Here is a 50,000-nt window from a genome sequence, read left to right on the forward strand (position 1 = left end):
CCGTGTCTCAGTCCCAGTGTGGCCGATCACCCTCTCAGGTCGGCTACGCATCGTTGCCTTGGTGAGCCGTTACCTCACCAACTAGCTAATGCGACGCGGGTCCATCCATAAGTGACAGCCGAAGCCGCCTTTCAATTTCGAACCATGCGGTTCAAAATGTTATCCGGTATTAGCCCCGGTTTCCCGGAGTTATCCCAGTCTTATGGGCAGGTTACCCACGTGTTACTCACCCGTCCGCCGCTAACTTCATAAGAGCAAGCTCTTAATCCATTCGCTCGACTTGCATGTATTAGGCACGCCGCCAGCGTTCATCCTGAGCCAGGATCAAACTCTCCAATAAAGTTAGTTTGTCTAGCATCTAAAATAAAAATTGACGTTTCACGTTGTTTGTTCCGTTCAGTTTTCAAAGAACTACTTCGTCGCTCAGAAGCGACTTTATCAATATAACATTTCGTTATATTTTAGTCAACAACTTTTTTCAATAAGTTGTTTTTCGTTTGTTTTGTTTGTTACCTTTCGTGGCAACGAATATAAATATACCAGTTTGATTATTAAAATGCAATAGTTTTTCTAATAAAATTTTTAACTTAGTAAAAAAGTATAAAAACAGCACTTTTCTTCTATATAAATATAATTTCTTCCAACGTCAACATCTAATCTCCACGCTCATACTCAAATAAAGTGAAACTTTAATCAAGCCTCATCAATCGCGATAAAAAAAGCTTTGGAGAAATCTCCAAAGCTTAGTCTTGTTTATGACGCATAGCAGGGAATAATAGTACGTCACGAATAGATGGTGCATTCGTTAATAACATAACAAGACGATCAATACCAATTCCTAGTCCACCTGTAGGAGGCATACCATACTCAAGAGCTTCGATATAATCATCATCCATCATGTGAGCTTCATCATTACCTTGTTCGCGTTCTTTTAATTGCGCTTCAAAACGTTCTTTCTGATCGATTGGATCATTTAATTCAGTGAATGCATTTGCATGTTCACGTGCAACGATAAATAATTCGAAACGATCTGTGAATCGTGGATCTTCGTCATTCTTTTTCGCAAGTGGCGAAATTTCTACCGGATGACCGTAAATAAATGTTGGTTGGATTAATTTATCTTCTACTTTTTGCTCGAAGAATTCATTAATAATATGACCAACTTCCATTGTATCCTTAATTTCTACATTATGTTCTTTTGCAAGTTCACGCGCTTCTTCTACACTCATCGGATTCCAGAAATCTGCTCCAGAATGTTCTTTAATTGCATCTACCATATGAAGACGTGTCCATTCTGGTTCTAGATTAATTTCATAATCACCATACTGGATTGTCGTTGTACCTAGTACTTGCTTCGCGATATGAGCAACCATATTTTCTGTTAGTTTCATAATATCTTTATAATCAGCATACGCTTCATATAATTCAATCATCGTAAACTCGGGATTATGACGAGTTGATACACCCTCGTTACGGAATACACGGCCGATTTCATAAACTTTTTCTAATCCACCCACAATAAGGCGTTTTAAATGAAGTTCAATTGCGATACGCATATATAATTCCATATCTAACGCATTATGGTGCGTAATAAAAGGACGCGCAGAAGCTCCACCTGCAATTGCGTGCATCATAGGTGTTTCCACTTCAAGATAACCATTGTCATCTAAGTATCTTCTCATTTCACGAATGATTTTACTGCGAGTAACAAATGTTTCACGGCTTTCCATACTTGTAATTAAGTCTAAGTAGCGTTGACGGTAGCGTTGTTCAACATCTTTTAATCCATGATATTTATCCGGTAATGGACGAAGAGATTTCGTTAATAGCGTAAAGCCCGTTGCTTTCACCGAAAGTTCTCCAACGTTCGTTTTGAAAACTTTACCTTCAATACCTACTAAGTCACCTAAATCTGCTGTTTTAAATAATTCGTACTCTTCATCTCCAACAGCATCTTTACGAACGTAAATTTGAACTTGTCCATGTAAATCTTGAATATGTGCAAATCCAGCTTTTCCTTTACCGCGTTTTGTCATAATACGACCAGCGATAGAAACAGAGATTTCTTTCTCCTCTAATTCTTCTTTAGAGAACTCTCCATATAGGCTTAATAATTCATTTGTTGCATTTGTACGTTCAAAACGTTTACCGAACGGATCGATCCCTTGCTCACGTAAGTTATGTAGCTTTTCACGACGAACAAGCAATTGGTCGTTTAATTCTTCGTGGTTCATGTTATCCATGGTATTGATATCACTCCAGCTCTATTAATTTTTACAATATATACAGTATAGCATTTTCTACTCAACTAGAAAAACTGCCAGCAACTAACTGGCAGTTCTTCTTTCTTTCACGTAATTATAGGAAGTGTATAGAAGAATGTCAATCTTCCCTTCCTATTATTAACCAACGTGAATTGTTTGTCGTTTCGCTTCTACTTCTTCTACAAATGTACCTAACACATTTGCAAGGTCTTCACGCGTATTACAAGCATTGATACCATTACGTACAGTTGCATTACCACGAATGCCCTTTAAATACCAAGCTGCGTGCTTTCTCATCTCTCTTACAGCGACATTTTCATTCTTTAAATCGATCAGACGATCTAGATGCAACATACATACGTCAATTTTCTCATTTACTGTCGGTTCCGGCATTAATTCACCAGTCTCTAAATACTTTACCGTACGATAAATCATCCATGGATCTCCAAGGGCAGCGCGGCCAATCATAACACCATCTACACCAATTTCATCAAGCATACGCTTTGCATCTTGCGGCGTTGCGACATCGCCATTTCCAATAACCGGGATATTTACAGCTTGCTTTACTTGTTTAATAATATCCCAATCCGCTTTTCCTTCATACATTTGTACTCGTGTGCGCCCATGAACTGCTACCGCTTGTCCACCAGCACGCTCAACAGCTTTCGCATTCTCGATTGCGAAAATATGATCCTCATCCCAACCGATACGCATTTTTACTGTAACTGGTTTTTCTACAGCATCTACAACTGCCGCTACCATTTCATATATTTTATTTGGGTCTAAAAGCCACTTTGCTCCTGCATCACACTTAACGATTTTTGGTACTGGGCACCCCATATTAATATCAATGATGTCTGCTGTCGTATATTGATCTACGTATTTCGCAGCATCTACAAGAGTTTCTTTCTCGCCACCAAAAATTTGTAAACTTAATGGCTTTTCTCTCTCATCAATATATAACATATCTAATGTTCTTTTATTGTTCAGTAGTATCGCCTTATCACTTACCATTTCAGCACAAACTAGGCCTGCACCGAATTCTTTTACTGTCAAACGGAATGCAGAGTTACACACTCCCGCCATCGGTGCTAATACAACCGGATTTTTCATCTCAATATTTGCGATTTTTAACACTCGATTTACTCCTTCCTTCATGGTCACTTTGGCATTAGCTCATCTATCGAGACCTTTAATGCTTTAGCAACTTCCACTATAAAGTCTTGGGAAGGCGATCGATTCCCTCGCTCAACTTCACCTAAAACAGATACAGATACCCCTAATTCTTTTGCAAAACCTTCTTGCGTATAACCTTTTAGTTTTCGAAAAGCACGAATGCGTCTTCCCCATTTTTCTGCTTCCATACCGTTACTCCCTCTCGCCTTTTCATTTCTTCTACTTGTGAACGTGAAATGTTTTGTTTTATATCTTGATTAATCTCTAACAACGGAACGATAACAAAAGCTCTTTCGAACATCCGCGGATGCGGAACAATAAGATTCTCTGCTTCAATATTTTCTTGATTATATAGTAAAATGTCAAGGTCGATAGTCCTAGGTCCCCACCTAATTTCCCTTTTTCTTCCTAGGTCATTTTCTACTTTTTGCGTTACTTTCAATAATTCTTGCGGTGATAAATTGGTAGAAATTTTTATAACTAAATTTAAAAAGCAACTTTGGTCAGTATAGCCAACTGGTTCCGTTTCATATACAGACGAAACATCCTCAACTTTGATATAAGGATTTTTATTTAGAAACTGAATCGCTTCAATTAAATACGTATAACGCTCTCCAATATTTGAACCTAATGCAATGTAAGCTATATTATTCATGGACGTTCTCTCGTAATTTCTACCGCTACAGCACGATAATGTCCTGGTATCGGCGGATCTGGTTTAATTACCTTTATCGTACATCTTGAAATACTCTCATATTGTTTCAATATATCTGTAGCAATATTTTCAGCAATACTCTCTACAAGCTTATATGTTCTATCTTCTACAACTTTCCTACATAATTCGAAAAGCTCTCCATAATTAACAGAATGCTCTAAGTCATCACTTTCTCCTGCTTGTTTCAAATCTAATTCCACCGTTAAGTCCACTTTAAATCTCTGGCCCAATTTATTTTCCTCTGGGAATACACCATGATAACCGTAAAACTCCATATCATGAATATAAATTTTATCCAATTACTTTACCCCCTTACCAATCATCGCATCCATCATCTTAGCCATACGTGCCATTTCCTTCACATCATGAACACGAACAAACTCACAACCCTTTTCAATACCAAGACAAACGGTAGCTCCCGTCCCCTCAAGACGTTCTTCTACCGGTAAATCTAGCACATGCCCAATAAAGGACTTTCTTGAAGTCCCTAAGAGAACTGGATAACCTAGTACGTTTAACTGTTCTAAATTACGCATCACTTCTAAATTTTGTTCAGGTGTTTTAGCAAAACCGATGCCTGGGTCTAAAATGATATTCTCATCTCGTACACCAGCATCTTTAGCAATTTTAATACTGTCATATAAATCAGCAACCATATCAGCCATTAAATTACGATAATTCATGTTATCGCGATTATTCATTAAGATAATAGGTACATCGTAATGAGCCGCAACTTCAGCGATTTTCGGTTCCGCCTTCGCTCCCCAAACATCATTAATAATATGAGCACCAGCTTCGATCGCTTGTTTTGCAACTTCCGCTTTATATGTGTCGATAGAAATAGGCAATTTCACCTCTTTTGAGACAGCCTGAATCATTGGAACAACTCGTTTTATTTCTTCTTCCACTGACACTTTAGCAAAGCCCGGACGAGTAGATTCGCCACCAATATCAATAATATGAGCACCTTCATCTCGCATTTCTTTCGCATGGCGCACTGCAGCATCTACCTCGTTGTAACTCCCACCATCAGAAAACGAATCTGGTGTTACATTTAAAATCCCCATAATTAACGTTTTTTCATTTAAGTTCAATGTATATTCGCCGCAGCGCAAATCATAATCCCACTTCAAACTACACATCTCCTCTTCGTAATTCATTTCTGCTCCACAATTTCTCTCTCTGCATTTCATAAAGGTTCATAAATCTTTTTGTAACCATACCTACTTTACCCGGGAAATCTCGTCCCTCTATACGATTAAGCGGAACAATTTCTTGAATCGAGTTTGTTACGAAGACTTCATCGGCTGAAAGTAATTCATCTTTTGTAAAGAAACCTTCTTTTACTTCTATACCAATCTCTTCAGCAACCTTTATAATAAACGCACGAGTGATACCATTTAAAATCCCTGTTTCAAGCGAAGGTGTATATAAAATATCACCTTTCACAAAAAAGAGATTCGAAACAATACCCTCTGCAACATAACCTACTTCAGTCAGGAAAATCCCTTCCTTATTCACACCATTTCCAATTTCACGTTTCCCCAAAATGTTATTTAAATAATGGTGAGACTTCAAGCGAGATGCACCCTCTGGTGTATTTCTCACTTGATTTAAGACAACCCCTTCTTTTTCCACTACATCTCCCGGGGCCGCTAAAGGTTTTATAAAAACAATAATAGACGGCTCTTCATACATTTCTGTTTGCAATCCAATTTCATCTATACCCGCCGATACATTAAAACGGACATACGCATGCTCTAATTTATTCTTAACGAGTAAATTCTTCAAAATAAGCATTACTTCATCTTTCGTCATCGACCATTTAATTTGCAACGTATCCAGCGCATCTATTAAACGGTCATAATGATCATCCAATAAGAAAGGATGACCATTATAAATACGAAAAGTCTCAAAAACTCCAAGACCATATAAATAACCATGATCATAAGGAGAAATTCTCGCTTCACTCGATTCTACATACTGACCATTTACGTAAATTAACATGATGTCACACTTGGACTATATTTACGAATGAAATTCTGCAACAACTCTTTCCCGTGAGAAGTCATAATAGATTCCGGGTGGAACTGCACACCTTCAATCGGTAATGTTGTATGGCGGAGCGCCATAATTTCCCCTTCTTCTGTCCAAGACGTTACCTCTAAACAATCAGGTAACGTCTCTTTCTTAACAATAAGGGAATGATAGCGCGTCGCGGTAAACGGATTAGGGATATCCGAAAAAATCGTCTTCTCATCATGATGCATAAGCGATGTTTTCCCATGCATTAATCGCTCTGCCCGGACAACCTCTCCACCAAACACTTGCGCAATAGATTGATGCCCAAGACAAACCCCAAAAATCGGAATCTTTCCAGCAAAGTATCGAATAACCTCCATACTAATCCCTGCCTCATTCGGACTACATGGACCTGGCGAAATCATTAAAAAGTCTGGTTTCATATTCTCAATATCTGAAATAGTCACTTCATCGTTACGTTTAACAACAAGCTCTTGTCCAAGTTCTCCAAGAAACTGCACTAAATTAAATGTAAAAGAATCATAATTATCAATCATTAATATCATTTCTCTCACCTAACCGTTTCTTCGCTACGTTCTTTTGCACGCCATAAAGCAATCGCCTTTTTTAACGACTCTTTATATTCATTTTCCGGATTTGAATCAATTACAATTCCCGCCCCCGCTTGTACATGCGCTTTTCCATCTTTAGCAAGAAGTGTCCTAATCACAATATTCAATTCTGTATCTCCAGAATAACCAATCCAACCAATTGAACCTGTATAAATCCCTCGGCGAACAGGTTCTAATTCTTCAATAATTTCCATCGTACGTATTTTCGGGGCACCAGTAATTGTCCCCCCAGGGAATACAGCCTTCACTAAATCAAAAGCGTCTTTATCTTCTTCCACCTCACCACGCACATTAGAAACAATATGCATAACGTGTGAGTATTTCTCAATTACCATAAATTCATCTACTTCTACAGTGCCATATTTACAAACACGCCCTAAATCATTTCGCTCTAAATCTACAAGCATGACATGCTCTGCTCGTTCCTTTTCATTCTCAATTAATTCTCTTGCCAACTCTTCATCCTCTTGCTCATTCGCCCCTCTAGATCTCGTTCCAGCAATTGGTCTTGTACTTACTTCAGTTCCTTGTTTCTTAATTAGCAACTCCGGCGATCCACTAACAATTTGAAAATCCCCAAGCTCTAAATAACCCATATATGGAGATGGATTAATTTCGCGAAGACTTGTATAAATTTCTAATGGATGTGTTTGTAACGTTCTTTCTTGTCTTGTTGACAAGTTCACTTGGAACACATCACCAGCACCAATATATTCTTGAATACATTCAACTGCCTTCATAAAACCTTCTTCAGTAAAAGCAACTGCTTCACTTTTCTTTTCAGGGCACGCAAACGGCATAGTCACTTCTGGCGCTTCTGTCGTCCAAAGAGCCTTCCATTCATTTAATCGTTCTTTTGCCTCTTCATGCTTATCTGCATAATGTGTAATAATCCATAATACTTTTTCCTCTTGATCATACACAAACACATCATCAAATAATAAAAAGAATATGTCAGGTATATTAATATCATCCTCGGCAAGAGAAGGAAGTTTTTCAATATAACGGATGCAATCATAACTAAAGTAGCCAATTGCACCACCTTGAAAAGGCGGGTATTCCGGATTATAATCCGTTTTCCATCGCTCCATATATTCCTGCATTAAATCTAATGGGTTTCCTTGCTTTATTGTTTCCTTACCACTTTCACTTATATGTAACGTTTCACCCTTCCCTCGGATTACCGCTACCGGGTTTAAGCCCACAATGTTATAACGACCGCCACGCCCACTCTCTAACAAAATATGTTGCGGTTTATCCTTAGAAAGAAATTTATATTGCTTAAAGAAATCTAACTGATATGGAATAGAAAGCGCTAAAGATTTTCTTCGTTGCATATCAACACCCCGTCTTCTTTTATCCCACCCTCTTATATTAACCACTTCAAACTACATTCGTTATGTATATAGAAGAGTTATACTCGAAGGCTAGTGAAAATAAATTAATTATACTACCTCTTATTTTACATGAAGTTTTCTAGTCATTCACTCTTTTCCTATTTCCAATCCAAAAAGAAAAAGCATCCTTTTTCAAGGATGCTTTTTCAATCACATATAATTAAGACTCAAATTGATAAAGTGGTGTACTTAAATAACGTTCACCGTTACTTGGGATAATAACAAGTACCTTTTTCCCTTTACCTAACTTTTTCGCAATTTCTGTTGCTGCATAAATAACTGCTCCAGAAGAGATACCAACTAGAATACCTTCCTCTTTAGCCACTCTTCTTGCATATTCAAACGCTTGCTCCGTTTTCACTTGAACAATTTCATCATATACTTCTACATCCAATGTCTCTGGGATAAATCCAGCCCCAATTCCTTGGATTTTATGCGGGCCTGGTTTCCCACCAGATAATACTGGTGAATCCGCAGGTTCTACTGCATAAATTTTAATATCTTTATATGCTTCCTTCAGCACTTCACCAGCACCAGTAATCGTTCCACCCGTACCAATACCTGCAATAAACGCATCTAATTGGTCGCCCATTTGTTCAACAATTTCTGGACCTGTTGTTAAACGGTGAATTTCTGGATTCGATTGGTTTTTGAACTGTTGTGGTATAAAGTAACCATTCTCTTTTGCTAATTCAGTCGCTTTACGAATTGCTCCACCCATTCCTTCAGGCCCTGGAGTCAATACTAATTCCGCACCGTAAGCACGTAATAAATTACGACGCTCAATACTCATTGTTTCTGGCATTACTAAAATTGCCTTATATCCTTTAGCAGCCGCTACCATCGCTAAACCAATTCCCGTGTTACCACTTGTCGGTTCAATGATTGTATCGCCTTCTTTTAATAATCCTTTTTTCTCAGCATCTTCAATCATAGCTAATGCGATACGATCTTTAACGCTGCTCCCTGGGTTCATAAACTCTAATTTTAAGTATATATCTGCGCTGTCTGATTCTACGATGCGGTTCAACTTAACGATCGGCGTTTTCCCGATTAATTCTGAAACTGATTGTGCCACTCGCATTCCTGTCACTCCTAACACCGAGTATTTTTATTGGTTTTATCTATATTTAGATTTTGTCAGAAAATTCCCTGTTTGTCAATGTATTTAGAGGTGAATTGCCTTATTACAAATTCTCAATTAAATTTGTAATATCTTCTTTAGAGAACTTGTATCGCTCATTACAGAAATGACAATGAACTTCTGTTTCTTCTTCTTCTTCACGAACTTGCTCTAACTCCGTTTTACCTAAACTAATTAACACACTCTCGATACGTTCGCGTGAGCATGTGCAATTAAATTGAACATCCATCGTTTCTAATACTTTCACCTTATCTTCTCCAAGAACTGCATACAGTAACTCTTCTGGAGAAAGCCCTTGTTCGATCAATGTTGATACAGGAGGAATTTTCTGTAAACGCTCTTCAATGAATGAAATTGTTTCTTCCTGTGCACCTGGCATAATTTGAAGAATAAATCCACCCGCCGCTAATATGCTATCATCTCCATTTACAAGGACACCAACACCTACAGAAGAAGGCGTCTGCTCAGAAACTGCAAAATAATACGTGAAGTCTTCTCCTAATTCTCCTGAAACAATTGGAGATTGACCAATAAACGGCTCACGCATACCAATATCTTTAATTACCGTTACAAATCCTTCAGTACCCACCGCTTGATATACACGTAATTTCCCTTGTTCTGTTCCTTCAAAGTCAACATGCGGATTCGTTACATAACCACGTACATCCCCATTTGCATGAGCATCTACTAAGATAGGACCAATCGGGCCATTACCTTCTACCTTAATCGTTAACTTTTGGTCACCTTTTAACATTGCACCCATCATTGTACCTGCAGTTAAAGAACGACCAAGTGCCGCTGAAGCTGTTCTCCATGTATCATGACGTCTTTGCGCCTCACTTACCGTGTTTGTAGTACGTACACTATACGCACGCACTTCCCCATCAAACGCTAACGCTTTTACTAAATAATCTTTCATACTTATTTATTCACCTTTCTCATGCTGTAAATTTGCATTACGCTCGTATAACATATACAAACCTTTTAATGTTAAGAATGGATCTACAACATCAATTACATTCGATTCTTCTGAAATTAATTTCGCCAATCCACCTGTTGCAATAACTTTCGGTTCTTGTTTAGCTTCCTCTTTCATGCGCTTAACAATACCTTCCACTTGTCCAACATAACCATAAAGAATACCAGACTGCATCGCACTTACCGTATTCTTCCCAACTACACTGCTTGGTTTTGTAATTTCAATACGAGGAAGTTTTGCCGCTCTACTATATAAAGCCTCTGCTGAAATCATAATTCCTGGTGTAATAACTCCACCCATATAATGCTTTTCTTCGTTAATATAACAATATGTAGTAGCCGTACCAAAATCGACAATAATAAGCGGACTTCCATATAAGTGGATTCCTGCTACTGCATTTACGATTCGATCCGCACCTACTTCACGTGGATTTTCATATTTAATATTTAGCCCCGTTTTTATTCCAGGACCTACTACAAGCGGCTTAATTTTAAAATACTTTTCACACATGCGCTCTAAAGCAAACATAATTGGTGGTACGACTGAAGACACGATAATACCTTTCACATCTTCAAACGAAAGACCCTCATGCTCAAGCAACTGTTTTACAAGCATTCCATATTCATCTTCTGTCTTATGACGATCTGTTTCCATGCGCCAATGTTGACGAAGTTCCCCCTCTTCAAACACGCCCAGTACAGCATTTGTGTTCCCTACATCCAATACAAAAATCATATTCTCACCACTTATCTTATTTAATCTATATTTGTGCAGTATGTATAAAACTTATAAAAACATCATATCACACATACTTATATAATCAGCTTTTCTATCCTCATCATTTTACAAAAAGATTACTCCCTATTTCAATTTTTAGTACCAGATTTATTTAAATTCTTTTTCTACTTAGTTCCCTTCTACAAATAAAAAAGGAGTGACTATCGTCACTCCTTCATCTCTTCTTACTTATCTTCTGATTCTTCATCGTCCTTCTTCATGTTGATGTTTACTTTCACATCAGCTGAAGATGTTGGACGTTCTGGCAATCTGCCATAGTCACATAAATGATTGATTTGCTCTGCATCTAACGTTTCTACTTCAAGTAACGTTTTCGCAATAAGATCTAGTTTATCACGATTGTCAGTAAGAATTTGTTTTGCACGAGCATAACATTCTTTCATAATCGTTTGCATTTCCATATCGATTTCGTGTGCAATCGCATCACTATAGTTTTGTTCTGAATGGAAGTCTCTTCCTAAGAACACTTGACCACCTTGTGAGCTACCAAATTGCATTGGTCCAAGCTTATCACTCATACCAAATTCCGTTACCATACGTCTTGCAATACCAGTCGCACGTTGGAAGTCATTATGAGCACCTGTACTCACTTCACCAAATACAATTTCTTCAGCTACTCGACCACCAAGTAAACCAGTGATTTTATCAAGTAACTCTGGTTTTGTCATGAAGTAACGATCTTCCTTCGGAAGCATTACTGCATATCCACCAGCTTGACCACGAGGGACAATTGTTACTTTATGAACGACATCAGCTTCATCAAGAACAACACCAATTACAGTGTGGCCCGCTTCATGGAAAGCAACGATATTACGTTCTTTTTCAGAGATAACACGACTTTTCTTAGCCGGACCTGCAATAACACGATCCGTTGCTTCATCAATGTCACTCATATCAATTTTTTTCTTATCTTGACGCGCAGCTACTAAAGCAGCTTCGTTTAATAAGTTTTCAAGATCGGCACCAGAGAATCCCGGTGTACGAGTTGCAATTGCTCTTAAGTTGATATTCTCATCAAGCGGTTTATTACGAGCATGTACTTTCAGTACAGCTTCACGGCCATTTACATCTGGACGATCTACTGTAATTTGACGGTCAAAACGACCTGGACGTAATAATGCTGGGTCAAGAATATCAGGACGGTTTGTCGCAGCGATGATAATAATACCTTCGTTTGCACCGAATCCATCCATTTCAACAAGCAATTGGTTTAACGTTTGCTCACGCTCATCATGGCCACCACCAAGACCTGCGCCACGTTGGCGTCCTACCGCATCAATTTCATCAATGAAAATGATACAAGGAGCATTTTTCTTTGCGTTTTCGAATAAATCACGTACACGTGATGCACCGACACCGACGAACATCTCTACGAAATCAGAACCACTGATAGAGAAGAACGGAACGCCTGCCTCACCTGCAACGGCACGTGCTAGTAAAGTTTTACCTGTACCTGGAGGTCCCACTAATAGAACACCCTTCGGAATACGGGCACCAACTTCAGCAAACTTACGAGGATCTTTCAAGAATTCAACTACCTCAACAAGCTCTTGTTTCTCTTCATCCGCTCCAGCAACATCTCTGAAACGAACTTTTTTCTTTTCGTCATTATATAACTTCGCCTTACTTTTCCCGAAGTTCATAACACGGCTACCGCCGCCTTGAGCTTGGTTTAATAAGAAGAAGAATAAAATGAAGATAATGACAAACGGAATGATAGAAGTAAAGAAGGTTACCCAAGCACTTGTTTCTTCTGCTGGTTGATACTTAACTTCAGCACCTTGCGCTTTATCATTAATTTTCTTTTGTAATTCCTCAGTATTTGGTGCATAAGTAACAAATTGTTCTCCCTGGCTAGAGTTATTAAATTGTCCTTTTACTTCAAACACACCATTTTTCGGTTGAAGTTGCACATTACGAACTTCACCTTTTTCTAGTTTAGTAATGAATTTATCGTAGCTAACTGATGTCGTTTTTTGTGTCGAACCATTAAAATAGCTCACGATTCCAATTACTACTAGGAATATCAGTAAATAAAAGATGGTATTACGGAAGATACGATTCATTCCTAACCTCCTCTCACGGCATAAACACTATAGTAAATCGTAACATAGAAAAACTTTCCTATACAATTGTGACGCCTGTATTTAATTAATTTGAGTAAACGCTTGGTTTTAATACTCCTACATAAGGAAGATTACGGTACTGCTCTTTATAATCTAATCCATATCCTACAACAAATTCATGCGGTACAGTAAATCCAACATAATCCGCTTTCAAATCTACCTTACGGCCTGTTGGTTTATCTAATAACGTAACAATTTTTACAGACTTCGCTTTACGATATTTAAATAGGTCTACTAAGTAACTTAGCGTAAGACCGCTATCAATAATATCTTCAACGATTAAAATATCGCGACCTTCTACAGAAGTATCAAGGTCTTTTAAAATTTTTACTTCGCCTGTTGAAACAGTTGAGTGACCGTAACTAGATACAGCCATAAAATCCATTTCAAGATATGTATCTGTTCTCTTTAATAAATCTGCCATGAATGGCATTGCACCCTTTAGTACACCAATCGCAAGAGGTACTGTGTTTTTATAATCCTCTGCAATAATTGCGCCTAATTCGAGCACCTTTTCTTGTATTTGCTCTTCAGAAATTAATACTTTTTCGATATCTTGATTCATCATTTCATTATCCTCCCGGAAGACTCCTTGCTTTTGTAGTGAATAATCATATATTTATCCTTCTTTGCTGTCTCTTTCGAGATAGCAAATGCAGATCGCTTCAACAAGGGTAACCAAATAACATTCCCTCTTGCATCACAAACGACCGGCCATTCTTCTCTTTTTTCTCTTGGCACTTTCGCTTCGATAAAAATAGCTTTTATCTTTTTGGTGCCATTCATACCTTGTATTGACATGCGATCTCCATTTTCTCTAGACCGAATACGAAGCGGATATGATATATCATTATACTTAGCAACAAATACTGTTTCATTCATGTCACTTGGTATATCTTCGCTCACCTCTGTTACAAGTTTATCCCCGTTCGATAGCGTAATTGTCCCGGGAACTGATAAATCCTGTAAAAAAGGGGAAACAATTTCTTGTTTAAATCCAAAGCTACACTCCTCGTATGCGCGAACAATTTTCAAATCACCTGGGAAATCAAGTGAACCCGAAGGTTGTGTCCGCTTAAAAAACTCAATCACTTTGTCAATATGTATAGAGGAAAGAGAAGATGGAATCTTATATTCATAAAGATAGTTTAATATTAGTTGAATCCCTCTTCTTTGTAAAGGCATAGACATGGATTCAAAGGCAGGAATTGATATGCTAATTTGTTTATCACTTTTTTTTGTAATTACTTTATTCATTTTCTCAAAAGCTAATTCCTGCAAATACGCCTCATCCTCTTGCATCTGCATGCTAAATTTTTGGAATTTCTCATGCACTTGTGGGTTTTCTTCTTTCAAATGAGGAAGAACATATTTACGTAATCGATTCCTTGTATATACTTCCTTTTTATTACTTGGATCTATACGAGGAATTATTTTCAGCTTATTACAGTAATCAACAATTTCTTCCTTTGTTACTCCAAGTAACGGCCTAATTAAATATCCATTATGAAAAGGACGCTTCACTGCAATTCCTGCATATCCTTTCGGAGTACTCCCTCGTACAAGACGCATTAAAATCGTCTCTACTTGGTCATCACCATGATGTCCAAGGGCTACATATCTCGCATCATATTTCTTCATTATTCTTTCCAAAAATGCATATCTGCATTCTCTAGCAGCAACCTGTGCATTCATCCCGTATTGCTGTTGATATTGCGACACATTAATTCTTATCGTTTCGCAAATAACTCCCAGTCCTTTACAAAGGTCCTGCACAAACTGTAGGTCCTCATGAGATTCATCACCTCTAAACATGTGATCCACATGCGCCACTACAATTTCAAACTGTTTTGCTGCTCTTTTTTCTAACAAATAATATAGAAGAGCCAAAGAGTCAGGACCACCAGAAACCCCTACAACAATTGTTGAGCGTTCCTTTAATACATCATGCTGCTTTACAAAGTCATCTACCTTTTCAACAAATGTATCTTTCAACTTCGTAATCACCTTTCATTAAACAAGAACAGCAACGTTAGTTACCTTGTTTATAATGGTACAACTTTTACAAACATTGTGCAAAAAAAAGATATACAAAAATTACATTTTTATCTTACATCATCCGTACATATTCACAAAAATAATAACATTATCTTTTAAAGCAAAAAAACCTAGGTATTCACCTAGGTTTTTAGAAAGAAAAAGCGATAAAGGAACATCACACTTCAACTTTATTGTGCCTGCATTCCCACAATTGGAATGGTAGCCCACTTCGGCATATTTTTCTTCACTTTCGCCACCACAATAGTCATATCATCATTTATATAACCATCGCCAGAGCGAATCACCTCTTCCATGATGATATCAGCAATCTCTTGCGGATCTTCAGTTTGTAACTCTTTAATTTTCCGCTTCATCCATAACTCGTGATTCTCCACATGCTGCGCGCCCTCAAAAATCCCATCACTCATCATAATAAGAATATCACCTGTTTTTAATTGCTCACCCACTACATCAACTTCAACATCCTCGATAATTCCCATTGGTAAATTACTTGCTTCAATTTTCAAAATATTATTTGCGCGTTTAACAAAACTCGGCGTCGATCCAATCTTTAAAAACTTCGCACTAGCATCCCGCAAATCTACCATAGCTAAGTCTAATGTCGTAAACATCTCTTCTGTTGTTCTTAAAGAGAGAATAGAGTTAATAGATTTAATCGCTATCTCCTCATCAATGCCTGACTGAAGTATTTTTTGTAATAATTTCACTGTTTCTTTACTCTCCATATGAGCTCTTTGCCCATTTCCCATACCATCACTAATTGCAAGGGCATATTTCCCAACACTTAAATCCATCATCGCATAAGAATCACCCGAAACAAACCCACCGCCTTTCGCGGCTGTGGCCAAGCCGGTATCAAGGGAATACGTTTTTGCTGAACCAAATGATATTAAACTGTGGCCGTTCGGATAAGAAGATTTTTCTTCATGTTTCACAACTATGTTTTCCTTCAGGATATCAGAAAGCATTGGTGCAACTAATTTTTCACACTCTCCATGTTCATTAGATGCAACTGGAATCAACATTTCAATATCAATATTTCCTCTATCTAAACAATAAATATCAACATGCTCTATTTCTACACCAAAATCACGAAACGCTTGCAGAATCTGTTCTTCCTGTACTTGATGATTTTCTCTTTCTCTTTGTATCTCCTTAGCAAAATCCTCCATAACTTTTGATACACCTAACAATTGCTCCGCTACTATTCTACGATTTTCTTTCATTTGTTTTCGTAATTTTTGTCCCTCATAGAAGTGATCTAATTCACCCGCTACTAAATCCGTCACTTTCTTGCCTCTTACGCAATGCTTGTCCCATTCACGAACTAACTTCCGATTATGCTGCAGAGTTCCTTCTTCCGTTTCACTCATTATTTGTTTCATATAATCATACGTTTTATCGAAATTAACTACCCAGCATTGGTCCTTTTTAAAGCATGTTTGACATGTTTTTGCAGTAATTGTACTTAAGAACAAATCTGCCTCCGTCTCTTTATCTTCCTCCTCCACATATCCATATACAGAAAAGCTATTAGATAAAGCAGCAAATACATTGGCAAATTGATTGATTTTATTCGCTGTAACATCACGCATTCTTCTTAAATACTGTTGTTGATCTTGCGAATGCTCCTGTGTGCCTGGCATAAATTTAGCAATACGATCCATAACAAGTTTCGGTGTTAATAAAAAGAAAGCAATCGCCACACCTGATTCAATTAAAGTTGTCACAATGTTTGTTTGCTTGTCTACATATAGCGTAATCAAGCTTGTCCCAATTAATAAACCTAAACTAACACCTAAGCGTTTCCCTTCTTTTAACAAACCACCAAGTAATCCAGAAAAAGCAAGCAGACTAAGTTGGGACAAACTAGAGACATTTGCTAAGCTTAATATTAACCCAGTGACGACCCCTACTGTAGATCCTGTAGCCGCTCCTGCGATAAACGCAAACACAAGCACTAAATACCTAGTAAAAATATGTTGAATAGAAGCGTCATATATGAACCAATCTGTTGTACCAGTTAAAACAGATGCTAGTAATATAATTAAACAAACAATTTCTTCTGTCTCTAACGCTTGTTGTTTCCCTTTTCTTTCTACTAAAAGCGGGACACTTTGTAAAAATATCATAGTTAATACGAAGCTAAGCCCTGCCTCAATCGTACTAACGAGTAAATCGTACATGGTAACAGTTTGTTGTGCAAAATATACGACAACTAAATGTGCAGTTAATGCGGAGATAAATACTTGGAATGGTACAAGTCCAACAGTTTTACGTGTAAACCGACTAAAGAAGATATTATAAATGAAGAAAGTAAAAATAGATGCAAAGGTAAAGAATAAATTATCTATCGAAACTGAAAGTGCGCCCCCCATTAGGGCCAAGAATGCGAGCGGCATTTTATCCCGCTTCATAACATAAACAGCAGCAAAAAACGGTAGTGCAAACGGTAAAATGTTTGTTAATATATATGCTCGTCCCAAAAGAAAACCAATAACAACAATAATAAATCCCCATCTAAAGAAAACTTGCTCAAACTTCATTCGCAACTTACTCGTCCACTTTACTCCTCCAAGCTGACCTTCATTCATTGCCAATGCACTTGTATTCATAGTATTCCTTCCTGCTTTAGGCATATTTTTAACACCACCTGCATAGTTTAATTACTGTCATTATAAAAGATGATTATTGGGATTTTTGTCAAAACAACAGTTTTCACTTTTATAATCGTTCGACTTTTTATTCGAAATAACTCTACATATATACACAGTATGTATTTTATTTTTAATATTTTAATCGAACATTCAGAAAATATAGGGTGATTTTGTAGAAGTGTTGTATGTCTTAATTTATTTAACAAAAAAAGATCATGCAAATGCGCATGATCTTTTTAGATGACCCGTACGGGATTCGAACCCGTGTTACCGCCGTGAAAGGGCGGTGTCTTAACCACTTGACCAACGGGCCGTTAAATTAAATATAGCGGCGGAGGGGATCGAACCCCCGACCTCACGGGTATGAACCGTACGCTCTAGCCAGCTGAGCTACACCGCCATGTCGTCTTATTTAACGGACAATTAGTATCTTACCTCAGATATAATTTAAAGTCAACACATCTTGAAAACTTTTTTAAAAATATATTTTCACATATAAAAAAGCACCCTGAGCAATCGCCCTGGGCACCTCTCTATATTCTAAGAATTAAACGTTCTTATTATCCGCGACGTGCGCCACGGCCACCACGTTTAGATTCAGTGTTACGCTTTAAAGAAGTTAAACGATCTTCGCTATCCTTTAAGAAACGTGCCATCTTTTGCTCGAATGTTTCTTTTGGAGCGCGGTCGTTACCGCCACCACGGTTATCTCTGTTGAAAGAACGATTACGTTGTGGACGTCCAGAACGTTGTTGATCACCACCGCGTTGGTATTCACCACGTGGACGATCTCCTTCTGTTTTTTCACGCTCTTTCGCTTTTTTAATAGATAGACCAATCTTACCATCTTTTTCAACGTTAATAACTTTTACTTCTACTTGGTCGCCCACTTTTAAGTGATCGTTAATATCTTTCACATAATTATCAGCAACTTCACTAATATGAACAAGACCCGTTAAGCCTTCTGGCAGCTCCACAAAAGCCCCAAAATTTGTAATACCTGTTACTTTACCCTGTAACTTGCTGCCTACCTCGATTGACATAAAAAAAATGCTCCTCCTTAGTGGTTAAAAAGTCAAATTTTACTTTATTATATATAATCCTAAAATATAGTGTCAATAAGACATACTCTACTTAGAAACAGGAAAAATTATCTCCCCTTTTCCAGAGAAGAAATAATCCCTTCTAGCAATCTTTAATACGTACTCTTCATCATTTAACTTTTGAACTTCGTCTTTTAGACTCTTTTCTTTGTTCGTTAATGAATCCAGTTCTTTTTTCATGTCCTTAACTTTTGCTTCTTTTGCTTTAATGGAACTGTTTTGTTGATAAAACGTTACACTAATACTCGCAATAATTGTAAAAGCAAAGACAAGAAAAACCGCTAAACGGCGATAAAGTCGCTTCCTGTTCTCATCCGTTTGTATTATATGCTCTTTAACAGGATTTGGACTCTGTTTTTCGATTGTTCTTTGTCTCAGTTCCCTCATTTCCGAGGTCCCCCTAACTTCTTTTTTATACGCTCCCATAATTGGAAGATATGTCCCTTCAATTTTGCTATATATTGCAGGAAACCTACATGCTTCATTATAAAAAGTTTAACACGATTAGGGAGAAGTTTCCATATGAGCGAAGCAATAAATCGAACAGGCCAGAAAAAAACTTTCCATATGAAAAGTAATATCCAAATCACCATTTTCCATAACACATGTCCAATTGAAAGCAGTATACGAAATAAGAATAATATAAATGCAATAAATAGCTGCGCTATAATAATAACAGGTTTTATCATGAGTAGCTGTATAATTTGAACAAAAAAGTGTGTTGTTTGCACAAAAATATAAATGAGAAAATTTAACAGTCTCATGTATATTGCTTTCAACATGCTTTGATATGCCGCAAAACCACATAATAATGCTAAAAATACATATATACGTAGTTCAGCTTCATTTACAAGAAGTAATACGTAAAAAACGAATAATGCTTGGACAATCCAAAATAGTATATCATGTATAAATACAATCCAACGCTTACGTTCTTGACGTTTTAAAAATCGTTGGTATGTATCTAAAGACGCTCCAATCCAAGCACCCATTCCGATCATTGAGAGCATCGTATACAACTGAATTGTTAGACTCATTTAAACAACTTACTAAAGAAGCCTTTAGTTTTCTCCCCTTGATTCTCATCAATATACAGCATCTCATGAACTTTCCCTTTAATCGATACAACACCTTTTTCTACATCTAAATTTTTCATTTGCAAATTTTGACCGCGAATTGTTAAAAAGCCCATTACGGTCTCAAGTAAAAACTCTTCGCTATCAAAACTCTCTACCTGCTTTACACCGGTAATATCAATTACACGTCTGCCACGCATAATAATATCATGCTCTACAGAAACATTTTGTTGATTAGAAGACATAGGTGAGTAACCATTATTCACGTAAATCCCCCCATACATTTATACTAGCTAATAGTAATGTATGAAGGGATAATTGATTTTAGAACAAGCCTTCTTCGGCCTTTACTTTTTCTTCACGAACTAAGCTATACATATTTGCTGCATCTTCTTTTTTAGTCGTTTCTTTCAATTCATTTATTTTTACAGTTACTATTTTTTGACCAAAACGAATTGTTAATTCATCAGCTACTTTTACATCTGAACTTGCTTTTGCCACTTGACCATTAATGGATATTCTTCCTTGATCAGCTACTTCTTTCGCCAATGTTCTTCTTTTAATTAAACGTGATACTTTTAAAAACTTATCTAGACGCATATTAAATCCCCCTATTAACGCTCTGTTTGTTTTGCCTCTTCCCAGAAAACATCTAACTGCTCTAATGATAAATCTTGCATCTCTTTCTTCATTTCAGCTACCTTTGCTTCCATGTATAAAAAACGACTGACGAATTTCTCATTTGTTGAACGTAACGCTTCTTCTGGATCTATTTTATAATGACGAGCTATATTAACAAACGCAAATAGTAAATCGCCAAATTCACTTAACATCTTCGCTTCATCCATGTTTGTAACTTCTTGTTGGAACTCTTGCCATTCTTCTAAGGCTTTCTCTATCATCGGCTGTACATCAACCCAATCGAAACCAACCTTACCAGCTTTTTCCTGGATTTCATAAGCGCGCAGTAACTGCGGCAAACTTTTTGGAACCCCATTTAAAACAGATTCTTTTACAAACCCTTTTTCTTGTTTTTTAATTTCTTCCCAATTGGCAATTACTTCATCGGCATTATTTACATCCGTATTCCCAAATACATGCGGATGACGACGAACCATTTTCTCAGATAAAGTTCGAATAATATCATCTATAGAGAACCAACCTTCGTCCTCTCCGATTTGGGCATGAAGCATAACTTGTAATAATACATCACCCAGTTCTTCTACTAAGTGATCATCATCCTCTTCATCAATTGCTTCTAATACTTCATAAGCTTCCTCAATTAAGTATTTCTTTAAAGATTGATGTGTTTGCTTTTTATCCCATGGACAGCCATTCGGGCCACGAAGATCTGCAATAATTTCTCTAAGCACATCAAACTGTTGATACAAGGATGCACGTTCCTGAACTGGTGGTATGTACACACTCGTTAAATTATTCAACTCCGTTTCATGATCTAACATGTACAACGGCACCTTTTTCACTTGCTCAAATGAAGTCCCTGCAGCTGTTACGATATACACTTCATAATCATCTGGCAGCATCTCCATTAATGTTAATTTCACATCTGATGCAACGAATGCGTCATATACTTGGCAAAAGATTAAGTGTTGACGTAATTCTAATTGTCCTCTTTCAAATGATGTAGCGTCAATTAATTGGAATCCTTCAATCGGATCAATCTTAAGACTTGCAAACATAGGATCAAGGAAACTTTGCCCACCTTCAATTCGCACTTCAATATTCGCTACTTCACTTTTTTCCAATAGTAGCTGAACCGTTCTTTCCGCTACAAGTGGATGCCCTGGAACAGCATAGATGATTTCTGCACCTTCAGCTTGTTTTAGCAATGTATTCGCAATTGTTTCATATACAATTTCAAATGTATCATGTGCTTCATATACATTGTCAAAAGCAGTATATCGTATACCTTCTTTCTCCAACTCTTCTATAACGGGATGTTCCTTCGTTCTAACAAACATGTGATCTGCTTCTTTTATTTTTCTATATACACCCATCGTTAACTGATCTAATTCACCAGCACCTAATCCTAAAATAGTAATGATTCCACTCACAACCTGTCACCTCTATCCACTCTTCTTCAATGAACCTTCTTTTTTCTCTTTTTTCATAACGGTTCCTATTTCTGCTTTTGTAAATACACGTAATTTTAAAATGAAAAACATATATGCCAATCCGCCGATGGCTACACCTAACAACGCCTCAAGTGTTGCAACACCTCTATGACTTGTATCCATTACTAATCCAGACATTTGCAATACACGCATAAACATTATTAGTACAAATCCCATACCGATACCACTAATAACTATACCTAACATATTCCGTTTGTCGATAAGCGATTCGGATACAGCTCGCATAAGTAATACACTATTTAGTATAGAAATTACAATTAACGCAACTAGCGTCGCAATTGCAGCTCCCTTCACACTAAAATATGGCATTAATATATAATTTAAAGCTAACTTTAAACAACCGCCAAATATAACGAATATTGCTGGTTTTAATGTTTGTCCTAACCCTTGCAAAATAGAAGCAGTTGTAATTGACAATGAACTAAATAAAATAGATAAAGATAAAATAGATAAAACATCTGACCCATCACTATTTTCAAACAACATAATATTCGTAGGTTGGATAATACAAGTTAATCCAATGGCTGCTGCAAATCCGATAACAAATGTTATTTTCATCGCTAACCTTACTTTTTCTCGAATAAAGGTAAGATCCCCTCTTTCCTTCGCTGCTGTAATAATTGGAATAAGCGACAACGAGAAGGAAGTTGTCACGACAGTACCCAATTGCATAAGCGGGATACTTCTGTCATAAACACCTTTTAACACCTTTGCACTTTCAACTGGCTCTCCCGCTCCAATAAGTAGAGAATAGAAAGAAATAGAATCAGCCATTTGTATAAAAATAAGCACTAAGTTACTAACACAAATCGCTAACCCCTGCCAAAACAGGATTTTTATAATCTTCTTTTTCCCTTTAATCCTCTTTACACTTTTGAAGAATATAGAACGAAAGTCATGACGCATATAAAGTATAAGTACGATAATCCCAATCAATCCACCTGCGATTGAACCGAGCATAGCACCTGCACCAACTGTATATAAATCAAATTCGTGAGCAATTAGGAATAGAGATAAAAATACAATAATAGAAACACGAATCGTTTGTTCTATCACTTGCGAAACAGCTGTTGGCATCATATTATTGAATCCCTGGAAATATCCTCTTGCTACAGATAAAAACGGCATCAATATGAATGAAAAGGAAATAACGCGTAATAGCTTATCTAAGTGTATATCGCCCATAGCTATCGCAATTGCTTCAGCACCAAAGAACAATGTAAAAAATCCTATGAAACCAATCCCTAATAAAAACCAAAAAGATACACAAATAATTTCCTCTGCTTCTTGTTTTTTCCCTCGCTCTAATCGTTCCGCAACCATTTTTGAAATTATAATAGGGAACCCATAAGTAGCTAAAATTAAACAAAATCCATAAAATGGATAAATTTGTTGGTAAATATAAAAACCAACGTCACCCGCTATATTTTGATATGGAATACGGTAAAAGGCGCTTAATACCTTTGTAACAAAACTTGCGATTGTTAATATAATAGCCCCACGCCAAAAGGCTTGATACTTCTTCGATTCCATGCAAGAAAACTCCTTTTTCTATTCTCACCCCTCGTATTATATCATAAAGAAAAGGACAAGCTTCCTTACCTACACAAGTAAGAATACGTTCGTGCAACGTTAGAAATATTCAATGAAAAAAGGTAGCAAAGCGCTACCTTCATTCAATATACATATATCTCCAAATAATTGATTTCTCAAGAAGAAATATCATAATTAGGAAAGATTGCTACTTCTAAAATCATACACCTTTACTGTTCCATTTGTTTCGCTAAGAAACTGGCAGCAGTATTGACCGCCTTGTGCTCTATTTCGCTTATAATCGCTTCTTTTGAAAAAATAATGACAGCCCCAATTGGGTCTCCATTTGCAACAATCGGCCCAACTGTATAAGAATGAACCTTTTCTGTTACACCATCAATAATGGAAATATCACTTTCGTCCGTCATAATAACAGACTTTCTTTCTTCCATCGTTTTTTCAATTAGATCGCCAACGCTTTTATTTAAGTATTCTTTTTTTGATACACCTGATACTGCGATAATAGAATCTCGATCACATACAAGCACATTATGTCCTAAGCTATCATATAAAGCATCTGCATATTCTTTTGCAAAATCACCTAGCTCGCTAATTGGAGAATATTTCTTTAAAATTACTTCTCCATCGCGATCTACAAATATTTCTAGTGGGTCCCCTTCTCGAATACGTAAAGTTCTACGAATTTCCTTCGGGATTACTACCCTACCTAAATCATCAATTCGACGTACGATTCCAGTTGCTTTCATTCTAATGCTGCCTCACTTTCTACTGATGATCAAAGTGGTGAATTTACCTGTTCATGTAAAAATCACCAACTGTTAGACATAGTATTTTACACATTAGTTCTTCTATGCACGTCGAATTGCATTTTTTTATCTAATATTAGGCATTTATGACTTCTTTTTTTACATCTGGCAAGCCTTTTAATAAATTTTCAGCAATTGTTAACCACTTCGATGTCTCTAAACCATTTGTTTTCATGACGATTTTCAATTGTGATCCTTCCATTCCTAGACCGATCATTCGTCCAAAACTATTTCCAAGCATGAATAATTTTCCGCCATCAATGTTTTGACTCGCTTGTTCTGAGAACAGAATTGTTACTTCAAATTTATTTTGCTTAATTAATTCAATTTGTTCTTTCATTGCTAATACTTTAATATTTGCGATTTGCAATAAGTAACCAACTTCTTGCGGGTAATCACCAAATCTATCTATCATCTCTTCCTGCAACTCTTCAATATCCTCAATTGTAGAAACACCTCTAAACTGTTTATACATCATAATTTTTTGTTTACTATCAGAAATATAAGCATCCGGTAAATATGCATCTACTTCTAAATCAATTTCAACATTAACTGTATTTTCAACTCCGTCTGTTCCTCTACGCTGTTCAATTGCATCTTTTAACATTTGAGAATATAAATCAAATCCGACAGAATCAATAAATCCATGTTGTTCGGCTCCTAACAAGTTACCAGCACCACGAATTGATAAATCTCGCATCGCAATTTTGAAACCGGATCCAAGCTCTGTGAACTCCTTAATGGCTTGCAGGCGCTTCTCCGCAACTTCCGATAACACTTTATCCCGTTTGTATGCAAAGTAAGCATATGCAACACGATTAGAACGTCCAACACGCCCACGAAGCTGATACAACTGCGATAATCCCATACGATCTGCATCAAATACAATTAATGTATTTACATTTGGAATATCTACACCCGTCTCAATAATCGTTGTACTTACAAGAACATCATGCTGTCCTTCTAAAAACGATAGCATAACAGACTCTAATTCACTCTCGTTCATTTTCCCATGTGCATAAGTTACACGCGCATCTGGAACTAACATCGAAATTTCATCTGCTTTTCGTTCGATATCCTCTACACGATTATATAGGAAGTAAACTTGACCACCTCTTGCAAGCTCCCGTTCTATCGCTTCTCGCATTAATGCTGGATTATACTCTACTACATATGTTTGAACCGGGAAACGATTTTCCGGCGGCGTCTCAATAACAGATAAATCACGCACACCAAGCATAGACATATGGAGCGTACGCGGAATCGGAGTTGCCGTTAATGTTAATACGTCAACATTTGCTTTTAATTGTTTAATTTTTTCTTTATGCGTTACACCAAATCTTTGTTCTTCATCAATAATAAGAAGACCTAAATCTTTATAAGTAACATCTTTAGATAAAATACGGTGCGTTCCGATTACAATATCTACTGTGCCATCTTTTAAACCTTTAATTGTTTCATTTTGCTGCTTTCTCGTACGGAATCTACTTAATAATCCTATATTGATTGGATAATCTTGAAAACGCTCTCGAATTGTTTCATAGTGTTGTTGTGCAAGGATCGTTGTCGGCACTAAAATTGCAACTTGTTTTTCATCCATAATTGCTTTAAACGCCGCACGAATAGCTACTTCCGTCTTTCCATATCCTACATCACCACAAAGAAGCCTATCCATCGGACGTTCACGTTCCATATCCTTTTTAATCTCTTCAATAGAACGTAATTGATCCTCTGTCTCTTGATACGGGAAAGAGGACTCGAATTCTTGTTGTTCTGCCGTATCCGGTGTATATGCATAACCCTTTGAAGCTTCGCGCTCAGCATATAGTTTAATTAGGTCATCCGCAATGTCTTGTACAGATTTTTCAACTTTCGTTTTGACCTTCTTCCAATCATTTCCACCCAATTTATAAACTTTCGGATCCTTACCCTCAGATCCTACATATTTTTGCACTTGGTCAATTTGTTCAATTGGAACGTATAACTTATCATTACCTTGATATTTAATATTCAAATAATCTTTATGAACACCGTTAATCTCTAATGTTTCAATACCTAAGAATTTACCTATACCATGATTTACATGAACTACATAATCCCCAACTTTTAATTCCGAATAACTTTTAATACGTTCAGCATTCGATAACTTTTGCTTACGTTGTGATTTTTTAACTTTCTTATGAAAAAGCTCTTTTTCAGTAATGACAACAAGCTTTTGCATCGGCATTTCAAATCCTGCATGTAAATCACCTACAGCAATTTGTAACCTTCCAGGCAATAATATATCTGTGCCTTCTACAATATCTGCCTCAATATCATAATCACTTAAAATATGTTGTAGTTTTTTCACACGTTCATCATCTGTACCTAACACAACAGTCGTAAAATGCCCTTCGTTCCATCTATCAATTTCAGTTTTCAACAACTGCATCTGCCCATGGAAATCTTGCATTGTTTTACATGTCACATTCACAATGTTTTGCGGATGTGTATGTGCTATATGACGTAAGAATAACGTTAAATATACAAAACTTCTTTTTTTATGATGAAGAAATTCTTCAAACGAATGAGAGAAAGATAAATCTTGAATGATTGTTCCCTCACCGAGAAGGGATATATACCATTCCGCCTCTTCCGTTTCAAGATGTGATGCTGTTTCTTGAATACGTGAAATCTCATCTAAAATCACAACACCATCTTCTGGTAAATAATCTATCAGACTAGCAGGTTCGTTATAGAAAATAGATAAATATTTAAACATCTGTTCTATACTTTGCCCGTTTTTTAACATCTCAATTTCATGACTTACCGTCTCAAGCACTGTAGTCTTCAGCTTATCATCAGAAAGTTTTTGCATCGTCTTAGTCAGACCTTCTTCAAGATGCTTAATTCCTGATTTCAATTCTTCCTGCGAAAATAAAAACTCTGTTGCTGGACCAAATCTAACACTTTCTTTTTTATCTTGAGAGCGCTGTTCATCCACATCAAATAATCGAATAGAATCGACTTCTGTATCGAAAAATTCAATACGAAATGGTAACTCTTCAGTTAGTGGATATATATCTAATATTCCCCCACGCAAACTAAATTCTCCAGGAGCTTCTACCATAGACTTACGCTCATAGCCAATATGATGTAAAGTATGCAAAAATGTATCTAAATCAATCTCTTGCCCTAGACTGATTTCGATTTGCCTTTGCTTCCACAACTCTTTCATTGGTAAAAATCTGCGTAGTCCTGCAACTGGTGCTACAATAATCCCATGTTCTCCTGCAGCTAAGCGATTTAACACTTCAATACGTTGCGCCTTCAATTCTGGGCTTGCAACACCAAGTTCTGATGCTATCAATTCATTTACTGGATATAGCCATACATCCTTTTCACCAAGTAACGCCACTAAATCTTCATGTACTTTTTGTGCTTGATATAAATTATGCGTCACAATAAGTTGTGATTTTTTTGTTTTTTTATATAAGGCCGCCATTAATAACGAACGAGAAGAGGTTGCCATACCTGATACAAGTTGCTCTTTTAAACCATCTTCTAATCCATTAATGACCGATTGGATCTCTTCATTTTTATAAAATTGCTCTAATAAACCTATCATTTTCAAAACCCCTCTCAACATAAAGAGCAAGCCACTATATTTTATGCAAATATTTCGGAAAAAGAAAACAGAAAAATGCTTTGGACATGCCAAAGCGACAACATTTTATTGCAGAAATTTTTCATATTCATAATACTCAGGATAAGATGCGAGCGTTTCTTGACACAATTCACAAATCGTTTTTATATATATATTTCCATTCTCATGAAAATGAATCATCTCTACTACTTCTTGCTCTGTTAGTTGAAATAAAACGTCGCTATATACTTTTTCTGCGGTAACGGAGCCTACATTACTCCCGCAATGTCTGCAATAATAATACCCTTCCATACTAGCCTCCTAAAAATCCAATTACTGCTAGTATGGGTAAAAATAAAATAAAATATTCCCAATCGTACTCTTAACTATTGAAAGTATTCATAATTTGAAGAAAAGGTTTATTTAACCATTCTTCACATGCATCTGCTGCTTTTTCAATAGAATGATTTACATCAGGAATTTCTTCCGATGTAAAACGTCCTAATACGTAATCTACTACCTTCATTCCATTTTTCGGACGATCGATTCCCATGCGGATACGTTGAAACTCTTGTGTTCCTAAATGTGAAATTGTTGATTTCACACCATTATGTCCACCAGCACTGCCTTTCATACGAAGACGCAATTTACCTACAGGAATGTCTAAATCATCGTACAGAACAACGAAGTCCTCTACATCAATTTTATAGTAATCCATTAGCGGACGAATACTTTCCCCAGATAAATTCATATATGTAAGTGGCTTTAATAAGATTACTTTTTCTCCATTAACAAATCCTGCACCAAATACTCCTTTAAACTTTTGTTCGTTCAAAGAAATATTCCAACGCTTTGCAAGTTCATCAATCGCCATAAATCCAATATTATGCCTTGTTAATTCATATTCTCTACCCGGGTTCCCAAGTCCTACTATCAATTTCATTCTTGTACCACTACTTTCTTTTTTCGATACGAAAAGACGTAACCAATCTTGGTTACGTCTCATTCTATCCAATTAATTGAATAATACACTTACAGATTCTTCTTCGTATACACGAATGATTGCTTCTCCGATTAGTGGAGCAACTGAAAGTTCATGTACTTTGTCGATTTTCTTCTCTTCTGGTAATACGATAGAGTTCGTTACAACTAACTCTTTAATATTTGAGTTTTGGATGCGCTCAATTGCTGGACCAGATAATACTGGGTGTGTACAGCAAGCATATACTTCAGAAGCACCGTTCTCAACAAGAGCGTTTGCTGCTAATGTAATTGTACCAGCTGTATCAATGATGTCATCAATTAAAATTGCCGTTTTACCTTCAATATTACCGATAATGTTCATTACCTCAGATACGTTCGGACGAGGGCGACGCTTATCAATAATAGCGATTGGTGCTTTTAGGCGATCTGCCATTTTTCTAGCACGAGTTACTCCACCGTGGTCAGGTGACACGATTACGATATCTTTAAGACCTTTTGTTTCAAAGTAATCTGAAAGAATCGGTACACCCATTAGGTGGTCGATTGGGATATCAAAGAACCCTTGAATTTGTGGAGCATGTAAATCTAGAGTGATTACACGAGTTGCACCTGCTGTTTCAAGCAAGTTTGCTACAAGTTTCGATGTAATTGGTTCACGAGAACGCGCTTTACGGTCTTGACGCGCATAACCATAGTAAGGAATAACAATATTAATTGTTTTTGCAGATGCACGCTTTAATGCATCGATCATAATAAGTAATTCCATGATATGTTCGTTTACTGGGAAGCTTGTAGATTGAATAATGAATACATCGCAACCACGGATACTTTCTTCAATGTTAATTTGAACTTCTCCATCACTAAAACGATCAACAGAACATTTTCCTAGTCCTACTCCAATGTGCTTTGCAATTTGCTCAGCAAGTTCCTTATTAGAGTTTAAAGAGAATACTTTCAAATTAGAATTTAGATATTGAGTCGACATCTAGATTAACCCTCCACATTATGATTTTTTCTTATTCAGCAATTGATCAACATAGTCTTCTTTGTTAACTTGACGTGCACGTGCTACAGATAATGCTTTTGATGGAACATTCTCTGTAATTGTAGAGCCTGCTGCCACATAAGCACCGTCTTCAACTGTTACAGGAGCAACAAGGTTTGAATTACATCCAATAAATACCCCGTTACCAATCACAGTTTTGAATTTATTCTTACCGTCATAGTTCACCGTAATTGAACCACAACCAAGATTCACGTCTTCTCCAACTTGTGCATCCCCGATATAACTTAAGTGTGAAGCTTTACTTCTATTACCAAAAACAGTTTTTTTGATTTCCACGAAGTTTCCAACGCGTACTTCATCTCCAATAACTGAATCTGGGCGAATATGTGCAAATGGGCCAACCGATACTTCTGTACCAAGCTTACTATCATGTACAGTAGATTGACGAATTGTCGTACGATCTCCAATTTCACTATCGCGAATTACTGTATGCGGTCCAATCTCACAATCAGAACCAATTACAGTGTTCCCCTCAATAATTGTTCCTGGATGAAGAACTGTATCACTACCGATAATTGCATCAGCAGAAATATACGTGTTACTTGGATCAATAATAGTAACACCATTTACCATGTTCTTTCGGTTGATACGGTTTTTCATAATAATTTCCGCTTGCGATAGAGCGACTCTGTCGTTAACACCTAACGTTTCATCGAAGTGCTCTGTTTGATAAGCTGATACAATATGCCCTTCATTTTTTAAAATTTCAATAACATCTGGCAGGTAATATTCACCTTGTACGTTATCATTTGAAACTTTAGAAAGTGAAGCGAATAAAGCTTTATTATCAAAACAATACGTACCTGTATTGATTTCTTTAATAGCTAATTCTTTCTCATTTGCATCCTTATGCTCAACAATCTTTTCAACATGACCATTCTCATTACGAACGATACGACCATATCCAGCAGGTTCTTCTATGTAAGCTGTTAATACCGTTGCCATTGCCCCTGCTTCTTTATGTTGCTGAAGTAATGCTTCCATCGTTTCAGCAGTTATTAGCGGTGTATCACCACAAATAACTAAAGTTGTTCCTTCTTCGTTTGCAAGTACACTTGCAGCTTGATCTACAGCATGTGCTGTACCAAGTTGTTCTGCTTGTAATGCAAACTCACTTACGTTTCCTAGCTGTTCTTGTACCATTTCAGCACCATGTCCTACGACTGTTACAAGTTTCTGCAATCCTAATTGAGATACTTGATCGACAACATGTTGTACCATAGGTTTTCCACATACAGGATGAAGCACCTTGTATAGCTTAGACTTCATACGTGTGCCTTTACCTGCCGCTAGAATCACTGCAAATCTGTTTGACATATAGACCCTCCATCGCAACCTATTTATCCATTAACGATATTATCCTAAATCATCATATATTTCAAGAAACACATTTTAACTATTAAATTTTACCATAATTCTTATAAGATGTTTTACTCTTTAGTATCTTTTTTAAGAAATAAGCTATACTATTTAAAATGATTTTGAAAAAATTAGAAGTTCTCCTCTTTATTTTACTTAATTCATAATTTTCTAAATTATATATATATGTATAAACACAAAAAACAAACCCCTGTAAATGCTTACAGGAGTTTGTTGCAAAATTATAGGGCTTCTCTAAAAAGCCCTTTTCATTCGAATTTTACGAAGCACCTGCTTCTTCAAACTCAACCTCTTCTAACTCGCCTAAACGATGATACTCTGTTAAAACCGCATCTTGAATTTTAGAGCGTGTACCAGAATTAATTGGATGTGCAATGTCACGGAATTCTCCATCTGGAGTACGTTTACTTGGCATTGCTACAAATAATCCATTATTACCATCAATTACACGAATATCATGAACAACAAATTCATGGTCTAGAGTAATAGAGGCAATTGCTCTCATGCGGCCTTCTGTGTTTACGCGGCGTAATCTTACGTCAGTCACTTCCATCTTGTGTTCACCACCCTTTTCTAAATAAGCGATATATTTGTATAAATTCCACAAAATTTCTATTTTCCCTTTAATTTTTTAAAAATTTTTAAGATAAAAATTTTTAATGTAATTGAATATAGAGATTAGTAGAGGTTATCGCTTACAAAGAATTACTTAACTAGGGCAATTACTTCGATTTCAACTAAAACATCTTTCGGTAATTTTGCTACTTGTACACAAGAACGAGCTGGCTTATGAGCAGAGAAATAAGATCCATATACTTCATTAACAGCATTAAAGTCATCCATATCTTTTAAGAATACTGTTGTTTTTACTACCGTATCAAATGAAGCACCTGCTTCTTCTAATACTGCTTGTAAATTTTGAAATACTTGCTCTGTTTGTACTGTTACGTCTCCTGCTACAAGCTCTCCACTTGCAGTTAACGGAATTTGTCCTGAACTGTAAAACATATTATTTACAATAATCCCTTGTGAATATGGTCCAATCGCTTGTGGTGCATTGTTTGTTTGAACAACTTTCATACTTTTCACCCTTTTATTATTTATTTTTACTCTTTAAAAATAGTGCACGAAAAGCAGTTTGTCCATCTATTTTATAACTTATAAATAGAATAAAAAAAGATAAAGCTATTTGCTTTACCTTTTTACTCAGCCTCTACAAGCCCTTCATCAAATGGTGCCAGTGAATAATTTCCCTTTTCCACTTGAATCGCTTTTTCTTTCACATCAACTTCCGATAGACGAATTAATGATACAAAATTATTAATTAGTCTTTCTTCAATATCCGTAGACTCTACTAATACACCAATACCAACAACATTAGCTTTAAACTCTTCTAACATACTCATCATACCTTGAATGGTTCCGCCAGCTTTCATGAAGTCATCAATAATTAAAACATTGGATCCTTCTGGAAGGCTACGCTTCGCTAACGTCATTGTTTGAATTCGCTTAGAAGAACCTGATACATAGTTAATACTAACAGTGGGGCCTTCTGTTACCTTATTATCTTTTCTTGCAATCACTACCGGTACATCTAAGTAGTTCGCCACTGCATATGCAAGTGGAATCCCCTTCGTTGCTACTGTCATAACTGCATCAATTGGTTGCCTAGCAAAAACAGAAGCAAACAAACGACCTGCGCCATTAATATGACGAGGATTACTTAAAAGATCTGTCATATATAAGTAACCACCAGGCAAAATACGATCTGGATTTTCAAATAAGCTACAAAGCTCACCAATAATTAGATCTGCCTCTTCTTCACTTATATATGGTATATATTTCACTCCTCCTGCTGCTCCTGGTATCGTTTGCAATGTGCCGACCCCTTGTTGTTCAAACGTTTGCTTAATAATAACTAAATCTTCACTAATAGAAGACTTAGCTGATTGATACCTTTCAGCAAAAAAAGTGAGAGAAACTAGCTGACGAGGGTTTTGTAACAAGTAATAAGTCATATCGACTAATCTTGTACTTCGTCTAATTTTCATACTCTCACCTCAAATCACGAATATTCTAAACAAATCATAACGTATTATACGTCTTTATTCAAGCGTTTCTCGTTCTCCTAATAAACGTACTGCGTATACTTGTTCACAAAATCCTTTTAATCCGTTATATATACGATGCATTCGCGAATCATGGTGCACAAGACCGAATACAGTTGGACCACTACCACTCATTAATACGGCATCTGCTCCAAATCGCTTCATCTGTGCCTTAATACGTGCAACTTCAGGATGCATCGCAAACGTTACATCTTCTAAAACGTTACCGACAGTATCACAAATCCCTTTGTAGTCTCCAGCATTTATGACATCCACCATTTTATCTACATTTGGATGTGTAACTCGATTTAACTTTAAATTTCCATACACATCAGCAGTAGATACACCAATATGGGGTTTTGCTAAAATAACCCAACAAGAAGGTGGAGTTTTTATGTGCTCAATCTGCTCCCCTCTTCCAGTGGCAATTGCTGTCCCACCATATACGCAAAACGATACGTCTGACCCAATTTCTGCGCCAAGCTCTGCTAACTGATCAATTGTAAGCCCTAAATTCCATAATTTATTAAGACCACGTAATGTCGCTGCTGCATCACTACTTCCACCCGCTAATCCAGCTGCTACTGGAATCGTTTTTTCAATAGTAATAGATACACCCTTTTTCACATTAAACTTCTCTTTTAATAATTTCGCTGCTTGATAAGCCAGATTTCTTTGGTCGTCTGGGACATACCGATTATGGGATAAAATTTCAATACGGTCTTCTGCTAATTCCATTAGTTCTAAACGATCCGCTAAATCAATTGTTGTCATAATCATTTTCACTTCATGATATCCGTCTTGTCTTTTTCCCAGTACATCTAACGACAGATTAATCTTTGCTGGTGCTTTCACTAGTAGCTTCAATCTATTCACCCACTCTATGTACTCAATCTTTTATCGTTTATTTTACCATAAATTTATAGTAAGACGATGACACTTCCCTAATTATAACGAAAAGCATTCAGAATGAAACTACTTATGTAAAATGATGGCACCTTTTATAGTACAAAAAGCCGAGGAATCACTCCTCGGCTACCGTAGCATAGAAAGTATCTTACAACTACTGGTTTTGTTTCATTAATTGCTGTTCTGCAATTTCTATAGCACGTTTCACCATGTTACCAGCATCTTTCGCACGAATTCCGCCCCATCCTTCTTTCTGAACAACATCATAAAAGCCCAACTCTTTTGCAAGCTCTTCTTTAAATTGATTCGACATGACACCTCTTCGTCTACTCAATGCAGAGTCCCTCCTTATTTTGCTACGGTATCATTAGTATGCAAAATAATATAGCTTTTCATTTGTGGGAATATATGTAACGATACATGAATTATAAAATCACTTCATTATGAGGTTCACCATAAAATGTTAACTCTACTGTCTCTGTTAAAACATCCGCATAACTATACGATACACGTTGTAACGCATCTTCTTGTTGATCCAGTTGTACAACAAAAACAGAACGGTACGTTTCTGCAAGTACACCCGATTGTTCTACAGTTTTTCTTCTCCCACTGTTCGCCTTTAACATCAGTCTCTGTCCAAGATGGTGACCTAATTCGCTTTTAATTTCATCTAAACGTTTTGACATATACTTCGTTACACCTCGCTGTAATTTAGATTGAACACTTAAAACACGATATATCTATCCCAATTATTAACCGCAACTCACAGACAATATCATTATAAAAGCATCATGCGTTCGAATAGATAGAAGAAATACTATATTGTAAAAGTATCATTATGTAGTCTGTGCGTTCTTGTCTCTTTTTATCCAAACTGATTTAAATCCTCTCCAAATAAAAAAGCAAGATACATATGTACCTTGCTTATTCTTCATAATGTTGAAAAGGTAATCCAGTTCGTAAAATCCCCCTCGTCTCAATCCCGCCAAGCCCCTTTTCACCAGTAATCGTATTACGTACAACATCCCATACATTAACCCTTTCCATAAATGACGTAAAACTAATTTTGCCAACCACATATACAGGATCTAGTGCGTGAATATTAATTCTAGATGGAGAACTAGCAAAATTAGCACCTGCTCGAATTAATGCTTCAAAGTGTGATTGACATGCCCCAGCAAAAATAACGAGTTGATCCAACGATGGATATTTTTTTCGCACTTCTCGAACAGCCTGTACAAAATGCCTTGAATGCCTATATGCTGCTAAATCTCCCTTTACGCCTTTTGATTTTGTATACGCATCGTGCCCTGTAATAACTAAAATGTCCGGACGAAAATGATCTATTAAATCTACTACCTTTTCATGCATCTCCGTTTCTTTACAATGAATACCTTGTACAGGAACACCAATTTTATTATATAAATCTAGGCACTTGCGCAAATATAACGGGTCTCCATCTATATGCAAGACACGCCCTGGCATTTGAAAATAATTCACTTCACTTGTATATCCACCAGTTGAAGTGTGTTCATGCCTTTGTTTCATTAATACGTAATCTTGTTGAAACAAACGATACGTCCGCTCCATTGTTTCTTTCTCACGCTTTGCTCTCTTTTTATGTTCTCGTTGATCTATACTAATTAAATCTTCAAGTGGCGCATCCGCCACTAATCTAATTTCCTCTCCAAACAATATAGCTATCTCGCCTTTTATTTCTATAATACGAAAAAGGATATCCCTATTATGAGAATATCGTTCCACTAATTCTCCAACATGTAAAGCCATTCTCCTACCTCCAAACTCGTTAGGCCATCTTACCTGTTTTTAAAGTATGAATTTAGGAGGAGAAAGGTGACAAAAGGGACAGTTCAAATTGAACTGTCCCTTTTGTACCCTTATGATAACTTATGAAGAACTAATGCATTACTTAATGTCGCAAACTCTTCGATAGATAGCGTTTCGCCTCTTCGTTTTGGATCAATTCCTACTTCTGTTAAAATCCGATCCAACAGCTCTTTATCTTTCGGGAAACCATTTAAATTATTTGATAAATTATTCATTAAAGTTTTACGACGCTGTGCAAAACTTGCTCGTACTACTTCAAAGAAGAATGTCTCATCTGTTACCTCTACCACTGGTTTAGGACGCTTTAGGAGGCGAATAATTGCAGAATCAACATTCGGTTGTGGCACAAACACTGTACGCGGTACAGTCATAACTGTTTCTACCTCTGTATAATACTGAATAGCAATGGATAAAGAACCGTACTCTTTCGTTCCAGGCTTAGCCGCTAAACGATCCCCAACTTCTTTTTGCATCATAACAACGAATCCACGAACCGGTAATTTCTCTTCCAGCAATTTAAATAAAATTGGCGTCGTAATATAGTATGGTAAGTTAGCTACTACCATTACATCTTGCCCTTCTTCAAATTGCTCACTAAACACCTCATGTACATCTGCCTTTAGTACATCTTTATTGATAACAGTAACGTTGCCATATGGAGCTAACGTCTCATCTAAAATCGGTAATAACCTTTGATCAATTTCAAAAGCCACTACTTTTTTAGCACGCTTCGCTAATTGTTCTGTTAATGCACCGATACCTGGTCCAATTTCAATTGCACCACTTTCTGAACCAATTTCAGCGTGATCAACGATACGATTTAATACATTCGTATCAATTAAAAAATTTTGTCCTAAACTTTTTTTGAATGAAAATCCATACTTTTCAACAATATCTTTCGTACGATTTGGCGTTGCGATATCCTTCATTTTCTTTCCTCCTGTATGACTTGCTTATAAGCTTCTGCAAATGATTCTTTTGAAACTTGAAACATTTGTAAACGTTTATGTAACTGTTTTGCGTTTGTATAACCAATCTTTAATAGCTTACCCATTCTTTCTCTGCGACTCTTTGCCATTTCTCCGCCCACTAAACCTGCATCGACTAAATCGCTCCAACTGATTTCACTTGTGTAAGCTTCCATTTCTTCATGTATATTCTCTAAAGCACGGCGAATTGATTCATTAGAAGCATGTTCAATCCCGACACCTTTTTTCCTCTTAGCAAGTGCTTCTTCCTTCGGTAAAAAAGCATGTTTACATCCAGGCACCTTATCAGAAATAATTTTTCGAATACGCTCTCCAGGATAATCCGGATCTGTGAAAATAATAACGCCTCGTTTTTGCAGCGCTAATTTAACTTGTTCAATAACATGATCACCGATTGCTGAACCGTTCGTTTCAATTGTATCCGCATCAACAGCACGCTTAATCGCGACTGTATCATCTTTACCTTCTACAACGATAATCTCTTTAATTTTCATGCTTTCCTCCACACTCGTTTCGTCTCTACTTAGTAAAACAAAAAAATGACGACTTTTCCATTATTATTTTCCCCATTGTTACATTTTAAAAAATAAAATGTCCAAAACTTTGTTCTCTCTCCTTATTGTAACACTTACTCATTCACCCTCGTTTTCTCTACCACTTCTACTATTCTGTTTCTCAAAAAATAAAAAGAATGGGCTCCCCCATTCTTTTTATTCGACACCAAATAAAGCTTTTGCATTCTTAGTTGTTACTTCCGCTACCTCTTCATAAGAAATTCCTTTTAAGTTCGCAATTTCTTCTGCTACGAGTTTTACATAACTTGGTTCATTTCGTTTCCCGCGAAATGGATGCGGTGTTAAATACGGACAATCCGTCTCTATTAATAATTTCTCTAATGGAATCTCCGTAGCAACTTCTTTCGGTTTCTTAGCGTTTTTAAACGTAACCGGTCCACCTAACGAAATTAAAAAGTTCATATCAACACATCGCTCTGCTACCTCTACGCTACCGCTAAAGCAATGCATAATACCTCCTACTTCAGCTGCATTCTCTTCTTCTAGAATATCAACAATATCTTGAGTTGCATCGCGGTTATGTATAATAATCGGTAATTTTACTTTTTTCGCTAATGCAATTTGTTTACGGAATACTTCTTTCTGTATTTCTTTTGGAGACTTATCCCAGTGATAATCTAAGCCCATTTCTCCAAGTGCAACGACTTTAGGATGAGAAGCAAGTTCTTCTAACCAAGCTAAATGCTCTTCTGTCATGTCGATTGCATCAACTGGATGCCATCCAACCGCGGCATAAATAAAATCATAGGCTTCAGCTAATTCAATCGCCTTTTTTATCGTTACTTCATCAAAACCAACAACAACTGTATAAGTAACCCCCGCTTCTTTCATTCGGGCAATAACTTCTTGTAAGTCTTCTTCAAATTGCTCTGCATTCAAATGTGAATGTGTATCAAACAACATAATACATAACTCCTTTTATATTGAAATCAAATTTATTCTACGCAAATAAGCTCTTTTATAACTTAACGATAACAATACTACAATCTTAATGCAAAAATTGAGAGTGTAAAAAGAAAAAAGACGCTTCACACATGTTACACGTGAAACATCTCTTTTCTTGTCTTAATTACTTAATTTTTGTACCATTTGGTAGATTTTGGTCAATCGATGCTAATGACAATACGCCATTCTCTTCACCCGCTAAGATCATACCTTGTGATAATTCACCGCGTAATTTTACAGGTTTTAAGTTTGTTACACAAATAACTTTTTTGCCTTTTAAATCTTCCGGCGAATAAAATTTTGCAATTCCAGAAACCACTTGACGTTTTTCTGTGCCTAAGTCTAGTTGAATTTTTAACAACTTGTCTGCTTTTTTCACAGGTTCCGCAGATAGAACTTCAGCTACGCGTAATTCTACTTTAAAGAAATCATCAATTGTAATTTCTTCTGCCTTCGGTTCTTCTTCTTTTTTCTCTTCTACTTTAGGAGCAGAGGCTTTCATTTGTTCTTTAATGTATGCTACCTCTACTTCCATTTCTAAACGAGGGAAAATCGGGTTTCCTTTTTCTACTTTTGTTCCAGCTGGAATGCATCCAATTGTAGACAGGCTTTCCCAAGATGTATGTGCTTCTTCAGTAAGGCCAAGCTGAGCAAACATCTTGCTTGGTGCTACTGTTAAGAATGGCATAAGCATAATACCTGTTTGACGAAGTACTTCTGCTAAGTGAGCCATTACAGAGGCTAACTTTTCGCGATCATTCTCATCTTTCGCTAATACCCACGGTTGTGTTTCGTCAATATATTTATTCGTACGGCTAATCAATTGCCAAATTGAACTTAGAGCTACAGAGAATTCCATGTTCTCCATTGCTTCTTCCACTTTTTTCAATGTATCCTGTGCAAACGTTACTAACGTTTCATCAAATTCCGTTACATTTGCTTTAAATGCAGGAATTTCTCCGTTAAAGTACTTATCAATCATAGCTACTGTACGATTTAATAGGTTACCTAAGTCATTTGCTAAATCGAAATTAATACGCTCCACAAATCCTTCTGGTGTGAATACGCCATCAGATCCAAATGGAACTTCACGAAGTAAGTAATAACGTAATGCATCTAATCCGTAACGATCGATTAATGTAACTGGATCTACTACGTTTCCTTTTGACTTACTCATCTTTCCATCCTTCATTAGAATCCAACCGTGAGCAAAGACTTTTTTCGGAAGAGGTAAATCTAATGCCATTAAAATGATTGGCCAATAAATCGTATGGAAACGAACGATTTCTTTTCCAACTAAATGCACATCTGCTGGCCAGAACTTCTTATACATCTCTTCATTTTCTGTTCCATAACCTAATGCTGTAATGTAGTTAGATAATGCGTCAACCCATACGTAAATAACGTGTTTCGGATTACCTGGAACACGAACTCCCCAGTCAAACGAAGTACGGGAAACTGCTAAATCTTCCAATCCTGGTTTAATAAAGTTATTAATCATTTCATTCTTACGAGACTCTGGCTGAATGAAATGTGGATTCTCTTCATAGAACTTTAATAGTCTGTCAACATATTTACCCATTCTAAAGAAATATGATTCTTCACGAACAAGTTCTACATCATGACCACTGTCTGGACTTTTTCCCCCAACTACTTTGTCACCTTCCATAATTGGATCTACTAATTGATGCTCTGTATAGAATGTCTCATCTTGTACAGAATACCAACCTTCATATTCATCAAGATAAATATCACCTTGATCTACTAGTTGCTTGAAGATTTTTTCGACAACATCTTTATGACGATCTTCCGTTGTACGGATAAAGTCATCATAGGAGATATCCATCTTCTCCCAAAGTTCTTTAATTCCTGCAACGATGTTATCCACATATGCTTGTGGTGTAACATTTAATTCTTCTGCTTTCTTTTGGATCTTCTGTCCATGCTCATCAGTTCCTGTTAAATAATGAACATTATATCCTTGCATACGCTTATATCGTGCCATCGCATCTCCTGCTACTGTTGTATAAGCATGTCCAATGTGTAATTTTCCACTTGGATAATAAATTGGGGTAGTAATATAAAAGGATTTTTTTTCCTTTGTCATTGTTTTGGACCTCCCGGATAACCTCATATGTATTTATAAATAGTATATCAAAAACTTATATATAAAGTGAAACTTTAATCTGTGAGGGTCTTGTTCATTCCCACGGATTATCAACCCACACCAATCGGACTTTTACGAGCAATCCGACTTCCACTTAACTTCTTTGGCCCAGCCGAATTTAAAATTTAGAATCTTACTACTCGTTAATGCAGGATAAAAACAAGTTCATATTTTTATATTTATCATCTATTACTCATATTTCAAGAAAATATACAGTCATCACCTATAATTTCTTGATTTTTCCGAAAATAAAGTGAAATAATAGTAGAAATTACTCAAATTCTATTATATATAAGAAGTAAGAAATCTATAAATCTTTTTAAAAAATATAGAATTAAAGAATTGACGGAAATGTAAATGATTGGTATCATATGTCCATAGGGTATTTTGTCGAAAAATGACGAATCTAAAAATAGACTCGAAACTTATAAACTATTTCTTTAGGAGGAAAAGAATTATGAAATCTACTGGTATCGTTCGTAAAGTTGATGAATTAGGTCGTGTAGTAATTCCGATCGAATTACGCCGTACTTTAGGTATTGCAGAAAAGGATGCTCTTGAAATCTATGTTGATGACGAGAAAATCATCTTAAAAAAATATAAGCCAAACATGACTTGCCAAGTAACTGGTGAAGTATCTGATGGTAACCTATCTTTAGCTGAAGGTAAAATTATCTTAAGCAAAGAAGGCGCTGAGCAAATCTTAAACGAGCTTCAAGATTATATCGAAACAGCAAAATAAGCTTCTCAATTATGAGAAGCTTATTTTTTATCGACATGATAGATTTGATATACATCGCGTTTCGACAAATCTCGATCTTTAGCGACTGTTTTTATCGCCTCTTTTGAATTCATACCTTTTTCGTTTATATAATGTTCAATATGATTATATACTGAAATAGATTCCCACCATTTTTCTTCTGGAGCAGGTTCCTCCGTTGAACCAGCTACTAAAATACAAAACTCACCACGAACTTCATTTTGTTTCGTCCACTCAATTGCTTCTTCAACTGTTCCTCGAATAAATTCCTCGAATTTTTTCGTTAACTCTCGGCATAATACGATTTCTCTATTTCCCAATACTTCTTGCATCGAGATTAAAGTATCATCCAGGCGGTGAGGCGCTTCATAAAACATCATTGTAGTTTGTATGTAACGAAGCTTCTCTAACTCCATTTTTCTTTCTTTTTTATTTCTTTGTAAAAACCCATAGAAATAAAACTGTTTTGTTTCAAGTCCTGATGCAATTAATGCTGTAAGGGCTGCATTTGCCCCAGGAAGCGGGATTACATGATATTGCTCAGCTACTGCCTCGACAACAATATCATAGCCTGGATCGGAAATACACGGCATACCAGCGTCACTAACAAGCGCTACAGTCTTTCCTTCATCTAACTTCTCTAATATTTTCTTTCCACTTACTTCTTTATTATGCTCGTGGTAACTCATAACAGGCGTTTCAATTTCAAAATAATTACAAAGTTTTTTCGTTTGTCTCGTATCTTCAGCAGCAATTAAATCCGCTTCTTTTAAAATTCGGATTGCACGAAATGTCATATCTTCTAAATTTCCAATAGGAGTTGGTACTAAATATAAAACTCCCTTTTCACTTTGTTGAAAGCTTTTTTGTTGCCACATAGCGTTCTCCTTTTTGCATATATTCTTCTTTTTGTTTTCTATTTAATTGCTTAAAATAATACTCTGCTTGCATAGCTGTACGCTTATCTTCATGAAATTCTACGTATTTTAAAGCAACAGGAAGTCTAGCACGCGTATACTTAGCCCCTTTTCCGCTATTATGGGTCTCAATCCGCTTCTCTATATGATTTGTATATCCAGCATAGTAACTTCCATCAGAGCACTCCACTACATAAAAACAATGCTTATTCTTCTCCATATAAAATAGAACGAATCTCCTTTGTATATTCATTATTTTCTTCATATACAAAAAGAGGTGGCAATATTTTCAAATCTGCGTTTCCGTCCTTAATTCCTTCAATTAACAATGTATTCGCTTCTTTCCCTACCTTAGGATAAACAAATCGTACACGCTTCGGTTCAATTTTGTATTTACGCATTAATGTAACAATATCTAATAAACGACCTGGACGATGTACAAATGCTACTTTCCCGCCTTGCTTTACTAGCTGACTACTTGCGGATACAACATCCTCTAGTGTACACATAATTTCATGACGAGCTATCGCTAAATGTTCATTCATATTTTTTTCAGAAGTTGCAGGTGTTTGGAAATAAGGCGGATTACATGTGACAACATCATATTGATGACGCCCAAGTTTCTCCGGCATATCTTTCAAATCCCCGTGTATTAAGTGAATTCTTTCTTCCAACTTATTGTATTGGACACTTCTTATTCCCATATCATATAAGCGTTCTTGAATTTCTACACCAGTAATATTCCCTTTCGTCCTTGTACTTAATAGAAGGGGCACAACTGCATTACCTGTACACAAATCAAGTAAATTACCTTTTTGAATTGGCACCCAAGCAAAGTCTGCAAGTAAAACAGCATCTAACGAGAAATTAAATACTGATGGGCTTTGTATAATTTTCAAATCTTGTGCTAATAAGTAATCTAAACGTTCATCTTCATATAAATTCATATGTTGCTCCTTTTCTTACACTTAACCTACCCTATTTCATCTTCTACTAATAAAAAACATATTCGATTCTACTCTCATGTATAAAAAATTACCTTTCCAATTATTATTGGAAAGGTAATTTCACTTTTTATTTAAAAATGACAGGCAGAATAAACAATCTCCCTCTTTACGTACACTTCCATAATGCAGATTACAAATATGAAAACCTTCTTGATATAGTCTTGCTAAATTATCGTAGCCTTCACCAATATCTGTCTTCGGCTTCACTTCTTTACGTTTTTGAGTTTTTTGTTTTTCTTTAATCTGTACTTCTTCAAAGCGGTGTCGCAAATTTTCATTTTCCATTTTTATATGTTGGTTTTCTTCCAGTAACTCTGCAAGATGTTGTTTTAATTCTCCCAACTGTTTGTATAAATGTCCAATTTGCTCTTCCATACTAGAAACCGATGCAAAAATATCTTTTTTCTCCACAAGCACCCACCTCATTAATCTGTGGTTTGACTCGAAACGACCCCTTTATTCACTAACTCATCTAACGTATATTCTACTATCCGTTCCTTGTCTACTAGTTCCACTTGAATTAATCTTTCTAAAATATTTAATCCGATAACACGGCCAGTACCATGCGGGGTTTGTATACGTTGATCTAAATCAGGAAGTTGTTCCTTTGCTGCCTCATATTCATCGTTCTCATATTTTAAGCAACACATTAAGCGACCACATAAACCAGAGATTTTTGCAGGATTTAATGATAAATTTTGATCCTTTGCCATCTTAATGGATACAGGTTCAAAATCCCCTAAAAAAGTAGAACAACAAAGCATACGACCACATGGACCAATACCACCAAGCATTTTCGCTTCATCACGAACACCGATTTGTCTTAGTTCAATTCTTGTCCTAAAAATTGCTGCTAAGTCCTTCACTAGTTCGCGAAAATCAATCCGACCATCCGCAGTAAAGTAGAAAATAATTTTATTGCGATCGAACGTATACTCTACATCTACAAGTTTCATATCAAGATTATGTTCTACTACCTTTTGCTGACAAACTTGATATGCTTCTTTTGCAGCATATTTGTTCTCTTCAACAATGGTACGATCGTTTTCATTTGCAATGCGAATAACCTTTTTTAGTGGTAATACAACGTCGTTTTCATCAACTTGCTTTTTGGTAATAACTACTTTTCCGTATTCAATACCTCTTACCGTTTCTACAATTACAAACTCATTTTCAGAGATATCGAACTGATTCGGATCAAAGTAATACACCTTTCCGGCCTTCTTAAAGCGAACACCTACTACATCATACAAAACGGTCATCCCTCCTGCAACCGCAACACTAACTGTTCGAACACAAGCTGCGCATTTACATTAGCGTTGATTCTATTTTTTGCCTCTAATATATTAAAGAGAGCTGATACAATGCGCTTCTGAGCGTAGGAGAAAGATTCAAACATCTCTTTCTGCTCATGAAAAACAAGACGATCTTCTTCTCCAAGTTGAACATATAATAAATCCTTATAAATAAGGAGTAACATATCTAAACCTTGCTGTAATTGTTCTTTCTCTCCAAAGTGTTTTCCCCATTTTTCTTGTACAAAAAAAATAGAGGCTTTATCTTTTTCGAGCGCTTCACATAATTTTATCACTAAAGCTCGTGCTTGTGCAAACCATTCATCACTACATAAAGCTAAAGCTTCATCAAAACTATTTGTGAGTTGTGCAGCAAGTGTCGATAAAGATGTCGTAACACCTTCATCCTGTAATCTTCTAATTAAAGATTCCGTAGGTAACGGTCTAAATGTAACAACTTGACAACGAGATAAAATCGTATTTAAAATTTGATGACTTTGTTCAGTAAGTAAAATAGCTGTTGTATCACTACTTGGTTCTTCTAAAAATTTCAACAGTGTATTCGCCGCATTTGCTGTCATACGGTCTGCGTGCTCAATAACATATACTTTTTTATTTGCTTCTAATCCTGTTTTTGAAAACTCTTCTTGTAAATCATGAATTTGCTGCTTCTTAATAGACAATCCGTCTGGTTTTACAATATGTAAGTTTGGGTGGTTACCTGAATCAATTCGCTTACAATTTGTACATACATGACAAGGCTCTACCCCATTCCGCTGAGAACAGAGGAAACTCTTTGCCATTTGAATTGCTGTCGCAAACTTTCCTGTCCCTTTCCCTCCCTCTAATAAGTAAGCGTGGGATATACGCTCTTTTGCGATGCTATTCATCAACATTTTTACACCGATGGGTTGTATAGCAGAAAGCTGCTCCCACGTCTTCGTCATAATGCATACCTCACTTATTTCATTCTTTCCTTCTATTATAACAATTTATCTTCTATAACTTGAATAACTTCTTCTATAAGTTTTTCCATTGGTTGATCAGCATTTACTAATACAATACGATCCGAGAAACGTTCTACAACTTGTAAATACCCTTCACGCACACGTTTATGGAAAGTGATATCTTCCATATCTAACCGATTCACTTCACGTCCTGCATCTTTTGCAATTCGAGCTAAACCAACCTCGGGTTCAATGTCTAGGTAAATTGTTAAACTAGGCATGCAGTCTTCTGTTGCGAAACGATTGATTTCAAATACTTTATCCATACCTAACCCTCTTGCATAGCCTTGATACGCTAAAGAGCTATCTATAAAACGATCACATAATACAAGGTAATCCTCATCAAGTGCCGGCATAACTTTTTCCACTAAATGTTGTCTACGTGCAGCGGCATATAGAAGTGCCTCTGTACGTGCTTCCATCATCGTATATTCTTGCTTATGTAAAATCGTTCTAATCTCCTCAGAAATTGCAATACCACCTGGTTCTCTCGTCGCCATTACCTTTTGTTCCTTTTGTTCAAAGTATGGCAATAAACCTTGAATTAACGTTGTTTTACCCGAACCTTCTGGCCCCTCAATTGTTACAAATAATCCCTTCATCCTAAAACCTACTTTCTATATCATACACTTTCATATATTTCGTGCTACCTTGAAAACGAGCGCCTGCTCTCTCTAAATGCATAATTTGCTCTTTATGTTCTGAAGTAATTCTTTCTCCATACATAATCAATGGAATACCAGGTGGATATGGAATTACCATTTCCGCCGCTATCATCCCAACTGCTTCTTCTACAGATACTACTTTTGTTTCATATCCTTCCAGTTGTTTATATGTATACGGTAAAGGAGAAATTTCTCCTTTATAAGTATAACGAATAGATTCCGTCTTGTCTTTCACCTCATAAGGTTGCAATGCCGCCCGGATCATCTCTATAGCCTTCATATACTTCTTATTTACTTGCAAAGGCAAAATAAATAAGACATTATATGGATCTGCCATTTCGGTATATATACCAACCTTTTCTAATACAGACTGTAATTCGTATCCTGATAACTGACAACGCGTCTGTATGGTAACTTTTAGCTCGTCTTGTAATGGATATTGTAAAATAGCTAATTGTGGGATAGAAGACAATTCTTCTTTAAATTCCTGTAAAAACTCGACAATTTCATCATGTCCCTTTTCTTTTATACGCGCTATCGTAAAGCGTGCAATATCAAGGGAAGCCATAATTGGATACGATGGACTACTAGATTGTAGCATACTTAAATAAGTAGAAACTTTTTCTTCTTTCACTAAGCGGCTATTTATATGTAAATAGGATCCCATCGTCATCGCAGGTAATGTTTTATGTGCGGAATGAACTACAATATCTGCACCATATGCTAAAGCTGACTTTGGAAATGCCCCACCTAAACAAAAATGAGCTCCATGCGCTTCATCTACTAACACAGGAATTTTATGTGCATGTGCATAAGCAATGCTTGCCTCTAAATCCATCCCCATACCATAATAATTAGGATGTGTTAAAATAAGTGCTTTCGCATTTGGGTATTTTTCAATTGCTTCCTTAATAATCTCATCATGAATTCCCACGGGTACGTTATAAGCTTCATCAATCCATGGATCTAAAAAAATTGGATTTGCTCCTGCTAATTTTAAACCATTAATAATTGATTTATGACAATTTCTTTGTACAAGAACAATATCATGTTCCCTACAGCAAGACAAAATCATTGCTAAGTTCCCGACTGTTGAACCATTAATTAAAAAATAACTTTTGTTCACTCCATATACATCAGCTAATAATTGTTGTGCCTCATCTATACATTCAAACGGACTATGTAAATCATCTAACCCTGATAACTCAGTTACATCGATAGATAGTATATCTTTAAACTCCTCTACTGCCCCTTGAGGGAAGTTTAAACCATTTTTATGACCTGGAACATGAAAGGATAACGGCCTTCTTTCTTTAAACTCTATTAATGCTTCATATAAAGGTATGCGATTTTGATTCATCTATATCTCTTCCTTATTATTTCATTCTTTCTCTATTATACAGAACAAAAAAAATAATAGGCATATGCCTATTTAGAAATATGATACTTCTAATTTCCGAAGCTGTTTTAAATAATATATATACTTTGGATCATTTGTTTCTGTATTCACCATGTCCTTTTCACATTCATAACATATTAAATTATTATAAACATATATCCCTTCTTTTCTTTCTGTCTCACAAACAATACAAACTTCGTTTTGTGATTTCATATCTTTCCCTCCCTATTTAATTTAAATGGACATATTTTATACTTCTATTCCTTAACAATTTACAGAAAAATATACATCGATTTCTTATATAATATGATTCATCCTTGGGCAACGTGTTTGTATTACCATTACTTCTTTTTGCATACTGTTTGAAAACACAAAAAAACACAAGTCAAAAGACTTGTGTTTTTAGTTGCTTGGCGACGTCCTACTCTCACAGGGACAAGGTCCCAACTACCATCGGCGCTAGAGAGCTTAACTTCCGTGTTCGGTATGGGAACGGGTGTGACCTCTCTGCCATCATCACCAAACTATGAAGGCATATTCCTTCAAAACTAGATAACATTTGCTACATATTATATGGTTAAGTCCTCGATCTATTAGTATTCGTCAGCTCCACATGTCACCATGCTTCCACCTCGAACCTATCAACCTGATCATCTTTCAGGGATCTTACTAGCTTACGCTATGGGAAATCTCATCTTGAGGGGGGCTTCATGCTTAGATGCTTTCAGCACTTATCCCTTCCGCACATAGCTACCCAGCTATGCCCTTGGCAGAACAACTGGTACACCAGCGGTGCGTCCATCCCGGTCCTCTCGTACTAAGGACAGCTCCTCTCAAATTTCCTACGCCCACGACGGATAGGGACCGAACTGTCTCACGACGTTCTGAACCCAGCTCGCGTACCGCTTTAATGGGCGAACAGCCCAACCCTTGGGACCGACTACAGCCCCAGGATGCGATGAGCCGACATCGAGGTGCCAAACCTCCCCGTCGATGTGGACTCTTGGGGGAGATAAGCCTGTTATCCCCGGGGTAGCTTTTATCCGTTGAGCGATGGCCCTTCCATGCGGAACCACCGGATCACTAAGCCCGACTTTCGTCCCTGCTCGACTTGTAGGTCTCGCAGTCAAGCTCCCTTATGCCTTTGCACTCTACGAATGATTTCCAACCATTCTGAGGGAACCTTTGGGCGCCTCCGTTACACTTTAGGAGGCGACCGCCCCAGTCAAACTGCCCACCTGACACTGTCTCCCGGGTCGATAAGACCCGTAGGTTAGAATTTCAATACAGTCAGGGCGGTATCCCACCAGCGCCTCCACCGAAGCTAGCGCTCCGGTTTCAAAGGCTCCCGCCTATCCTGTACAAACTGTACCAAAATTCAATATCAGGCTACAGTAAAGCTCCACGGGGTCTTTCCGTCCTGTCGCGGGTAACCTGCATCTTCACAGGTACTATAATTTCACCGAGTCTCTGGTTGAGACAGTGCCCAAATCGTTACACCTTTCGTGCGGGTCGGAACTTACCCGACAAGGAATTTCGCTACCTTAGGACCGTTATAGTTACGGCCGCCGTTTACTGGGGCTTCAGTTCAGAGCTTCGCTTACGCTAACCCCTCTCCTTAACCTTCCAGCACCGGGCAGGTGTCACCCCCTATACTTCGCCTTACGGCTTCGCAGAGAGCTGTGTTT

General features: G+C 36.7%; 50 protein-coding genes, 2 tRNA genes and 3 rRNA genes (2 of these 55 running past the window's edge). 1 reads left to right on the forward strand and 54 read right to left on the reverse strand.

Annotation, left to right across the window (positions count from 1 at the left end; translation table 11 throughout):
* The 43 genes from QCI73_RS27370 to metG form a co-directional block, all read right to left on the reverse strand.
* Window positions 1-340, reverse strand: a 16S ribosomal RNA gene (locus QCI73_RS27370); it reaches 1,212 nt to the left of the window's first position.
* A 403-nt stretch (window positions 341-743) separates the two neighbouring features.
* The gene (gene lysS / locus QCI73_RS27375) at window positions 744-2,243 is read right to left on the reverse strand and encodes a lysine--tRNA ligase (protein WP_000369678.1); all 1,500 of its coding nucleotides are present in this window, start codon (window positions 2,241-2,243) and stop codon (window positions 744-746) included.
* A gap of 159 nt (window positions 2,244-2,402) precedes the next feature.
* Window positions 2,403-3,401 carry a tRNA dihydrouridine synthase DusB gene (gene dusB, locus QCI73_RS27380; RefSeq protein ID WP_353824069.1) on the reverse strand — a complete coding sequence of 333 codons (999 nt, stop codon included), beginning with the start codon at window positions 3,399-3,401 and terminating at the stop codon, window positions 2,403-2,405.
* 23 nt (window positions 3,402-3,424) lie between these two features.
* Window positions 3,425-3,628: a helix-turn-helix domain-containing protein gene (locus QCI73_RS27385; RefSeq protein WP_098254733.1), complete on the reverse strand. Its 204-nt coding sequence runs from the start codon at window positions 3,626-3,628 to the stop codon at window positions 3,425-3,427.
* Window positions 3,580-4,095, reverse strand: coding sequence for a 2-amino-4-hydroxy-6-hydroxymethyldihydropteridine diphosphokinase (gene folK / locus QCI73_RS27390; RefSeq protein ID WP_353824070.1), 516 nt, complete (start codon window positions 4,093-4,095; stop codon window positions 3,580-3,582). The genes QCI73_RS27385 and folK overlap by 49 nt, the downstream gene beginning before the upstream one ends.
* On the reverse strand, window positions 4,092-4,454 hold the full coding sequence (gene folB, locus QCI73_RS27395; RefSeq protein WP_000358059.1) for a dihydroneopterin aldolase: 363 nt from the start codon (window positions 4,452-4,454) through the stop codon (window positions 4,092-4,094). Before folB ends, folK begins: the two co-directional genes overlap by 4 nt.
* Window positions 4,455-5,315, reverse strand: a complete 861-nt coding sequence (gene folP / locus QCI73_RS27400) for a dihydropteroate synthase (RefSeq protein WP_353824071.1) — start codon at window positions 5,313-5,315, stop codon at window positions 4,455-4,457.
* The gene (gene pabC, locus QCI73_RS27405; protein WP_000909886.1) at window positions 5,290-6,162 is read right to left on the reverse strand and encodes an aminodeoxychorismate lyase; all 873 of its coding nucleotides are present in this window, start codon (window positions 6,160-6,162) and stop codon (window positions 5,290-5,292) included. Before pabC ends, folP begins: the two co-directional genes overlap by 26 nt.
* Complete coding sequence (pabA, locus tag QCI73_RS27410) at window positions 6,156-6,743, reverse strand: aminodeoxychorismate/anthranilate synthase component II (RefSeq protein ID WP_000602300.1); 588 nt, start codon at window positions 6,741-6,743, stop codon at window positions 6,156-6,158. Before pabA ends, pabC begins: the two co-directional genes overlap by 7 nt.
* Window positions 6,744-6,748: 5 nt before the next feature.
* Window positions 6,749-8,146 (reverse strand): aminodeoxychorismate synthase component I, encoded by a 1,398-nt coding sequence (gene pabB, locus QCI73_RS27415; protein ID WP_327922736.1) that lies wholly within the window; start codon window positions 8,144-8,146, stop codon window positions 6,749-6,751.
* 220 nt (window positions 8,147-8,366) lie between these two features.
* A complete protein-coding gene (cysK, locus tag QCI73_RS27420; RefSeq protein ID WP_001261701.1) occupies window positions 8,367-9,290 on the reverse strand; it encodes a cysteine synthase A in 924 nt (307 codons plus the stop codon).
* A 103-nt stretch (window positions 9,291-9,393) separates the two neighbouring features.
* Window positions 9,394-10,269 (reverse strand): redox-regulated molecular chaperone HslO, encoded by an 876-nt coding sequence (hslO, locus tag QCI73_RS27425; RefSeq protein WP_000656366.1) that lies wholly within the window; start codon window positions 10,267-10,269, stop codon window positions 9,394-9,396.
* A 6-nt stretch (window positions 10,270-10,275) separates the two neighbouring features.
* On the reverse strand, window positions 10,276-11,064 hold the full coding sequence (locus tag QCI73_RS27430) for a type III pantothenate kinase (protein ID WP_000578367.1): 789 nt from the start codon (window positions 11,062-11,064) through the stop codon (window positions 10,276-10,278).
* Between the two features lie 227 nt (window positions 11,065-11,291).
* Window positions 11,292-13,193, reverse strand: coding sequence for an ATP-dependent zinc metalloprotease FtsH (ftsH, locus tag QCI73_RS27435; RefSeq protein ID WP_001079659.1), 1,902 nt, complete (start codon window positions 13,191-13,193; stop codon window positions 11,292-11,294).
* Between the two features lie 85 nt (window positions 13,194-13,278).
* Window positions 13,279-13,821, reverse strand: a complete 543-nt coding sequence (gene hpt, locus QCI73_RS27440; RefSeq protein WP_000981838.1) for a hypoxanthine phosphoribosyltransferase — start codon at window positions 13,819-13,821, stop codon at window positions 13,279-13,281.
* On the reverse strand, window positions 13,818-15,248 hold the full coding sequence (gene tilS / locus QCI73_RS27445) for a tRNA lysidine(34) synthetase TilS (RefSeq protein ID WP_074606827.1): 1,431 nt from the start codon (window positions 15,246-15,248) through the stop codon (window positions 13,818-13,820). Before tilS ends, hpt begins: the two co-directional genes overlap by 4 nt.
* Window positions 15,249-15,481: 233 nt before the next feature.
* Window positions 15,482-17,953: a stage II sporulation protein E gene (gene spoIIE, locus QCI73_RS27450; protein ID WP_353824072.1), complete on the reverse strand. Its 2,472-nt coding sequence runs from the start codon at window positions 17,951-17,953 to the stop codon at window positions 15,482-15,484.
* A 259-nt stretch (window positions 17,954-18,212) separates the two neighbouring features.
* Window positions 18,213-18,284: transfer RNA gene (locus QCI73_RS27455), tRNA-Glu, on the reverse strand.
* A 13-nt stretch (window positions 18,285-18,297) separates the two neighbouring features.
* Window positions 18,298-18,371, reverse strand: a tRNA-Met gene (locus QCI73_RS27460).
* A gap of 160 nt (window positions 18,372-18,531) precedes the next feature.
* On the reverse strand, window positions 18,532-19,014 hold the full coding sequence (locus QCI73_RS27465; RefSeq protein WP_000021452.1) for a S1 domain-containing RNA-binding protein: 483 nt from the start codon (window positions 19,012-19,014) through the stop codon (window positions 18,532-18,534).
* Window positions 19,015-19,101: 87 nt separating this feature from the next.
* Complete coding sequence (gene divIC, locus QCI73_RS27470) at window positions 19,102-19,461, reverse strand: cell division protein DivIC (RefSeq protein ID WP_001208736.1); 360 nt, start codon at window positions 19,459-19,461, stop codon at window positions 19,102-19,104.
* Window positions 19,458-20,111: a spore cortex biosynthesis protein YabQ gene (yabQ, locus tag QCI73_RS27475; protein WP_000059762.1), complete on the reverse strand. Its 654-nt coding sequence runs from the start codon at window positions 20,109-20,111 to the stop codon at window positions 19,458-19,460. Before yabQ ends, divIC begins: the two co-directional genes overlap by 4 nt.
* Window positions 20,108-20,416 (reverse strand): sporulation protein YabP, encoded by a 309-nt coding sequence (yabP, locus tag QCI73_RS27480; protein WP_001059101.1) that lies wholly within the window; start codon window positions 20,414-20,416, stop codon window positions 20,108-20,110. Before yabP ends, yabQ begins: the two co-directional genes overlap by 4 nt.
* Window positions 20,417-20,474: 58 nt before the next feature.
* Complete coding sequence (locus QCI73_RS27485; RefSeq protein WP_001234876.1) at window positions 20,475-20,750, reverse strand: RNA-binding S4 domain-containing protein; 276 nt, start codon at window positions 20,748-20,750, stop codon at window positions 20,475-20,477.
* 14 nt (window positions 20,751-20,764) lie between these two features.
* Window positions 20,765-22,225 carry a bifunctional methyltransferase/pyrophosphohydrolase YabN gene (gene yabN, locus QCI73_RS27490; RefSeq protein WP_353824073.1) on the reverse strand — a complete coding sequence of 487 codons (1,461 nt, stop codon included), beginning with the start codon at window positions 22,223-22,225 and terminating at the stop codon, window positions 20,765-20,767.
* A 12-nt stretch (window positions 22,226-22,237) separates the two neighbouring features.
* Entirely contained in the window at window positions 22,238-23,839 is a 1,602-nt protein-coding gene (locus QCI73_RS27495) for a putative polysaccharide biosynthesis protein (RefSeq protein ID WP_000444156.1), read from the reverse strand.
* Window positions 23,840-24,069: 230 nt separating this feature from the next.
* Window positions 24,070-24,606 carry a stage V sporulation protein T gene (gene spoVT, locus QCI73_RS27500; RefSeq protein ID WP_000648302.1) on the reverse strand — a complete coding sequence of 179 codons (537 nt, stop codon included), beginning with the start codon at window positions 24,604-24,606 and terminating at the stop codon, window positions 24,070-24,072.
* Window positions 24,607-24,742: 136 nt separating this feature from the next.
* Window positions 24,743-28,273 carry a transcription-repair coupling factor gene (gene mfd / locus QCI73_RS27505; protein ID WP_353824074.1) on the reverse strand — a complete coding sequence of 1,177 codons (3,531 nt, stop codon included), beginning with the start codon at window positions 28,271-28,273 and terminating at the stop codon, window positions 24,743-24,745.
* 105 nt (window positions 28,274-28,378) lie between these two features.
* Window positions 28,379-28,603 (reverse strand): anti-sigma-F factor Fin, encoded by a 225-nt coding sequence (locus tag QCI73_RS27510; protein ID WP_000399440.1) that lies wholly within the window; start codon window positions 28,601-28,603, stop codon window positions 28,379-28,381.
* Between the two features lie 70 nt (window positions 28,604-28,673).
* On the reverse strand, window positions 28,674-29,234 hold the full coding sequence (gene pth, locus QCI73_RS27515; protein WP_001979768.1) for an aminoacyl-tRNA hydrolase: 561 nt from the start codon (window positions 29,232-29,234) through the stop codon (window positions 28,674-28,676).
* 72 nt (window positions 29,235-29,306) lie between these two features.
* Window positions 29,307-30,260, reverse strand: coding sequence for a ribose-phosphate diphosphokinase (locus QCI73_RS27520; RefSeq protein ID WP_000107420.1), 954 nt, complete (start codon window positions 30,258-30,260; stop codon window positions 29,307-29,309).
* An 18-nt stretch (window positions 30,261-30,278) separates the two neighbouring features.
* Window positions 30,279-31,658 carry a bifunctional UDP-N-acetylglucosamine diphosphorylase/glucosamine-1-phosphate N-acetyltransferase GlmU gene (gene glmU, locus QCI73_RS27525; RefSeq protein ID WP_000071036.1) on the reverse strand — a complete coding sequence of 460 codons (1,380 nt, stop codon included), beginning with the start codon at window positions 31,656-31,658 and terminating at the stop codon, window positions 30,279-30,281.
* Between the two features lie 322 nt (window positions 31,659-31,980).
* Window positions 31,981-32,274, reverse strand: a complete 294-nt coding sequence (spoVG, locus tag QCI73_RS27530) for a septation regulator SpoVG (RefSeq protein ID WP_000454041.1) — start codon at window positions 32,272-32,274, stop codon at window positions 31,981-31,983.
* A 152-nt stretch (window positions 32,275-32,426) separates the two neighbouring features.
* Complete coding sequence (locus QCI73_RS27535; RefSeq protein ID WP_000869807.1) at window positions 32,427-32,801, reverse strand: RidA family protein; 375 nt, start codon at window positions 32,799-32,801, stop codon at window positions 32,427-32,429.
* Between the two features lie 122 nt (window positions 32,802-32,923).
* Entirely contained in the window at window positions 32,924-33,772 is an 849-nt protein-coding gene (gene purR / locus QCI73_RS27540; RefSeq protein ID WP_000702473.1) for a pur operon repressor, read from the reverse strand.
* 54 nt (window positions 33,773-33,826) lie between these two features.
* Window positions 33,827-34,696, reverse strand: coding sequence for a 4-(cytidine 5'-diphospho)-2-C-methyl-D-erythritol kinase (gene ispE / locus QCI73_RS27545; RefSeq protein WP_000772094.1), 870 nt, complete (start codon window positions 34,694-34,696; stop codon window positions 33,827-33,829).
* Window positions 34,697-34,892: 196 nt separating this feature from the next.
* The gene (gene sspF / locus QCI73_RS27550; protein WP_001985066.1) at window positions 34,893-35,072 is read right to left on the reverse strand and encodes an acid-soluble spore protein SspF; all 180 of its coding nucleotides are present in this window, start codon (window positions 35,070-35,072) and stop codon (window positions 34,893-34,895) included.
* Between the two features lie 91 nt (window positions 35,073-35,163).
* Window positions 35,164-35,424 carry a biofilm formation stimulator Veg gene (gene veg / locus QCI73_RS27555; protein WP_353824075.1) on the reverse strand — a complete coding sequence of 87 codons (261 nt, stop codon included), beginning with the start codon at window positions 35,422-35,424 and terminating at the stop codon, window positions 35,164-35,166.
* A 238-nt stretch (window positions 35,425-35,662) separates the two neighbouring features.
* Complete coding sequence (gene yabG / locus QCI73_RS27560) at window positions 35,663-36,526, reverse strand: sporulation peptidase YabG (protein ID WP_001173738.1); 864 nt, start codon at window positions 36,524-36,526, stop codon at window positions 35,663-35,665.
* Between the two features lie 110 nt (window positions 36,527-36,636).
* Window positions 36,637-37,515 carry a 16S rRNA (adenine(1518)-N(6)/adenine(1519)-N(6))-dimethyltransferase RsmA gene (gene rsmA / locus QCI73_RS27565; RefSeq protein WP_000651552.1) on the reverse strand — a complete coding sequence of 293 codons (879 nt, stop codon included), beginning with the start codon at window positions 37,513-37,515 and terminating at the stop codon, window positions 36,637-36,639.
* Window positions 37,512-38,069, reverse strand: a complete 558-nt coding sequence (gene rnmV / locus QCI73_RS27570) for a ribonuclease M5 (protein ID WP_000692830.1) — start codon at window positions 38,067-38,069, stop codon at window positions 37,512-37,514. The genes rsmA and rnmV overlap by 4 nt, the downstream gene beginning before the upstream one ends.
* 216 nt (window positions 38,070-38,285) lie before the next feature.
* Window positions 38,286-39,053 carry a TatD family hydrolase gene (locus tag QCI73_RS27575; RefSeq protein ID WP_000895831.1) on the reverse strand — a complete coding sequence of 256 codons (768 nt, stop codon included), beginning with the start codon at window positions 39,051-39,053 and terminating at the stop codon, window positions 38,286-38,288.
* A gap of 166 nt (window positions 39,054-39,219) precedes the next feature.
* Window positions 39,220-41,202, reverse strand: coding sequence for a methionine--tRNA ligase (gene metG, locus QCI73_RS27580; protein ID WP_353824076.1), 1,983 nt, complete (start codon window positions 41,200-41,202; stop codon window positions 39,220-39,222).
* 517 nt (window positions 41,203-41,719) lie between these two features.
* Between metG and QCI73_RS27585 the strand changes: the two genes are divergently transcribed.
* A complete protein-coding gene (locus tag QCI73_RS27585; protein WP_000843036.1) occupies window positions 41,720-42,004 on the forward strand; it encodes a transition state genes transcriptional regulator AbrB in 285 nt (94 codons plus the stop codon).
* A gap of 20 nt (window positions 42,005-42,024) precedes the next feature.
* Here the strand turns inward: QCI73_RS27585 and rsmI are convergent, their stop codons facing one another.
* The 11 genes from rsmI to QCI73_RS27640 all read right to left on the reverse strand — a co-directional run.
* Complete coding sequence (gene rsmI, locus QCI73_RS27590; RefSeq protein ID WP_046199537.1) at window positions 42,025-42,900, reverse strand: 16S rRNA (cytidine(1402)-2'-O)-methyltransferase; 876 nt, start codon at window positions 42,898-42,900, stop codon at window positions 42,025-42,027.
* The gene (locus tag QCI73_RS27595) at window positions 42,869-43,159 is read right to left on the reverse strand and encodes a GIY-YIG nuclease family protein (protein ID WP_000414340.1); all 291 of its coding nucleotides are present in this window, start codon (window positions 43,157-43,159) and stop codon (window positions 42,869-42,871) included. The genes rsmI and QCI73_RS27595 overlap by 32 nt, the downstream gene beginning before the upstream one ends.
* Window positions 43,146-43,886 (reverse strand): tRNA1(Val) (adenine(37)-N6)-methyltransferase, encoded by a 741-nt coding sequence (locus tag QCI73_RS27600; protein WP_195756744.1) that lies wholly within the window; start codon window positions 43,884-43,886, stop codon window positions 43,146-43,148. The genes QCI73_RS27595 and QCI73_RS27600 overlap by 14 nt, the downstream gene beginning before the upstream one ends.
* A gap of 120 nt (window positions 43,887-44,006) precedes the next feature.
* The gene (gene yabA / locus QCI73_RS27605) at window positions 44,007-44,357 is read right to left on the reverse strand and encodes a DNA replication initiation control protein YabA (RefSeq protein WP_000412056.1); all 351 of its coding nucleotides are present in this window, start codon (window positions 44,355-44,357) and stop codon (window positions 44,007-44,009) included.
* 14 nt (window positions 44,358-44,371) lie between these two features.
* Entirely contained in the window at window positions 44,372-45,199 is an 828-nt protein-coding gene (locus QCI73_RS27610) for a PSP1 domain-containing protein (protein ID WP_048538418.1), read from the reverse strand.
* Between the two features lie 5 nt (window positions 45,200-45,204).
* Window positions 45,205-46,188 (reverse strand): DNA polymerase III subunit delta', encoded by a 984-nt coding sequence (gene holB / locus QCI73_RS27615; RefSeq protein ID WP_000169574.1) that lies wholly within the window; start codon window positions 46,186-46,188, stop codon window positions 45,205-45,207.
* 35 nt (window positions 46,189-46,223) lie between these two features.
* Window positions 46,224-46,850 (reverse strand): dTMP kinase, encoded by a 627-nt coding sequence (tmk, locus tag QCI73_RS27620; protein WP_000677231.1) that lies wholly within the window; start codon window positions 46,848-46,850, stop codon window positions 46,224-46,226.
* A gap of 1 nt (window position 46,851) precedes the next feature.
* Window positions 46,852-48,273 (reverse strand): aminotransferase class I/II-fold pyridoxal phosphate-dependent enzyme, encoded by a 1,422-nt coding sequence (locus tag QCI73_RS27625; RefSeq protein WP_074542408.1) that lies wholly within the window; start codon window positions 48,271-48,273, stop codon window positions 46,852-46,854.
* Window positions 48,274-48,345: 72 nt separating this feature from the next.
* Entirely contained in the window at window positions 48,346-48,525 is a 180-nt protein-coding gene (locus QCI73_RS27630; RefSeq protein ID WP_000842028.1) for a sigma factor G inhibitor Gin, read from the reverse strand.
* Between the two features lie 195 nt (window positions 48,526-48,720).
* Window positions 48,721-48,836, reverse strand: a 5S ribosomal RNA gene (gene rrf, locus QCI73_RS27635).
* Between the two features lie 49 nt (window positions 48,837-48,885).
* A 23S ribosomal RNA gene (locus QCI73_RS27640) occupies window positions 48,886-50,000 on the reverse strand (it continues 1,807 nt past the right edge of the window).

It is taken from the genome of Bacillus cereus group sp. MG16 (assembly GCF_040459875.1).
Taxonomy (GTDB): Bacteria; Bacillota; Bacilli; order Bacillales; family Bacillaceae_G; genus Bacillus_A; species Bacillus_A paranthracis.

Excerpts from the sequence above, each read along its gene's own strand:
- lysS (WP_000369678.1), bottom strand. The coding sequence starts at position 2,243 with ATGGATAACATGAACCACGAAGAATTAAACGACCAATTGCTTGTTCGT.
- QCI73_RS27385 (WP_098254733.1), bottom strand. The coding sequence starts at position 3,628 with ATGGAAGCAGAAAAATGGGGAAGACGCATTCGTGCTTTTCGAAAACTA.
- folK (WP_353824070.1), bottom strand. The coding sequence starts at position 4,095 with ATGAATAATATAGCTTACATTGCATTAGGTTCAAATATTGGAGAGCGT.
- folP (WP_353824071.1), bottom strand. The coding sequence starts at position 5,315 with ATGAATTACGAAGAGGAGATGTGTAGTTTGAAGTGGGATTATGATTTG.
- pabC (WP_000909886.1), bottom strand. The coding sequence starts at position 6,162 with ATGTTAATTTACGTAAATGGTCAGTATGTAGAATCGAGTGAAGCGAGA.
- pabA (WP_000602300.1), bottom strand. The coding sequence starts at position 6,743 with ATGATATTAATGATTGATAATTATGATTCTTTTACATTTAATTTAGTG.
- pabB (WP_327922736.1), bottom strand. The coding sequence starts at position 8,146 with ATGCAACGAAGAAAATCTTTAGCGCTTTCTATTCCATATCAGTTAGAT.
- cysK (WP_001261701.1), bottom strand. The coding sequence starts at position 9,290 with ATGCGAGTGGCACAATCAGTTTCAGAATTAATCGGGAAAACGCCGATC.
- hslO (WP_000656366.1), bottom strand. The coding sequence starts at position 10,269 with ATGAAAGATTATTTAGTAAAAGCGTTAGCGTTTGATGGGGAAGTGCGT.
- QCI73_RS27430 (WP_000578367.1), bottom strand. The coding sequence starts at position 11,064 with ATGATTTTTGTATTGGATGTAGGGAACACAAATGCTGTACTGGGCGTG.
- ftsH (WP_001079659.1), bottom strand. The coding sequence starts at position 13,193 with ATGAATCGTATCTTCCGTAATACCATCTTTTATTTACTGATATTCCTA.
- hpt (WP_000981838.1), bottom strand. The coding sequence starts at position 13,821 with ATGATGAATCAAGATATCGAAAAAGTATTAATTTCTGAAGAGCAAATA.
- spoIIE (WP_353824072.1), bottom strand. The coding sequence starts at position 17,953 with ATGCCTAAAGCAGGAAGGAATACTATGAATACAAGTGCATTGGCAATG.
- QCI73_RS27465 (WP_000021452.1), bottom strand. The coding sequence starts at position 19,014 with ATGTCAATCGAGGTAGGCAGCAAGTTACAGGGTAAAGTAACAGGTATT.
- divIC (WP_001208736.1), bottom strand. The coding sequence starts at position 19,461 with ATGAGGGAACTGAGACAAAGAACAATCGAAAAACAGAGTCCAAATCCT.
- yabQ (WP_000059762.1), bottom strand. The coding sequence starts at position 20,111 with ATGAGTCTAACAATTCAGTTGTATACGATGCTCTCAATGATCGGAATG.
- QCI73_RS27485 (WP_001234876.1), bottom strand. The coding sequence starts at position 20,750 with ATGCGTCTAGATAAGTTTTTAAAAGTATCACGTTTAATTAAAAGAAGA.
- QCI73_RS27495 (WP_000444156.1), bottom strand. The coding sequence starts at position 23,839 with ATGGAATCGAAGAAGTATCAAGCCTTTTGGCGTGGGGCTATTATATTA.
- spoVT (WP_000648302.1), bottom strand. The coding sequence starts at position 24,606 with ATGAAAGCAACTGGAATCGTACGTCGAATTGATGATTTAGGTAGGGTA.
- mfd (WP_353824074.1), bottom strand. The coding sequence starts at position 28,273 with ATGATAGGTTTATTAGAGCAATTTTATAAAAATGAAGAGATCCAATCG.
- QCI73_RS27510 (WP_000399440.1), bottom strand. The coding sequence starts at position 28,603 with ATGGAAGGGTATTATTATTGCAGACATTGCGGGAGTAATGTAGGCTCC.
- pth (WP_001979768.1), bottom strand. The coding sequence starts at position 29,234 with ATGAAATTGATAGTAGGACTTGGGAACCCGGGTAGAGAATATGAATTA.
- QCI73_RS27520 (WP_000107420.1), bottom strand. The coding sequence starts at position 30,260 with ATGTCGACTCAATATCTAAATTCTAATTTGAAAGTATTCTCTTTAAAC.
- glmU (WP_000071036.1), bottom strand. The coding sequence starts at position 31,658 with ATGTCAAACAGATTTGCAGTGATTCTAGCGGCAGGTAAAGGCACACGT.
- spoVG (WP_000454041.1), bottom strand. The coding sequence starts at position 32,274 with ATGGAAGTGACTGACGTAAGATTACGCCGCGTAAACACAGAAGGCCGC.
- QCI73_RS27535 (WP_000869807.1), bottom strand. The coding sequence starts at position 32,801 with ATGAAAGTTGTTCAAACAAACAATGCACCACAAGCGATTGGACCATAT.
- purR (WP_000702473.1), bottom strand. The coding sequence starts at position 33,772 with ATGAAAATTAGACGAAGTACAAGATTAGTCGATATGACTTATTACTTG.
- veg (WP_353824075.1), bottom strand. The coding sequence starts at position 35,424 with ATGTCAAAACGTTTAGATGAAATTAAAAGCGAATTAGGTCACCATCTT.
- yabG (WP_001173738.1), bottom strand. The coding sequence starts at position 36,526 with ATGGCTTTACATGTTGGAGAATTAGTGGAACGATATTCTCATAATAGG.
- rsmA (WP_000651552.1), bottom strand. The coding sequence starts at position 37,515 with ATGAAGGATATCGCAACGCCAAATCGTACGAAAGATATTGTTGAAAAG.
- rnmV (WP_000692830.1), bottom strand. The coding sequence starts at position 38,069 with ATGAAAATTAAAGAGATTATCGTTGTAGAAGGTAAAGATGATACAGTC.
- QCI73_RS27575 (WP_000895831.1), bottom strand. The coding sequence starts at position 39,053 with ATGTTGTTTGATACACATTCACATTTGAATGCAGAGCAATTTGAAGAA.
- metG (WP_353824076.1), bottom strand. The coding sequence starts at position 41,202 with ATGACAAAGGAAAAAAAATCCTTTTATATTACTACCCCAATTTATTAT.
- QCI73_RS27585 (WP_000843036.1), top strand. The coding sequence starts at position 41,720 with ATGAAATCTACTGGTATCGTTCGTAAAGTTGATGAATTAGGTCGTGTA.
- rsmI (WP_046199537.1), bottom strand. The coding sequence starts at position 42,900 with ATGTGGCAACAAAAAAGCTTTCAACAAAGTGAAAAGGGAGTTTTATAT.
- QCI73_RS27595 (WP_000414340.1), bottom strand. The coding sequence starts at position 43,159 with ATGGAGAAGAATAAGCATTGTTTTTATGTAGTGGAGTGCTCTGATGGA.
- QCI73_RS27600 (WP_195756744.1), bottom strand. The coding sequence starts at position 43,886 with ATGAATTTATATGAAGATGAACGTTTAGATTACTTATTAGCACAAGAT.
- holB (WP_000169574.1), bottom strand. The coding sequence starts at position 46,188 with ATGACGAAGACGTGGGAGCAGCTTTCTGCTATACAACCCATCGGTGTA.
- tmk (WP_000677231.1), bottom strand. The coding sequence starts at position 46,850 with ATGAAGGGATTATTTGTAACAATTGAGGGGCCAGAAGGTTCGGGTAAA.
- QCI73_RS27625 (WP_074542408.1), bottom strand. The coding sequence starts at position 48,273 with ATGAATCAAAATCGCATACCTTTATATGAAGCATTAATAGAGTTTAAA.
- QCI73_RS27630 (WP_000842028.1), bottom strand. The coding sequence starts at position 48,525 with ATGAAATCACAAAACGAAGTTTGTATTGTTTGTGAGACAGAAAGAAAA.